The 56,330-nt window shown below is 70.5% G+C and carries 47 protein-coding genes (2 of these 47 cut by a window edge); 20 read left to right on the top strand and 27 right to left on the bottom strand.

Features of this window, described 5'->3' with window-relative positions:
- A protein-coding gene (locus ALIDE2_RS22015; RefSeq protein WP_013723191.1) for a hybrid sensor histidine kinase/response regulator crosses the window boundary here: on the bottom strand, window positions 1–2,382 show its 5' portion. Its footprint begins 279 nt before the window's first position; 2,382 of the gene's 2,661 nt are visible here — the first part of the coding sequence; its start codon is at window positions 2,380–2,382; its stop codon lies off the left edge, out of view.
- A gap of 199 nt (window positions 2,383–2,581) precedes the next feature.
- On the opposite strand from ALIDE2_RS22015, the gene ALIDE2_RS22010 reads away from it, so the two are divergent.
- Together ALIDE2_RS22010 and ALIDE2_RS22005 are read left to right on the top strand one after the other, a co-directional pair.
- Window positions 2,582–3,919 (top strand): dicarboxylate/amino acid:cation symporter, encoded by a 1,338-nt coding sequence (locus ALIDE2_RS22010; RefSeq protein WP_013723190.1) that lies wholly within the window; start codon window positions 2,582–2,584, stop codon window positions 3,917–3,919.
- Window positions 3,920–4,012: 93 nt separating this feature from the next.
- Window positions 4,013–4,468 carry a DUF2214 family protein gene (locus ALIDE2_RS22005; RefSeq protein ID WP_013520834.1) on the top strand — a complete coding sequence of 152 codons (456 nt, stop codon included), beginning with the start codon at window positions 4,013–4,015 and terminating at the stop codon, window positions 4,466–4,468.
- A 57-nt stretch (window positions 4,469–4,525) separates the two neighbouring features.
- Here the strand turns inward: ALIDE2_RS22005 and ALIDE2_RS22000 are convergent, their stop codons facing one another.
- Window positions 4,526–4,852, bottom strand: a complete 327-nt coding sequence (locus tag ALIDE2_RS22000; protein WP_013520833.1) for a PsiF family protein — start codon at window positions 4,850–4,852, stop codon at window positions 4,526–4,528.
- Between the two features lie 124 nt (window positions 4,853–4,976).
- On the opposite strand from ALIDE2_RS22000, the gene argS reads away from it, so the two are divergent.
- From argS to ALIDE2_RS21965, 7 genes are all read left to right on the top strand, one after another.
- Entirely contained in the window at window positions 4,977–6,680 is a 1,704-nt protein-coding gene (argS, locus tag ALIDE2_RS21995; RefSeq protein ID WP_013520832.1) for an arginine--tRNA ligase, read from the top strand.
- Window positions 6,681–6,692: 12 nt separating this feature from the next.
- A complete protein-coding gene (locus tag ALIDE2_RS21990) occupies window positions 6,693–7,328 on the top strand; it encodes an SPOR domain-containing protein (protein ID WP_013520831.1) in 636 nt (211 codons plus the stop codon).
- 79 nt (window positions 7,329–7,407) lie between these two features.
- Window positions 7,408–8,064 (top strand): thiol:disulfide interchange protein DsbA/DsbL, encoded by a 657-nt coding sequence (locus tag ALIDE2_RS21985; protein WP_013520830.1) that lies wholly within the window; start codon window positions 7,408–7,410, stop codon window positions 8,062–8,064.
- 119 nt (window positions 8,065–8,183) lie between these two features.
- Complete coding sequence (lptA, locus tag ALIDE2_RS21980) at window positions 8,184–8,828, top strand: lipopolysaccharide transport periplasmic protein LptA (RefSeq protein WP_013520829.1); 645 nt, start codon at window positions 8,184–8,186, stop codon at window positions 8,826–8,828.
- 8 nt (window positions 8,829–8,836) lie between these two features.
- Window positions 8,837–9,625, top strand: a complete 789-nt coding sequence (lptB, locus tag ALIDE2_RS21975; RefSeq protein WP_168728198.1) for an LPS export ABC transporter ATP-binding protein — start codon at window positions 8,837–8,839, stop codon at window positions 9,623–9,625.
- A gap of 49 nt (window positions 9,626–9,674) precedes the next feature.
- The gene (locus tag ALIDE2_RS21970; RefSeq protein WP_013723188.1) at window positions 9,675–11,228 is read left to right on the top strand and encodes an RNA polymerase factor sigma-54; all 1,554 of its coding nucleotides are present in this window, start codon (window positions 9,675–9,677) and stop codon (window positions 11,226–11,228) included.
- A gap of 13 nt (window positions 11,229–11,241) precedes the next feature.
- Window positions 11,242–11,685, top strand: a complete 444-nt coding sequence (locus ALIDE2_RS21965) for an acyl-CoA thioesterase (RefSeq protein ID WP_013723187.1) — start codon at window positions 11,242–11,244, stop codon at window positions 11,683–11,685.
- A gap of 1 nt (window position 11,686) precedes the next feature.
- Here ALIDE2_RS21965 and ALIDE2_RS21960 read toward each other — a convergent pair whose 3' ends face one another.
- The gene (locus ALIDE2_RS21960; RefSeq protein WP_013520825.1) at window positions 11,687–13,510 is read right to left on the bottom strand and encodes a methyl-accepting chemotaxis protein; all 1,824 of its coding nucleotides are present in this window, start codon (window positions 13,508–13,510) and stop codon (window positions 11,687–11,689) included.
- A gap of 112 nt (window positions 13,511–13,622) precedes the next feature.
- On the opposite strand from ALIDE2_RS21960, the gene ALIDE2_RS21955 reads away from it, so the two are divergent.
- The 7 genes from ALIDE2_RS21955 to ALIDE2_RS21925 all read left to right on the top strand — a co-directional run bounded on the left by ALIDE2_RS21955 (window position 13,623) and on the right by ALIDE2_RS21925 (window position 23,104).
- Window positions 13,623–14,891: a THUMP domain-containing class I SAM-dependent RNA methyltransferase gene (locus ALIDE2_RS21955; protein ID WP_013520824.1), complete on the top strand. Its 1,269-nt coding sequence runs from the start codon at window positions 13,623–13,625 to the stop codon at window positions 14,889–14,891.
- Entirely contained in the window at window positions 14,881–15,366 is a 486-nt protein-coding gene (locus ALIDE2_RS21950) for a putative toxin-antitoxin system toxin component, PIN family (protein ID WP_013520823.1), read from the top strand. Before ALIDE2_RS21955 ends, ALIDE2_RS21950 begins: the two co-directional genes overlap by 11 nt.
- A gap of 432 nt (window positions 15,367–15,798) precedes the next feature.
- A complete protein-coding gene (locus ALIDE2_RS21945; RefSeq protein ID WP_013723186.1) occupies window positions 15,799–16,614 on the top strand; it encodes a YecA/YgfB family protein in 816 nt (271 codons plus the stop codon).
- 302 nt (window positions 16,615–16,916) lie between these two features.
- On the top strand, window positions 16,917–18,353 hold the full coding sequence (locus tag ALIDE2_RS21940; protein WP_013723185.1) for a sensor histidine kinase: 1,437 nt from the start codon (window positions 16,917–16,919) through the stop codon (window positions 18,351–18,353).
- Window positions 18,350–18,955: an ANTAR domain-containing response regulator gene (locus ALIDE2_RS21935; RefSeq protein WP_013723184.1), complete on the top strand. Its 606-nt coding sequence runs from the start codon at window positions 18,350–18,352 to the stop codon at window positions 18,953–18,955. Before ALIDE2_RS21940 ends, ALIDE2_RS21935 begins: the two co-directional genes overlap by 4 nt.
- Before the next feature lie 277 nt (window positions 18,956–19,232).
- The gene (locus tag ALIDE2_RS21930; protein WP_013723183.1) at window positions 19,233–21,473 is read left to right on the top strand and encodes a putative bifunctional diguanylate cyclase/phosphodiesterase; all 2,241 of its coding nucleotides are present in this window, start codon (window positions 19,233–19,235) and stop codon (window positions 21,471–21,473) included.
- Window positions 21,474–21,475: 2 nt separating this feature from the next.
- The gene (locus tag ALIDE2_RS21925) at window positions 21,476–23,104 is read left to right on the top strand and encodes a methyl-accepting chemotaxis protein (protein WP_013723182.1); all 1,629 of its coding nucleotides are present in this window, start codon (window positions 21,476–21,478) and stop codon (window positions 23,102–23,104) included.
- 12 nt (window positions 23,105–23,116) lie between these two features.
- On the opposite strand, the gene ALIDE2_RS21920 is transcribed toward ALIDE2_RS21925, so the two are convergent.
- From ALIDE2_RS21920 to ALIDE2_RS21875, 10 genes are all read right to left on the bottom strand, one after another.
- Window positions 23,117–23,635 carry a CinA family protein gene (locus tag ALIDE2_RS21920; protein WP_013723181.1) on the bottom strand — a complete coding sequence of 173 codons (519 nt, stop codon included), beginning with the start codon at window positions 23,633–23,635 and terminating at the stop codon, window positions 23,117–23,119.
- 6 nt (window positions 23,636–23,641) lie between these two features.
- On the bottom strand, window positions 23,642–24,169 hold the full coding sequence (locus tag ALIDE2_RS21915) for a phosphatidylglycerophosphatase A family protein (protein ID WP_013723180.1): 528 nt from the start codon (window positions 24,167–24,169) through the stop codon (window positions 23,642–23,644).
- A gap of 77 nt (window positions 24,170–24,246) precedes the next feature.
- The gene (locus ALIDE2_RS21910) at window positions 24,247–25,437 is read right to left on the bottom strand and encodes an acetate/propionate family kinase (RefSeq protein ID WP_013723179.1); all 1,191 of its coding nucleotides are present in this window, start codon (window positions 25,435–25,437) and stop codon (window positions 24,247–24,249) included.
- Complete coding sequence (locus ALIDE2_RS21905; RefSeq protein ID WP_013723178.1) at window positions 25,434–26,873, bottom strand: bifunctional enoyl-CoA hydratase/phosphate acetyltransferase; 1,440 nt, start codon at window positions 26,871–26,873, stop codon at window positions 25,434–25,436. Before ALIDE2_RS21905 ends, ALIDE2_RS21910 begins: the two co-directional genes overlap by 4 nt.
- A 77-nt stretch (window positions 26,874–26,950) precedes the next feature.
- Complete coding sequence (locus tag ALIDE2_RS21900; protein WP_013723177.1) at window positions 26,951–28,087, bottom strand: ABC transporter permease; 1,137 nt, start codon at window positions 28,085–28,087, stop codon at window positions 26,951–26,953.
- A gap of 4 nt (window positions 28,088–28,091) precedes the next feature.
- Entirely contained in the window at window positions 28,092–30,830 is a 2,739-nt protein-coding gene (gene rbbA, locus ALIDE2_RS21895; RefSeq protein ID WP_013723176.1) for a ribosome-associated ATPase/putative transporter RbbA, read from the bottom strand.
- A complete protein-coding gene (locus tag ALIDE2_RS21890) occupies window positions 30,827–31,897 on the bottom strand; it encodes an HlyD family secretion protein (RefSeq protein ID WP_013723175.1) in 1,071 nt (356 codons plus the stop codon). Before ALIDE2_RS21890 ends, rbbA begins: the two co-directional genes overlap by 4 nt.
- On the bottom strand, window positions 31,894–33,348 hold the full coding sequence (locus ALIDE2_RS21885) for an efflux transporter outer membrane subunit (RefSeq protein WP_013723174.1): 1,455 nt from the start codon (window positions 33,346–33,348) through the stop codon (window positions 31,894–31,896). The genes ALIDE2_RS21890 and ALIDE2_RS21885 overlap by 4 nt, the downstream gene beginning before the upstream one ends.
- A gap of 4 nt (window positions 33,349–33,352) precedes the next feature.
- Window positions 33,353–34,120 carry an enoyl-ACP reductase FabI gene (gene fabI, locus ALIDE2_RS21880; protein ID WP_041701171.1) on the bottom strand — a complete coding sequence of 256 codons (768 nt, stop codon included), beginning with the start codon at window positions 34,118–34,120 and terminating at the stop codon, window positions 33,353–33,355.
- A 2-nt stretch (window positions 34,121–34,122) separates the two neighbouring features.
- On the bottom strand, window positions 34,123–35,865 hold the full coding sequence (locus ALIDE2_RS21875; RefSeq protein ID WP_013723172.1) for a PHA/PHB synthase family protein: 1,743 nt from the start codon (window positions 35,863–35,865) through the stop codon (window positions 34,123–34,125).
- A gap of 158 nt (window positions 35,866–36,023) precedes the next feature.
- On the opposite strand from ALIDE2_RS21875, the gene ALIDE2_RS21870 reads away from it, so the two are divergent.
- A complete protein-coding gene (locus ALIDE2_RS21870; protein WP_013723171.1) occupies window positions 36,024–36,713 on the top strand; it encodes a TetR/AcrR family transcriptional regulator in 690 nt (229 codons plus the stop codon).
- A gap of 45 nt (window positions 36,714–36,758) precedes the next feature.
- Here ALIDE2_RS21870 and ALIDE2_RS21865 read toward each other — a convergent pair whose 3' ends face one another.
- From ALIDE2_RS21865 to ALIDE2_RS25675, 6 genes are all read right to left on the bottom strand, one after another.
- Window positions 36,759–40,319, bottom strand: coding sequence for a pilus assembly protein (locus tag ALIDE2_RS21865; RefSeq protein ID WP_013723170.1), 3,561 nt, complete (start codon window positions 40,317–40,319; stop codon window positions 36,759–36,761).
- Window positions 40,320–40,396: 77 nt separating this feature from the next.
- Window positions 40,397–41,077, bottom strand: a complete 681-nt coding sequence (locus tag ALIDE2_RS21860; RefSeq protein WP_013723169.1) for a pilus assembly PilX family protein — start codon at window positions 41,075–41,077, stop codon at window positions 40,397–40,399.
- Complete coding sequence (locus ALIDE2_RS21855) at window positions 41,062–42,147, bottom strand: PilW family protein (protein WP_013723168.1); 1,086 nt, start codon at window positions 42,145–42,147, stop codon at window positions 41,062–41,064. The genes ALIDE2_RS21860 and ALIDE2_RS21855 overlap by 16 nt, the downstream gene beginning before the upstream one ends.
- The gene (locus ALIDE2_RS21850; protein WP_013723167.1) at window positions 42,144–42,599 is read right to left on the bottom strand and encodes a type IV pilus modification PilV family protein; all 456 of its coding nucleotides are present in this window, start codon (window positions 42,597–42,599) and stop codon (window positions 42,144–42,146) included. The genes ALIDE2_RS21855 and ALIDE2_RS21850 overlap by 4 nt, the downstream gene beginning before the upstream one ends.
- 20 nt (window positions 42,600–42,619) lie before the next feature.
- Window positions 42,620–43,234 (bottom strand): GspH/FimT family pseudopilin, encoded by a 615-nt coding sequence (locus ALIDE2_RS21845; RefSeq protein WP_013723166.1) that lies wholly within the window; start codon window positions 43,232–43,234, stop codon window positions 42,620–42,622.
- Window positions 43,235–43,248: 14 nt separating this feature from the next.
- On the bottom strand, window positions 43,249–43,725 hold the full coding sequence (locus tag ALIDE2_RS25675) for a type IV pilin protein (RefSeq protein WP_013723165.1): 477 nt from the start codon (window positions 43,723–43,725) through the stop codon (window positions 43,249–43,251).
- A gap of 103 nt (window positions 43,726–43,828) precedes the next feature.
- On the opposite strand from ALIDE2_RS25675, the gene ALIDE2_RS25545 reads away from it, so the two are divergent.
- Entirely contained in the window at window positions 43,829–44,281 is a 453-nt protein-coding gene (locus tag ALIDE2_RS25545) for a hypothetical protein (protein WP_013723164.1), read from the top strand.
- Here ALIDE2_RS25545 and thiL read toward each other — a convergent pair.
- The 5 genes from thiL to apaG all read right to left on the bottom strand — a co-directional run bounded on the left by thiL (window position 44,266) and on the right by apaG (window position 50,196).
- Entirely contained in the window at window positions 44,266–45,252 is a 987-nt protein-coding gene (gene thiL, locus ALIDE2_RS21830) for a thiamine-phosphate kinase (protein ID WP_013723163.1), read from the bottom strand. The two genes, ALIDE2_RS25545 and thiL, sit on opposite strands and share 16 nt — an antisense overlap.
- 2 nt (window positions 45,253–45,254) lie before the next feature.
- Window positions 45,255–46,379, bottom strand: coding sequence for a YbdK family carboxylate-amine ligase (locus tag ALIDE2_RS21825; protein ID WP_013723162.1), 1,125 nt, complete (start codon window positions 46,377–46,379; stop codon window positions 45,255–45,257).
- Window positions 46,369–47,634, bottom strand: a complete 1,266-nt coding sequence (locus ALIDE2_RS21820; protein ID WP_013723161.1) for a cation:proton antiporter — start codon at window positions 47,632–47,634, stop codon at window positions 46,369–46,371. Before ALIDE2_RS21820 ends, ALIDE2_RS21825 begins: the two co-directional genes overlap by 11 nt.
- Before the next feature lie 169 nt (window positions 47,635–47,803).
- Window positions 47,804–49,792: a site-specific recombinase gene (locus ALIDE2_RS21815; RefSeq protein WP_013723160.1), complete on the bottom strand. Its 1,989-nt coding sequence runs from the start codon at window positions 49,790–49,792 to the stop codon at window positions 47,804–47,806.
- Window positions 49,789–50,196: a Co2+/Mg2+ efflux protein ApaG gene (gene apaG / locus ALIDE2_RS21810; RefSeq protein ID WP_013723159.1), complete on the bottom strand. Its 408-nt coding sequence runs from the start codon at window positions 50,194–50,196 to the stop codon at window positions 49,789–49,791. Before apaG ends, ALIDE2_RS21815 begins: the two co-directional genes overlap by 4 nt.
- A 48-nt stretch (window positions 50,197–50,244) precedes the next feature.
- Between apaG and rpe the strand changes: the two genes are divergently transcribed.
- Entirely contained in the window at window positions 50,245–50,925 is a 681-nt protein-coding gene (gene rpe / locus ALIDE2_RS21805; RefSeq protein WP_013520802.1) for a ribulose-phosphate 3-epimerase, read from the top strand.
- Between the two features lie 16 nt (window positions 50,926–50,941).
- Here rpe and ALIDE2_RS21800 read toward each other — a convergent pair whose 3' ends face one another.
- Window positions 50,942–51,316 carry a hypothetical protein gene (locus ALIDE2_RS21800; RefSeq protein ID WP_013723158.1) on the bottom strand — a complete coding sequence of 125 codons (375 nt, stop codon included), beginning with the start codon at window positions 51,314–51,316 and terminating at the stop codon, window positions 50,942–50,944.
- Window positions 51,317–51,504: 188 nt separating this feature from the next.
- On the opposite strand from ALIDE2_RS21800, the gene gph reads away from it, so the two are divergent.
- On the top strand, window positions 51,505–52,257 hold the full coding sequence (gph, locus tag ALIDE2_RS21795; RefSeq protein WP_013723157.1) for a phosphoglycolate phosphatase: 753 nt from the start codon (window positions 51,505–51,507) through the stop codon (window positions 52,255–52,257).
- Here gph and ALIDE2_RS21790 read toward each other — a convergent pair.
- Window positions 52,196–54,961 (bottom strand): EAL domain-containing protein, encoded by a 2,766-nt coding sequence (locus ALIDE2_RS21790; protein WP_013723156.1) that lies wholly within the window; start codon window positions 54,959–54,961, stop codon window positions 52,196–52,198. The genes gph and ALIDE2_RS21790 overlap by 62 nt on opposite strands.
- A gap of 162 nt (window positions 54,962–55,123) precedes the next feature.
- Window positions 55,124–56,330: the 3' portion of a methyl-accepting chemotaxis protein gene (locus tag ALIDE2_RS21785; RefSeq protein ID WP_013723155.1), read on the bottom strand. Its footprint extends 554 nt past the window's final position; the window shows 1,207 of its 1,761 coding nt (coding positions 555–1,761); the start codon falls outside the window, past its right edge — the gene reads right to left on this strand; its stop codon occupies window positions 55,124–55,126.

Below are 56,330 nucleotides of genomic sequence, written 5' to 3'. Positions count from 1 at the left end.
CTCGGGCGCGCCGCCGGCCAGCGGCACCTGGCAGCCCCAGCGCTGCAGCAGGGCCCGGGTGGCGGCGCAGGTGGGGCCGTCGTCCTCGATCACCCAGGCGCTGGCGCCGCGCAGCGGGGCGTCGTCCGCCTGCTCGGAGGCGGCGGCCGGCGGGCCGGCGGGCTGCACGGCGGCCGGGTCGCCCAGCGGCACGCGCACCGAGAACACGCTGCCCCGGCCCAGTTGCGAGCGCAGGCCGATCGGGTGCCCCAGCAGCCGGCCCAGGCGCTCGACGATGGCCAGGCCCAGGCCCGCGCCCCGGTCGCCGTCCTGGCCCTCGTCCAGGCGGCGGAACTCCTCGAAGATCTCGCGCTGCAGCGCCTCGGGGATGCCCGGGCCCTGGTCGTGCACCTCGATGCGCACGTGGCCGCCCCCGTCGCGCCGGCAGCCCACGACGATGCGCCCCCGCCGGCTGTAGCGGATGGCGTTGGAGACGAAGTTCTGCAGGATGCGGCGCAGCAGGTTCTCGTCGGTGCGCACCACGCAGCGCGTGGGCACGCAGCGCAGCGCGAGCCCCCGGCTCTCGGCCAGCACGCCGAAGTTGTGGCCCAGCACCTGCAGCAGCGGGCCCAGGGCCACGTCGCGGATGCGCACCTCCATCTGGCCGGACTCCATGCGCGCGATGTCCAGCAGGCTGCCCAGGATGGCGTCCTGCGCGGCCAGCGCGCCGTCGATGCTGTCCACGGCGTGCCGCTCGGCATCGCCCCGCAGATGGCCGCGCAGCAGCGAGGTGAACATGCGCGCGGCGTTCAGCGGCTGCAGCAGGTCGTGCACGGCGGCGGCGACGAAGCGGGTCTTGTAGCGGTTGGCCTGCTCGGCCTCGCGGCGGGCGGCGTCCAGGTCGCGCGTGCGGTCGGCCACGCGCCGCTCCAGCGCATCGGCCAGCGAGCGCAGCTCGCGCGCGGCGTTCTTGTAGCTGGTGATGTCGGCATAGCTCGTGACGAAGCCGCCCTCGGGCAGCGGGTTGCCGCGGATCTCCAGCACCGTGCCGTCGTCCTTGGCGCTCTCGTGCAGGTGGGGCGTTCCGCTGCGCAGGTGCGCCAGGCGCCGCTCGATGGCTTCGTCCACCGGGCCGGGGCCCAGCAGGCCGCGGCGGGCGTTGTGGCGCAGCAGCGCCTCGATGGGGCGGCCCACGCGCATGAGGTCGGCCGGGTAGCGGAACAGCTGCACGTAGCGCGAGTTCCAGGCCACGAGGTTCAGGTCGGCATCGATGATGACCACGCCCTGCGGCAGGTGCTCCAGGCTGCGCGAGAGGCCGGTGTCCGCCTGCTTGGCGGCCTGCACGATGCCGTCCTGCGCGGTGCGCAGCTCCTGCGCGTGCTGGCGCAGCACGGCCTCCAGCTCCTGGCGGCTGCGCTGGCGCAGGGCGGACAGGCGCTGGCGCTGGCGCACGAACAGCGCCAGCAGGAAGAGCGCCAGCCAGCCGCCGGCGCCGGCGGCCGCGGCCCAGCGGCTGTCGGCCACGCTGCCCTGCGTTGCGTGCACCAGGTGCAGCTGCCAGGGCGTGCCGGGCAGCGGCTGGCTCTGCCACAGCATGCGGCCGGGCAGGGCGGGGGCCAGCACGCTGACGAGCCGGCCGCCGTTGTCCATGCGGTCCGCCACGCGGTATTCCAGCGGGCGCAGCGGCTGGTCGGCGTACTGCCGCGTGGCGGCGAGCTCGCGGCGCCCCTCGTCGTCCAGCGGCTCCAGCAGGCGGTAGCGCCACGCGTCCTGGCTGGCCAGGAAGACCACGCCGTGCGCGTCGGACGCGAGCACGATGTCCGGCGTCTGCAGCCACTCGCGCTCCAGCTCCTGCAGCGCGATCTTGATGGCCACCAGGCCCAGGATGCGGCCGCCCTCGCCGCGGATGGCCTGCGAGAGGAAGTAGCCCGGCTCCCCCGTGGTCACGCCGATGCCGTAGAAGCTGCCGCGCCCCTGGGCCAGCGCCTGCTGCACGTAGGGGCGGAAGCTGTAGTCCACGCCCACGTTGCTGGTGGCCGTGCGCCAGTTGCTCGCGGCCACGGCCAAGCCGTCGCGGTTAAGCAGGGTGAGCGTGGAGGACTGGCTCGCGCCGTTGGCCTGCTCCAGCTTGCGGTTGAGCCGTTCCACCTCCGCCGGGCTCAGCGGGTGGCTCAGGGCATCCTGCAGCTGCGCGTCCAGCGCCAGCACCTCGGGCAGGGTGCGGTAGCGGTCGATGCGCTGGGAAAGCGTCTGCCCGTACAGGGCCAGCTGGCGCTGCACGCTGTCGCTCTCCTCGCGCAGCGAGTGCCGCCACGCCCACTGGCCGGCCGCGAACATGCTGCCCGCCATGCCGCCCAGGAGGATCAGCAGGGTCAGGAACTTGCGGCGAAGGAATGTGGTCATGGGGGATGGCGGTGTTCGTCGGTGGCCGGGGTGGTGCGGGGCGTTCCTAGGGATTTACCCTGATTCGTGGCGGGCGGCTCCCTGTGGCGGCACCTTCGGCTAATACCAATAGGTTATCGGCTCGAAAAGCGTGCGGCGGTACAAACGGCACCCTCGACGCACCCCGGTGGTGCCGTTCCCGTCCATTCCGGAGCTTTCCATGCACGCCATTCCCGCCTCCGCAGCCCAGCCCGTGCGGCTGCCCTTCTACCGGCAACTGTATTTCCAGGTGGTGCTCGCCATCGCGCTGGGGGTGCTGCTGGGCCATTTCGAGCCGGCCTACGGCGAGGCGCTCAAGCCGCTGGGCGACGCCTTCATCAAGCTCGTGAAGATGATCATCGCACCGGTGATCTTCCTGACCATCGTCACCGGCATCGCCGGCATGTCGCAGCTGAGCACCGTGGGCCGCGTGTTCGGCAAGGCCATGGCGTACTTCCTGTTCTTCTCCGGGCTGGCCCTGGTCGTGGGCATGGTGGTGGCCAACGTGGTGCAGCCCGGCGCGGGCATGAACATCAACCCCGCCGACCTGGACCAGACGGCCGTCAAGACCTATGTGGCCAAGTCGCACGAGATGACGCTGTCCGGCTTCGTGCTGGACATCATTCCCAAGACGCTCGTCAGCCCCTTCGTGGGCGACAACATCCTGCAGGTGCTGCTGGTCGCGGTGCTGTTCGGCGTCGCGCTGGCCCTGGTGGGCGCGCCGGGCCGGCCGGTGCTGAACTTCCTGGACGCCCTCACGGAGCCCGTGTTCAAGGTGGTGGGCATCGTGATGAAGGCCGCGCCCGTCGGCGCCTTCGGCGCCATGGCCTTCACCATCGGCAAGTTCGGCCTGGGCTCGCTGGTCAACCTGGCCTGGCTGGTGGGGTCGTTCTACGTCACCTCGCTGCTGTTCGTGGTGGTCGTCCTGGGCATCGTGGCGCGCCTGTGCGGTTTCTCCGTGCTCAAGCTGGGCCGCTACCTGAGGGCTGAGCTGATGCTGGTGCTGGGCACGTCCTCGTCCGAGTCGGCCCTGCCCTCGCTGATGGAGAAGATGGAGAAGGCCGGCTGCGACAAGTCGGTGGTCGGCCTGGTGGTGCCCACGGGCTACTCCTTCAACCTGGACGGCACCAACATCTACATGACGCTGGCCGCCCTGTTCATCGCCCAGGCCACCAACACCCACCTGACGCTGGGCCACCAGGTGGCGCTGCTGCTGGTGGCCATGCTCAGCTCCAAGGGCGCGGCCGGCGTGACCGGCGCGGGCTTCATCACCCTGGCCGCCACCCTGGCCGTGGTGCCCGAGGTGCCCGTGGCCGGCATGGCCCTGATCCTGGGCGTGGACCGCTTCATGAGCGAGTGCCGCTCGCTCACCAACTTCATGGGCAACGCCGTGGCTACCGTGGTGGTGTCGCGCTGGGAGAACGCGTTGGACCATGGCCGGCTCGACGCGGCGCTGAACGGCCGTCCGCTGCCGGCCCCGGTCCCGGCCGCCGAAACGCCGGTGGGCGCCGTGGCCTGATTGCCCCCGGAGGGGCCATGGGTTGAAGAGGGGCCGGCACCCCGGCTAGGATCGCGCACACTGCCGACTGCCACGAAAGACGAAAGCCCCTCCATGACCACCGAAGCCCTGCTGGCCTATGCACACATCATGGCCTTCCTCATGGCCGCCACCTTCCTGGCGAGCGAGACCGCGCTGTGCCGCATGGAATGGATGAACGCGGCGGTGGTCGAGCGGCTGGCGCGCGTGGACCTGCTCTACGGCATCTCCGCGGCCCTGATGCTGGTAACGGGCCTGGCGCGCACCTGGTGGGGCATGAAGGGCACGGCTTGGTACTGGTCGCAGCCGCTGCTGCATGCCAAGGTGACGCTGTTCGTGGTCATAGCGCTTATGTCCATCGCCCCCACGCTGCGCTTCCTGCGCTGGCGCCGCGACCTGCGCGCGCACGGCGCCCTGCCGTCGCAGGAGGCCGTGCGCGGCACGCGCCGCCTGGTGATGATCGAGGCCCACATCATGGCGCTGATACCGCTGCTGGCCGTGTTCCTCGCCCGCGGCGTGGGAACGCGCTGAAAAAGACGAGCCCCGCGGACCGGGCGGCGCGCGGGGCCGTGTGGCGCAGGCTGCCGGTCAGGCCGGCTTGTTGCTCAGGCACTCCTTCATGAAGGCCTTGCGCTCGTCGCCCTGGAGCTTCTTGGTCTTGGCGTCGGCGTTGCAGCTCTTCATTTTGTCCTGCTGCGTGGCCGGCTTGCTGGCGCTCAGGCACTGTTTCATGAAGGCCTTGCGCTCGTCGCCCTTCCTGTCGCCGGCCTCGGCGTTGCAGGTCTTCATCTTGCTTTGCTGGGCCGTGGGGGCCTTGGACGGCGCAGAGGCGCCGGCTGCGGGGGCGTCGGCCGCGCGTGCGGCGAACGAAAAGGCAAGGCCGGCGGCAGCCAGCAGGGGAAGCAGTTTCTTCATGTAATGCTCCTGCGAAAAGGGGAATGGTGAAGGGCCCGCCGGCACCACGGCGCCTCGCGGGCCACCCAGCATAACGCGGGGGCGGCTCTGCCGGATGACGGGGTGACCCGTAGAATCCGACCCCATGCTCTCCGTCAAACAGGAATTGCTCGCGGCACTGGCCGGCGAGCTGGAACGACTGTCGCCAGGCGCCAGCAGCCGCGCGGCCTTCGAATCGCCCAAGGTGGCGGCCCATGGCGACCTCGCCTGCACGGCCGCCATGCAGTTGGCCAAGCCCTTGAAGCAGAACCCGCGCGCATTGGGCGAACAGCTCAAGGCCGCGCTCGAGGCCACGCCCGCCTTCGCGCAATGGGTGGATGTCATCGAGATCGCCGGCCCGGGCTTTCTCAACATCCGGCTCAAGAATGCCGCCAAGCAGCAGGTTGTGCGCGAGGTGCTGGCGCAGGGCACGCGCTTCGGCATGCAGCCGGCGCGCGGCGAGAAGGTGCTCGTGGAATTCGTCTCGGCCAACCCCACCGGCCCCCTGCACGTGGGCCACGGCCGCCAAGCCGCGATCGGCGACGCCATCAGCAACCTGTACGCCACCCAGGGCTGGCAGGTGCACCGCGAGTTCTATTACAACGACGCGGGCGTGCAGATCGACACGCTCACCAAGAGCACGCAGCTGCGCGCCAAAGGCTTCAAGCCCGGCGACGATTGCTGGCCCACTGACGCCGACAACCCGCTGGCCAAGAACTTCTACAACGGCGACTACATCCAGGACATCGCCAACGCCTTCCTGGCCAAGGCCACCGTCAAGGCCGACGACCGTGCGTTCACGGCCAATGGCGACGTGGAGGATTACGACAACATCCGCCAGTTCGCCGTGGCCTATTTGCGCAACGAGCAGGACAAGGACCTGCAGGCCTTCAATCTGCGGTTCGATGAGTACTACCTGGAGTCCAGCCTCTACGCCAACGGCCATGTCGATGCCACTGTGGCTCGCCTGATCGCCAACGGCAAGACCTACGAGCAGGATGGCGCGCTGTGGCTCAGGAGCACCGACTACGGCGACGACAAGGACCGCGTCATGCGCAAGCAGGACGGCAGCTACACCTACTTCGTGCCCGACGTGGCCTACCACATCCAGAAGTGGCAGCGGGGCTTCCGCAAGGTGGTGAACATCCAGGGCACGGACCACCACGGCACCATCGCCCGCGTGCGCGCCGGCCTGCAGGCGGCCGACGTGGGCATCCCCCAAGGCTACCCCGACTACGTGCTGCACACCATGGTGCGCGTGGTGCGCGGCGGCGAGGAGGTCAAGATCAGCAAGCGCGCGGGCAGCTACGTCACGCTGCGCGACCTGATCGAGTGGACCAGCAAGGACGCCGTGCGCTTCTTCTTGCTCTCTCGCAAGCCCGATACCGAGTACACCTTCGACGTGGACCTGGCCGTGGCGCAGAACAACGACAACCCCGTGTACTACGTGCAGTACGCCCATGCGCGCATCTGCTCGGTGCTGCGCGGCTGGCGCGAAGACTGCGACGTGGGCGCGCTCACGGACGTGGACCTGTCCCCGCTGGAGGGGCCGCAGGCCCAGGCGCTGATGCTGCTGCTGGCCAAATACCCCGAGATGCTCGCGGCCGCGGCCGCCGGCAACGCGCCGCATGACGTCACCTTCTACCTGCGCGACCTGGCCGCCGCCTACCACAGCTACTACGACGCCGAGCGCATCCTGGTGGACGACGAGCCCGTCAGGCTGGCGCGCCTAGCCCTCGTCGCCGCCACTGCGCAGGTGTTGCACAATGGCCTGGCAGTGCTGGGTGTGTCGGCGCCAGCCAGAATGTGAGTGACCACTGATATGAAAAAGCAGCAACGCGGCGGCACCATCGTGGGCTTCATCCTCGGGGTGATCGTCGGGCTGGGAGCGGCGCTGGCCGTTGCCGTCTACGTGACCAAGGTGCCCATCCCCTTCCTGAACAAGAACGCCACGCGGGCGTCCGACCAGGACGAGGCGCAGCGCAACAAGAACTGGGACCCGAACGCCCCGCTGTACGGCAAGAACCCGGCGCGCCCCGCCGCACCGGCCAGCGCGCCCGAGGGGGCCGCGGTGGCCACCCCGGCCGAGCCGGCATCCGCTGCGGCGCCCGTGCCGCGCACGGCCGACAACCGCACGGCCGCGTCCCAGCCGTCGGCCGATCCCCTCGGCGATCTGGCGCGCGCCAAGGCCAACGCCGCGCCCGCGCCCGCCGGTGCCGACCCGTTCCAGTACTTCGTGCAGGCCGGCGCCTTCCGCACCCAGCAGGATGCCGACGCGCAGCGCGCCAAGCTGGCCATGCTGGGCTGGGAGGCGCGCGTGAGCGAGCGCGAGACCAATGGCCGCACGGTGTTCCGCGTGCGCGTGGGCCCGTTCGCCAAGCGCGACGATGCCGAGGCGCTGAAGGAAAAACTCGACGGTGCTGGCGTGGACTCGGCGCTAGTGCGAGTGCAGCGCTGAACTTTTTGCGCCGGCCGATGCTCACAACCTTCCTTGGAGCGTGAACACGCCCTAACCAACCCAGGAGTGATCCCTACCCATGAAACGCCGTGAGTTTTCCCTGTCCGTCGCCTCTGCGGCCACCGCCGCCGCACTGGGCCTGCCCGTCGCCACGCCCGCCCTGGCGCAGGCGCGCCAGTTCAAAGAGGGCAAGGACTATGTCAAGCTGGGCAAGCCCGTGGCCACCGAGGCGCCGGCCGGCAAGGTCGAGGTGATCGAGTTCTTCTGGTACAGCTGCCCGCACTGCAACACGTTCGAGCCCAGCTTCGAGGCCTGGCTCAAGGCCGCGCCCAAGGACCTGCAGGTGCGCCGCGTGCCCGTGGCCTTCAACGCCAGCTTCGTGCCGCAGCAAAAGCTCTACTACACGCTCGAAGGCATGGGCAAGCTGCCCGAGCTGCACGCCAGGGTGTTCCGTGCCGTGCACGTGGAGCGGCAGGCGCTGAACAAGGACGAGCTGATCTTTGACTGGATCGCCAAGCAGGGCGTGGACATGGCGAAGTTCAAGGAAGTCTACGGCTCCTTCACCGTCGCCAACCAGGTGCGCAAGGCCTCGCAGCTGCAGGAGGCCTACCAGGTCGAGGGCGTGCCCTCCATGGGCGTGGCGGGCCGCTACTACACCGACGGCACCATGGCCGGCAACATGCAAAACGTGCTGCAGGTCGTCGAATATCTGGCCGGCGTGGTGCGCAAGGGGTGACGCCGCGCGTTTCCCCTGCACGAGGCGCGCCCCCGGGCGCGCTTTTTGCTTTTTGTTTGCGCGGCGCCGGGCCTGCGGCGGCGAATGCGTTATTACAATGACCGCAAGAATCGTGCCCTATGAGAATCCGACTGCCCTCCCTCCTTCTGCTCGGCGCCCTGGCACTGGCCTGGCTGCCGGGCGCGCATGCCGAGAAGGCTGACCGCAACAAGCCCATGAACATCGAGGCCGATGCGCTGCGCCACGACGAGCTCAAGCAGACCAGCGTGTTCACCGGCCATGTGGTCATGACCAAGGGCACCATCGTGCTGCGCGGCGAGCAGCTGGACGTGCGCCAGGATCCCGATGGCTTCCAGCACGGCGTGGTGACGGCCGAGCCGGGCAAGCGCGCCTTCTTCCGGCAAAAGCGCGACACGCCGCCGGGCCAGCCCGACGAGTTCGTCGAGGGCGAGGGCGAGGTCATCGAATACGACGGCCGCGCCGACACCGTGAAGTTCACCCGCCGCGCCGAGCTGCGCCGCTACCGCGAGGCCCAGCTCACCGACGAGGTCAAGGGCGCGGTCATCGTCTACAACAACCTCACGGATGTGTTCACCGTGGACGGGCAGAAGACCGCGCCGGCCGGCACCAGCGCCGGCACGCCCGGCGGCCGCGTGCGCGCCGTGCTGTCGCCCAAGGAGCCGGCCTCGGGCACGGCGGCGCCGCCCGCGCGCACCGAGCCGCCCGTGCTGCGCCCCACTCCCAGCCTGGGTGGCATGCAGTGAGCGCGGTCGTGGACGAGACGCGCGCGCAGGGCGCGCCCGGGGCGCCGCAGGACGGCGCCAGCCGGCTGGAGGCGCTGCACCTGCAGAAGTCCTACGGCAGCCGCAAGGTGGTCAAGGACGTGTCGCTGGTCGTGCAGAAGGGCGAGGTGGTGGGGCTGCTCGGCCCCAACGGCGCGGGCAAGACCACATCGTTCTACATGATCGTGGGCCTGGTGCGCAGTGACGGTGGTGACATCCGCATCGACGGCCATTCGGTGGCCAACATGCCCATACACCGGCGCTCGCGCCTGGGCCTGTCCTACCTGCCGCAGGAGGCCTCGATCTTCCGCAAGCTCAACGTGGAGGACAACGTGCGCGCGGTGCTGGAGCTGCAGACGGACGCGGACGGCCGGGCGCTGCCGCGCGACGAGATCGAGCGCCGGCTCACCGAGCTGCTGCAGGAGCTGCGCGTGGACCACCTGCGCCAGTCGCCCGCGCTGGCGCTGTCGGGCGGCGAGCGCCGCCGCGTGGAGATTGCCCGGGCGCTGGCCACGCAGCCGCGCTTCATCCTGCTGGACGAGCCCTTCGCGGGCATCGACCCGATCGCCGTGATCGAGATCCAGCGCATCATCGGCTTCCTGAAGGCGCGCGGCATCGGCGTGCTCATCACCGACCACAACGTGCGCGAGACGCTGGGCATCTGCGACCACGCCTTCATCATCAGCGACGGCCACGTGCTCGCACAGGGCACGCCGTCGGAAATCGTCGACAACGCGGAAGTGCGCCGGGTCTACCTGGGCGAGCACTTCCGCATGTGAGAGACATGGGCCGCGGCACGACGCGAGGCCGGACGGCGGGGGCCGGGCCATGAAGCCCAGCCTGTCGCTGCGCGTCTCGCAGCACCTGGCGCTCACGCCGCAGCTGCAGCAGTCCATCCGCCTGCTGCAGCTGTCCACGCTGGAGCTGGCGCAGGAGGTCGAGCAGATGCTCGACGAGAACCCCTTCCTGGAGCGCACGGTGGACGACGCGCCGCTGGATGAGCCGGTCGCACCCCCGTCGGACGAGGGCGGCCGCCGGGCCGAGGATGCTACGCCTTCAGGAGCTGCTGACGCAGATTGGACGGGCGATGAGGGCCAAAACGATGCTCAAATGCCCGATATCGCCGCTCCCACCGACTGGGACGGCGACACCGACATACCGGGCGACGACCGCGAGTGGGGCAGCGATGCGCCCGCAAGCGTCGGCAGCGGCTCTGGCGATGGCGACGAGGCCGACGCCGCGGACCTGGCGCACGGCCACGAATCGCTCGCAGACCACCTTGAGCGCCAGGCCCTGGCGCTGCGCCTGTCCGAGCTGGACATGGCGGCGCTGCGCTTTCTCATCGGCTCGCTCAACGACGACGGCTATCTGGACGAGCCGCTCGAATCCCTGGCCGCGAGCCTGGCGGACACGGGCGACCCCGAGCAGCTCGATGAGCTGGTGCACCGCCTGACCGTGGCTCTGCGCCTGCTGCAGAGCCTGGACCCCGCGGGCGTGGGCGCGCGCGGCCTGGCCGAATGCCTGGCGTTGCAGCTGCAGGCGCTGGACCGGGAGGAGGAGGGCGACCCCGAGGTGATCCAGGCCGCGCTGTGCATCTGCCGCCAGCCGCTCGACCTGCTGGCGCGGCGCGACGTGCGCCGCCTGGCCCAGGCCTGCGCCGCGAGCGACGACCTCACGCGCGCCGCCATGGCGCTGATCGCGCGGCTGGAGCCGCGCCCCGGGCGGCGCTTCGCCGACGTGGAGCGCAACGTCATCGTGCCCGACGTGATCGTCAGGAAGATCGGGCGCGGCGCGCAGCAGAGCTTCAGCGTCCGCCTCAACCCCGACGTGATGCCGCGCCTGCGCGTGCACGACGTCTACGCCAACGCCCTGCGCGGCGGCAGCAAGGGCGACGGCCACCAGGCGCTGCAGGCCAGGCTGCAGGAGGCGCGCTGGTTCATCAAGAACATACAGCAGCGCTTCGACACCATCCTGCGCGTGTCCAGCGCCATCGTGGAGCGGCAGAAGAACTTCTTCGTGCATGGCGAGCTGGCCATGCGCCCGCTGGTGCTGCGCGAGATCGCCGACGAGCTCGGCCTGCACGAATCCACCATCAGCCGCGTGACCACGGCCAAGTACATGGCCACGCCCCAGGGCACGTTCGAGCTCAAGTACTTCTTCGGCTCGGGCCTGGGCACCGAGACCGGCGGCAGCGCGTCGAGCACGGCGGTGCGCGCGCTCATCCGGCAGTTCGTCGCCGCCGAGGATCCGCACAAGCCGCTGTCGGACGGCCAGATCGCCGACATGCTCAAGGAGCAGGGCATAGAGTGCGCGCGCCGCACCGTGGCCAAGTACCGAGAGGCGCTGAAGATCGCGCCCGCCAACCTGCGCAAGGCGCTATAGAAAGAGATACCCCATGGCACGCATCGTCTTCGACCTGCCGGCGCACTTCGGCTTCAGCACAGAGCTGCAGGTCTACATCAGCCACGTCAACCAGGGCGGCCACCTGGACAACGCCCAGCTGCTCAGCCTGGTGTCGGAGGCGCGCGTGCGCTTCTTCAAGTCCCTGGGCTATACCGAGGCGGACGTGGCGGGCCTGTCCACCGTGGTGGGCGACATGCTGGCGCAGTACAAGTCCGAGGCCTTCCATGGCGAGACGCTGCGTGTGCAGATGACGCCGCAGGATTTCAACCGCTACGGCTTCGACCTGGTGTTCCGCATGACGGAGAAGTCCCAGGGCCGAGAGGTCGCGCGCGGCAAGACCGGTATCGTCTTCATCGACCGGGCCGCGCGCAGGCCCGCGCCCATTCCCGAGCCCGTGCGCCAGCTGCTGCTGGTGGCCGGCTCGGCACCGTCGTAGTTCAAGCCAGCAGCCTTTGCGCGGCCGCTCCCTGCGGCAGTCTGAAGGCCGCGACCAGCTGCGCCAGGTCCTGAGACTGTTGCCGCAGCGACTGCGCGGCCGCCGTGGCCTGCTCGACCAGGGCGGCGTTCTGCTGGGTGCCCTGGTCCATCTGAGAGACGGCCGAGCCGATTTCGGCAATGCCCGTGCTTTGCTCCTGGCTGGCGCTGCTGATCTCGGCCACGATGGCGCTCACGCGGCGGATGCTGTGCTCAACCTTGCGCATGGTCTCGCCCGCGTCCCGCACCAGGCGGCTGCCGGCGTCGACCTGCTGCACCGAGTCGTCGATCAGCGCCTTGATCTCCTTGGCCGCGGTGGCGCTGCGCTGCGCGAGCTGGCGCACCTCGGCGGCCACCACGGCAAAGCCCCGGCCCTGCTCTCCGGCGCGGGCGGCCTCCACGGCGGCGTTGAGCGCCAGGATGTTGGTCTGGAAGGCGATGCCGTCGATGACGCCGATGATGTCCTCGATCTTTTGCGAGGCGCTGTTGATCCCGTCCATGGTCTGCACCACCTGCTCGACCACGGCGCCGCCCTGGCTGGCCACCTGCGACGCGTCCTGCGCCAGCGTATCGGCCTGCCGGGCGTTGGCGGCGTTCTGCTGCACCGTGGCGGTGATCTGCTCCATGGCGGCTGCCGTTTCCTCCAGCGAGCCGGCCTGCTGCTCGGTGCGCGCGGACAGGTCGTTGTTGCCGGTGGCGATCTCGCCGCTCGCGATGCGCACGGATTCGGCGGCCTCGCGCATGCGCAGCAGCACGGCGGCGATCTTGTCGGCGAACTGGTTGAAGGCCTGCGCGATCTGCGAGAGCTCGTCGCGGCCCGAGACGTCCATGCGGCGCGTCAGGTCGCCCTCGCCCGAGGCGATGCCCTGCAGCGCATCGCGCACCAGCGCCAGGCGGCGCAGCATGCGCGCCACCGCCACCGCCATCACCAGGCCGGCGGCCAGCACGAAGAGCACGGTGCTGAGCATGGCCACGTGGCCGAGCCGGTCGAGGGCGGACAGGGCGTCGGCCCGGTCGGCCGCCACGGCCAGCATCCAGGGCGTGCCCTCGACCCTGGCGGCGTAGAGCAGTTGTGGCTTGCCGTCGATGGTGACCTCGCCATGGCCCTGCTGGCCGGCCAGGCGCGTGAACAGGGCGGAATCGAGCCCGGGCGCCAGCTCCTTCACCGGCTTGAGCGCCAGTGCCTGGTTGGCGTGCGCCAGGATGTTGCCCGTGGTGCCGTCGATCAGGAAGGCGAAGCTCTTGCCAGTGGCACGTATGCCGGTGACCTTCTTCACCACCGTGGTCAGGTTGATGTCCGAGCCCACCACGGCCACCGTGCGGCCGCCCTCGATCACGGGCTGGACCAGGCTCACCGTCAACTGGCCCGTGGCCGAGTCCGGGTAGACCGGCGTGATCGCCGGCCCGCCCGCGGCCACGGCCTGCTTGTACCAGCCGCGCGCCGTGCCGTCATAGCCCGCGGGCCGGGGCTTGGTGAAGGCGTGGCGCTTGTCCGCCATGACGAAATAGGCCAGGTCCAGCCCGGCTTTTTCGGCCGCCTGCAGGAACGGCAGGGGCTGCTCCTCGCGCACGGCGATCAGCAGGGAGCCGGTGAGCTGCTGCTTGTCCGCGATCCACTGGCCCAGCTCGGCGGCGTGCTGCCGCGTCAGCCCGCCGATGCGCTCGTCCAGCGCCTGCAGCATGTTGGAACGCACCACCACGTAGGCCACCAGGGACAGCCCGAGCAGCGACAGGGTGGCGACGGCGATGCTGACCCCGATCAGGCGGGCGCGCAGGCTTTGGAACATGGTGTCTCCGTATTTGTTGTGCAATCGTGTTGAATGTTACCGTTTGTGATGAAAGGAAGTTCATGCCAGCGGGAAAGCCCGGGTGCCGCAGCGCTTATGCTTGTGGCGCTTTATGAACACCCTGCAACTCTTCCTGCCCTGCGCCGCCGGCGTCGAGGGCTTCCTGGCCGACGAGGTGCACGGCCTCACGGGCCTGGCCGGCCAGGATCTGCTGGTGGGCCGCGCCGGCGTGCTGGTGCGCGCCGCCTGGCGCGACGCGCTGCTTCTCAACCTGCACAGCCGCCTGGCCCAGCGCGTGCTGGTGCAGCTGGCCGAGCGGCCCTACCGCAGCGAGAACGACATCTACGCGCTGGCCGGCGACGTGGCCTGGGAGGCTTGGTTCACCCCGCGCCAGAGCTTCAAGGTGGAGGTGACGGCGCAGCACAGCCCGCTCAAGAGCCTGAACTTCGCCGCCCTGCGCGTGAAGGATGCCGTGGCCGACCGCTTCCGCGCCAAGGGCGGCAGCCGCCCCGACGTCGAGACGCGCTGGCCCGACGTGCGCATCCACCTGCACCTGACGCGCGAGCACGCGCAGCTGTACATCGACACCTCGGGCGAGCCGCTGTTCAAGCGCGGCTGGCGCGAGGACAAGGGCGACGCGCCGCTCAAGGAAACCCTGGCCGCCGCCATGATCGCTGCCACGGGCTGGGATCCGCATGGCGATCAGCCGCTGCCGCTGTACGACCCCTGCTGCGGCAGCGGCACCGTGGTCATCGAGGCGGCGCAGATCGCCTGCCGCATCGCGCCCGGGCTCAGGCGCCGCTTCGGGTTCGAGAAGCTCCTGCCCTACCAGGCCCATGTCTGGTCTGCTATTAAAGAGGAAGCTGCTGGGGCAGTTGTGACAAGCCCTGTTCCTATTTTCGGCAGTGACGTATCGCACCGCATGGTGGACTTCGCCCAGCGCAACGCCGAGCGCGCCGGCGTGACGGGCGCCGTGCAGCTGCGCGGCGGCGACGCGCTGCAGCGCATGCCGCCCTGCGAGCAGCCGGGCGTGATGCTGCTCAATCCGCCGTATGGTGAGCGCATCGCGGCGGCGGGGTCGGCCGGCCGCAGTGCGCGCGAGCGCATGGCCGTCGTCGCGCGCGCTGGCCGCGAGAGCGCGCAGACCGAGGACGGCGTGGACTTCTTCCAGCAGCTGGCCGCGCACTGGAAGCGGCACTACGCCGGCTGGCAGGCCTGGCTGCTCACGCCCGACCTGAAGCTGCCGGGCAAGATGCGCCTGAAGGAGTCGCGCCGCGTGCCGCTGTGGAACGGCCCCATCGAATGCCGCATGTTCCGCTTCGACCTGGTGGCGGGCCCGGCGCGCCCGCGCACGCCCGCGGGAACCACCGATGCGGCCTGAGCTGAGCCTGCCGCGGCATGCGCCTGCCGGCGGGCCGGCATGCCCCGTGGTGCTGGACACCAACATCGTGCTTGACCTATTCCTCTTCGCCGACCCGGCCGTGGCCGCCGTGCGCGCGCTGCTGCAGGCGCGGCGCCTGGAGTGGATCGCCACGCGGCCCATGCGCGACGAGCTCGAGCGCGTGCTGCAGTACCCTCACCTGCAGCCGCGCATGCAGTACTACGGCGTGGCGGCGCAGGACGTGCTGGCGGCGTTCGACGCCGGCACGCGGGCGGTGGAGGTGGCCGCGCGCGCGCCCTGCGCCTGCAAAGACGCGGACGACCAGAAGTTCATCGACCTGGCGCTCGCGCACCGCGCCATCCTGGTGTCCAAGGACAAGGCCGTACTTTGCATGCGAAAAAGGCTGCTAGCCCTTGGTGTACAAGTGGTGACAGCTATTGTTTTGGTAGAGGGCGCAGTGCCCTGCAGCGCCTGAGCACGGGTCAGCCGAGCAAGGCCCAGGCGCCACAGCGCCAGCAGGGGCTGCGGCCCATGGGGCACGGCAGCCAGCACCTCGTCGGCGAGCGACGGGGCGTTCTGCCCGGGCGGCGAGCACCCGGGGCATGCGCGGCCCCTGGTCCGCCAGCTGGCGCAGACGCCGCACTATCGGTGGCGATGGCCGCCCGCCCGCCGTGGTTGGGCACGGGACGCAGCACCGGCAGGTGCAGGAGGGCGGCCAGCCTGCCCAGCAGGCAGTGGTAGTGCCACATGCCGTTGTCAGGGCCGGCGCGCTTGAGCCAGACCTGCTCGCCACCCAACTGGTAGCGGGCGATGGCGCGGTGCGGCGCTACACTGGCCGGTCCTGGCCGGCAAGCGGGAAATCATAGTCGTGAGCCTTGCCGCCGCCCACATTACCCGCGTGACCGTCATGACCGAATCCAGCGCCTCCGCCAGCCCCGCCCTGGGCCCCGATGAACTCGACGAGCTCGACGCCCTGCTCGACGAGCTGCGCACGCGCGAGGAGGACGTGCCGCAGTGGGAGTTCTGCGACGGTTTCCTGACGGCCCTGGCCTGCACGCGCCGCCCCGTGCCCGCAGCCGAATGGCTGCCCATGCTGCTGGGCGACGGCCTGCCGCTGCAGGCGCCCGAGGGCGAGCCCCTGCCGCTCGTGCCCACCTTCAGGGACCTGGCGCAGCAGCAGCGCTTCCTCGCGCTGTGGGAGCTGCGCAGCGCCGAGGTGGCGGCCCAGCTGGACGCGCAGGCCGAATCGCTTGACGCCGACGATGCCTTCCAGCCCGAGGTCATCGACATGCGTGGCGCCATCGCCAGCCTGCCCGAGGAGGAGCGCGCCGAGATGGAGGGCCAGGAGACCCCCTCGTTCGGCCAGGTCTGGGCGCTGGGCTTCATGTTCGCCGTGGAGAACTGGCCCGACGACTGGGCCGCCCCGCGCGACAAGGAGGCCGCGCAGTGGCTGGACGATGCGCTGGACGCCATCGTCGCCCTGACCGAGGACGACACCGGCAGGCCCGAGATCTGCATGTACGACGAGGACGGCCCGCCCAGCACCAGCCGGGAGCGCCTGGAGGTCTTCGGCGAGGCGATCTGGGCCGTGTACGACCTGCGCCAGCTCTGGCGCAGCCTGGGCCCGCGCGTGGAGACCATCGTCAAGGGCGCCCAGCCCGGCCGCAACGACCCCTGCCCCTGCGGCAGCGGCAGGAAGTACAAGAAATGCTGCGGCGCGTGACGGGCCTGCAAGCCGCACCGGCCTGAAGCAGGCCATCCGCGGGCAGCCGGCTGCCAGACGTCGAGCGGCTTTGTCTTTGACGTGTGTCAATCTGTTAATCTGGCGGGCCATTTGTAATGAAGGGCCTGCTCAGCCCTGCTCCTCTCTCCTCCTATGCACGCGTGTGTCGTCGCTCCCCTGTATGGCCGCCCCCGCGTGAAGGCGCGCTTCCCCGCGCGGGCGCCACGCAGGCCGCAGGGCCCCGGGACGCGGACGGATGGCCGGTGCGATGGCTGCGCCGGCGGGGCGGAGCGGTGGCGGGCATGGTGCTGACGGCCCCTTCGCAGCAGCGCGCGTGGCGCCGGGGCGTGGCCTGGCACCGGGTGGCCGAGGGCGTGCTGGTGTACGCGCTGGCGTTCGCCGCGGGGCAGGTGATTTTCCTGGGCTGGGGCGGCGAGCAGTGGCGGCCGCTGGCCCACGCCTATTGGCAGTTCCTCTTCGTGGCCTGGGCGGGCATGCGCCTGGGGCTGGCGGGCACGGCGGGGCTGCTGTGCCTGGTGGCCGTGCAGGCGGGCTGGGGCACGCTGCAGCGCCAGGGCTTCTTCGCGCAGGACCTGCAGGCGAGCGGGGGACTGGGCTACGGCGCGTACATCGTGATCCTGTCCATTGTCGGCATGGCGCTGGCCTTCTACCTGGACATGCTGCGCCGCCAGAGGGCGGACGTGCGCATCGCCGCGATCGCGTTCGAGTGCCAGGAAGGGCTGCTGATCACCGATGCCCGCGGCGTGATCCTGCGCGCGAACCGGTCGTTCCTGGCGATGTCGGGCTACGCGGCGCACGAGGTGCTGGGGCGGACGCCGCACTTCCTGCGCGCCGCCCGCAGCGCGCAGCAGGAGGCCTCCGACGGGCCGCCGCCCTGGCCGGCGCGGCAGCGTCAGGAGTGGCACCGGCGCAAGTCGGGCGAGCGCTATCCCGTGTGGTTCACGTGTACGCCGGCCATGGATTCCCGGGGCGTGGTGACGCACCATGTGCTGACCCTGACCGACATCAGCGACTGGCGGCGGCAGAAGGCGCAGCGGCGCCAGCGCGAGCAGGCCCACCGCGCCGCGCTGGTGCGCGAGGTGCACCACCGCATCAAGAACAACCTGCAGGGCGTGACGGGCCTGCTGCAGACGCTGGGGCAGCGCCACCCCGTCCTGCGCGATCCGATCACCGAGGTCACGGGGCAGGTGCAGAGCATCGCCGTGCTGCACGGCCTGCAGGGGCGCAGCCGTACGGACCAGGTGCGCCTGTGCGAGCTGGTGCAGGAGGTGGCCGCCGGCGTGGGCGCCCTGTGGGGCGTGGCCATCGCCGTGCAGCTGCCCGAGGATGCCGGCGCGGGCGGGCTGTCCTGCCGCATCCAGCCCGCGGATGCCGTGCCGCTGGCGCTGATCGTGCACGAGTTGCTCCTCAACGCCGTCAAGCATGGCGGGCGGCAGCACCAGGACGTGCAGGTGACGCTGAACGCGCGCGAGGAACCGCAGCAGGCCTGCCTCGTCGTCTCCAATCCCGGGCAGTGGCCCGAAAGCTCCTCCGACGCGCAGGTGGGCCTGGAGCTGGTGGCCACCCTGATGCCGCGCCTGGGCGCCTCCCTGGCGCTGGAGCAGGCCGGCGAGCGCGCCGTGGCGCGCCTGTGCCTGCAGGCGCCCGTGCTCTTGCCGGGCGGGACGGACGCGGCGCCAGAGAGCAGCCGCCTTGCGCACGAGGGGGCCGCGGCATGACGTGCTCCGGCGACGCGCATGGCTCGGCCAGCCTGCTGCTGGTGGACGACGACCGGCTGATCCTGGGCACTCTGGCCGCGGGCCTGCGCCACATGGGCTACCAGGTGGCCGTGGCCGACTGCGTGGAGCAGGCGGAGGCGCTGCTCGGCGGCGGCCTGCACCCCGACCTCGCGATCGTGGACGTGCGCCTGCCGGGGCGCGACGGCCTGTCGCTGGCGCAGCGGCTGGCCGAGGTCGACCACGTGCCGTTCCTGATGCTCAGCGCCTACAGCGACTCCGGCGTCGTGGAGCGCGCCACGCACAGCGGCGCCCTGGGCTACCTGGTCAAGCCGCTGGCCCTGAACCAGATCCAGCCGGCGATCGAAACCGCGCTGCAGCGCGCCGGGGAGCTGGAGGGCCTGCGCCGCACGCACGCGCAGCTGCAGGCCGCGCTCGACGCCGACCGCGAGATCAACGTGGCCACCGGCATCACCATGGTGCAGTACCGCATGGCGCGCCGGCCGGCCTTCGAGCTGCTGCGCAATGCCGCGCGCGCCCAGCGGCGCAAGCTGAGCGCGGTGGCGCAGGAGATCGTCCGGGCCTGCGAATCGCTGCATCGTTGATGTAAATCAACAAATAGATAAGTATTTGCACCGATGTGGCGCAGGGGCCACTGAACAAAAAATACCTATTTATTCGCGCGGCCCTGCCCCGCCGCGCCGCGCTTTCCCCAGGCCCTGAACACGCCTTCTCCGGCGCTCGCCCGCAACGTGGACGAGCCTGCTGCCAGCAAGGTATGTGTTTCATGGTGGGTATTCCCCGGTTCTGCAGATCGATGGCCGTGCGCGCCCGCGCACGGCGGCGCGCGTGCCTGCCCGTGCGAGGCGCGGGGGCCGCCGCATGATGGCGGCCGCCGGCTGGCGCCAGGGACCGAAGGCCATCCGGCGCCTGTGGCGCGCCGCGGGGCTCCAGGGCCTGCTCTCGCGCCTGCGCATAGGCACGCGGCTCGCGGTCATGATGGTCCTGGCGGTCATGGTGGCCGGGCTGCTGGCGGCGGCCGGCATCCGGGGCCTGGCCGCATCCAAGGAAAGCCTGAGGGTGGTGTACGAGGACCGCATGGCCCCCGTGCGCACGCTGTCGCAGATCGCGCAGCTCATGCTGGCCAACCAGCTGTACCTGCAGCTGGCCCTGGCGCCGGCGGCGGCGTCCGCCGCGGCGGCGCTGGACCCGGTCTCGGCGCGGCAGGCGGCGCTGCAGGTCGAGCGCAACGCGCGGGCCATAGACCGGCTGTGGGCGGAGTACCTGTCGGTGCCGCGCGAGGGCGACGAGCTGGCGCTGGCGCAGCGCTTCGGCCGGCACCGCGCGCGCTACCTCGACGAGGCCCTGATGCCTGCGGTGGCGGCGCTGCGCGCGCTGGACTACCGGGACACGCGCCGGCTGGCCGAGAGCGCCCGGGTGCTGTACGAGCAGGCCTACCCCGAGATCGAGGCGCTGATCCGCCTGCAGTTCGACTTTGCCGAGGCGGCCTACCGCGAGGGCGTGCGCCGCTACGAGTACACGCGCTGGCTGGCCCTGGGGGCCTTGCTGGCCTCCATGGCGGTGCTGAGCTGGCTGGGCCTGCTGCTGATCCGCTCCATCGCCGAGCCGCTGCGGGAGGTCATCGCGGTCTGCGACCGCATCGCCGGCGGGCAGCTCGACACGGCCATCGCCGTGCAGGGGAGCGACGAGATCAGCAACGTGTTCCGGGCGCTGCGCTCCATGCAGGCCCGGCTGCGCCGGAGCGAGCAGGCCATCCACAAGCTGGCCTACTACGACGCGCTGACCGAGCTGCCCAACCGCGTGCTGCTGCGCGAGCGCATGCAGCAGGCCCTGGATGGCGACGGCTCGGCGGGCCACGGCGCGCTGCTGCTGGTGGACCTGGACCATTTCAAGGTCATCAACGACACGCTGGGCCACGAGGAGGGCGACAAGCACCTGCGCCAGATCGCGCGGCGCCTGACGGACGCCGTGGCGGGGCGGGGGCTGGTGGCGCGCCTGGGCGGGGACGAGTTCGTCGTCCTCGCGCAGCACCTGCATGCCGGCGAGGCGCGGGCCCAGGCCCAGGCGCGGGAGCTGGCCGAGCAGGTGCTGGCCGCCATCACCTCGCCCATCCACCTGGCGGGGCGCCCCATGCACACCAGCGCCAGCCTGGGCGTCTGCATGTTCCGCCCGGGCGCGAGCTCCACCAGGGATCTGCTCAAGAGCGCCGACACGGCCATGTACCAGGCCAAGAGCGAGGGCCGCAACGGCTATCGCTTCTTCGACCCGGTGCTGCAGTCGCAGCTGGAGGCCCGCGCGGCGCTGGAGACGGCCCTGCACGGCGCCATCGGGGCCGGGCAGCTTGCGCTGCACTACCAGGTGCAGGTGGATGCGCTGCGCCAGCCCGTGGGCGTGGAGGCGCTGCTGCGCTGGCGGCATCCGCTGCACGGCCAGGTGTCGCCGGCGCAGTTCATCCCCATCGCGGAGGCCTCGGACCTGATCCTGACGCTGGGCGAATGGGTGCTGCAGACGGCCTGCGCCCAGCTGCAGGCCTGGGCCGGCCAGCCCCATACGCGCGCCCTGACGGTGTCCGTCAACGTGAGCGCGCGCCAGTTCGCGCAGCCGGGCTTCGTGGAGCAGGTGCATGCGGCGCTCGCGCGCACCGGCGCCAGGGCCGACCTGCTGGTGCTGGAGCTGACCGAGAGCGCGATGCTGCACGACATCGCCGACACGGTGCGCAAGATGCAGGCGCTGCGCTGCCTGGGCGTGCGCTTCGCGCTCGACGACTTCGGCACGGGCTACTCCTGCCTGTCGCAGCTGCAGCGCCTGCCGCTGCACCAGCTCAAGATCGACCGCAGCTTCATCCAGGACATGGGCGCGCGCGCGAGCGACGCGGTCATCGTGCAGACCATCGTGGGCATGGCCCGCACCCTGGGCCTTCACGTCGTGGCCGAGGGCGTGGAGACCGAGGCGCAGCGCACGGTGCTCGCGCAGCTGCAGTGCCCGGCATTCCAGGGCTATCTGTTCGGCGTGCCGCAGCCCGCGGCGGCGCTGGAGGCATGGCTGCTCGGCCAGCACGGGGGCTCTCCCGCGCCGGCCGCTTCCCCGATTTTTCAGAGGTAAACATGAATCGATTCAGGATTTCCACCCGTGTATCCCTGCTGGCCGGCGCGCTGTCGCTGCTGATCCTGGGCATAGGCCTGCTGGGGCAATGGGGTGTCGCCCAGGCCAATGCGGACATGCGGGTCCTGTACGAAGAGCGCCTTGCGGCCACGGCGCGGATGGGGCAGATCCAGTCCCTGCTGCTACGCAACCGCCTGGCGCTCGCCGCCGCCCTGGTGACCCCCGTGCCCGGGCAGATGCGCGCCAGCGCCGACGAGGTGGACGCCAACATCGTCGCCATCACCCGCATCTGGGACGAATACCTGGCCGACCACCGCGAAGGGCTGGCCGGCGAGGAGAAGCGCCTGGCCCAGGACTTCGCGCAGCACCGCCAGCGCTTCGTGCAGCAGGGACTGAAGCCCGCGGTCGAGGCCCTGCGCGCGCAGCAGCCGCAGCGGGCGCAAGAGGTTGTGCTGGAGGCCGTGCGCCCGCTCTACGGGCCCGTGGGCGCCGGCATCGACGCACTGGTGCGCTTTCAGCGCGATCAGGCCCGCATGGCCTACGAGGCTGCCGACGCCCGCTACGCCGCCATCCGCGCGCTGTCGCTGGGGGCCATCGGCGGCGGGCTGCTGTTCGCGCTGCTGTTCGGCGTGGCCCTGGTGCGCGGCATCACCGGCTCGCTGGCGCGCGCGGTCGAGGCCGCGCAGTGCGTGGCGCGCGGGGACCTGGGCCGCCCCATCGAGGTGCGGGGGCGCGACGAGACGGCCCAGGTGCTGCAGGCGCTGGCGGCGATGCGCGCGCAGCTGGCGCAGGTGGTGCGCGGCATCCGCAGCGGCAGCGAGAGCGTGGCCAATGCGGCGGTCCAGATCGCCGCGGGCAACCAGGACCTGGCGGAGCGCACCACCGCGCAGGCCGGCGCGCTGGAGGAGCAGGCCTCCGCCATGGAGCAGCTCACGGCCTCGGTGGAGCACAGCGCCGCCAATGCGAGCGAGGCGCAGAAGATCGTCGCGCGCGCCAGCGACACCGCCACGCAGGGCGGCGAGCTGATGGCGCAGGTGGTGCGCACCATGGACGACATCCACAGCTCGGCGGGCAAGATGGCCGACATCATCGGGCTGATCGACGGCATCGCGTTCCAGACCAACATCCTCGCCCTGAACGCCGCCGTCGAGGCCGCGCGCGCGGGCTCCCAGGGGCGCGGCTTCGCCGTGGTGGCCAGCGAGGTGCGCGCGCTGGCCGGGCGCTCGGCCGAGGCCGCGCGCGAGATCAAGCAGCTCATCGACGAGAGCGTGGGCCGCGCCGCCGATGGCGCGGCCGTGGTCAACCGCGCGGGCGCCACGATCCAGGAGGCGGTGGACGCCATAAGCCGCGCCGCGCCGCTGATGCTGGAGATCAGCAACTCCAGCGCCGAGCAAAGCGTCGGCATGGCGCAGATCGGCATGGCCGTGCAGCACATGGACGAGAGCACCCAGCGCAACGCCGCCCTCGTGGAGGAGATGTCGGCCGCGGCCGAAGGCCTGCGCGCCCAGGCCCAGGAGCAGGTGCAGGCCATCTCGGTGTTCCGGCTGGAGGAGGAGCAGCCCCACGCCCTGGAGCTCGCCCGGCCCGCATGGGAGCCGGCGCCGGCCATGCCCGCCCTCCAGGCGCGGTGAAGGGCCTGGCGGCTACGCGCCCAGCAGCGCCCGCAGCCGCCCCAGCGCATGGCGCACCGTGGCGCGGCGCACGGCGGCGCGGTCGCCGTCGAAGCGCCGCATCTCGCCATGCGTGGCGCCATCGACGTGCCACCCGAACCACACCGTGCCCACGGGCTTGCCAGGCGTGCCGCCCGTGGGCCCGGCGATGCCGGTGACCGCCACGGCCACCTGCGCCGCGCTGTGCCGCACGGCACCCTGGGCCATGGCGCGCGCCACGCTCTCGCTCACCGCGCCGTCCCGGTCGATCAGCGCGGCGGGCACGCCCAGGCATTGCACCTTGGCGGCGTTGGAGTAGGTGACGAAGCCGCGCTCGAACCACTGGCTCGACCCCGCGAGGTCGGTGCAGGCGGCGGCGATCATGCCGCCGGTGCAGCTCTCGGCCGTGGCCAGCATCCAGCCGCGCGCGAGCAGGGTGCCGGAGATATATGCCAAATCGACCTCCAGCGCCCGACCATCAAGCGCTGGTAGCTCATCTTTCGATAGTGCCATGGTGTGCTACCCGATGAAGTGGCGCCACAGCGCGATGACCAGCAGTGTGCAGAACGCGGCCACCAGGTCGTCGAACAGGATGCCGAAGCCCCCGCGCCAGCCAAAGCCCTTGAACAGCTGGTCCGCCCAGGCCACGGGGCCGGGTTTGGCGGCATCGAAGTAGCGAAACAGCGCAAACGCGACGAGCTGCCCCCAGAAGCCCATGGGCATGGCCAGCCACAGCACGATCCAGATGGCGATGATCTCGTCCCAGACGATGGCGCCCGGGTCGGCCACGCCCATGTGGCGCGCCGTGACGGTGCAGGCCCACCAGCCCACGGGCAGCGCCAGCGCGATCAGCAGGCCCAGGCCCAGCGGCGTGAGCCACAGCGGCAGCACCAGAAAGGCCAGCCAGCCCCACAGCGTGCCCACCGTGCCGGGTGCGGTGGGCGACAGCCCGCTGCCAAAGCCCAGGGCCAGGAAATGGGCCGGGTGGGCCAGCAGAAAGCGCACGCCGGGGCGGCGCGGTGGGGCTGTGTCGGTGGCGTTGGACATCGCGCGATTTTAGGAGGGGGCCGTGCGCGCCGTGGATCCCCGCCCGGGCGGGGATGGCGGGAAACGGTGGCCGCGCCTCAATGCACGCCCAGCAGGCGCGTGGTGTGCCAGGCGGCCACCCATTCCTCGTTGGTGCGCTCCACGGCCACGGGGATGCGGCTTGCCGGGCTGGAGATGAGATCGGCGCTCTGCGCGTTGGCCTCGGTGTCCAGCGCCACGCCCAGGTAGGCCAGGCCCGCGCAGACGCGCTCGCGGATGGCGGCATTGTGCTCGCCGATGCCGGCGGTGAAGACCAGCATGTCCAGGCCGCCGAGCACGGCCACGAGCGCGCCGATCTCGCGCACGATGCGGCGCACGTACAGCGCCAGCGCGGCCTGCACGCGCGCATTGCCCTCTTCCTGCGTGAGCAGCACGCGCGGGTCGGACGACACGCCCGACATGCCCAGCAGGCCGCTGCCGTGGTAGAGCAGCTGGCCCACGTCGTGCAGCGACAGCTTTTCGATCTCCATCAGGTACAGCAGCGCGCCGGGGTCGAGCGCGCCGCAGCGCGTGCCCATCATCAGGCCGTCCAGGGCCGAAAAGCCCATGCTGGTGGCCACGCTCTTGAGGTCCTGCATGGCGCACAGGCTGGCGCCGCTGCCCAGGTGGGCGACGATGGTGCGCCCGCGCGCGGTGTCGCCGTAGCGCTCGGCCAGGGCCAGCGACATGAACTCGTAGGACAGGCCGTGAAAGCCGTAGCGGCGCAGGCCGCGCTCCCACGCGTCCCAGGACAGCGGCAGCATCTTCTCGACCTCGGGCAGCGTGTGGTGGAAGGCCGTGTCGAAGCAGGCCACCTGCGGCAGATCCGGCATGTTGTGCAGCAGCGCGCCGATGGCTTCGAGCGCGAACGGCTGGTGCAGCGGCGCGAGCGGTATGTAGCCGCGCAGGTCGCCCAGCACCGCCGCGTCCACGCGCACCGGGTCCTGGTACTTGGCGCCGCCGTGCACCACGCGGTGCGCCACGGCGGCGATGCGGTGGCCGCCCCGGGCCATGCGCTCGCGCACGCGCATGCGGATGTGCTCCAGCGCGGCGCTGTAGGGGTGGGCCGCGTCCAGCGCCACCGGGCCGGGGGCCACGCCGGTCTCGCCGAACGTGGGCGCGGGGCCGGTGATGCCGTCCACCTTGCCGTTCCACAGGGGCCGGCGCGGCAGCGGCCGCGCGCCGGCGTCGAACAGCGCGAACTTGATGCTCGACGAGCCGCAGTTCAGCACGAGGACGAGGTCGGTCATAGCGGCGCTCCCTGGTAGTGGTGCGCCAGCAGCACCGCCATGGCGCACGAGGCCAGGCGCGTCTCGCGCGAGTCGGCGCGGCTCGTGAGCACGATGGGCACGCGCGCGCCGAGCACGATGCCGGCGCTGGCCGCGTCGCCCAGGTATTCGAGCTGCTTGGCCAGCATGTTGCCGCTCTCCAGGTCCGGCACCACGAGGATGTCGGCCCGGCCCGCCACCTCGGAGACGATGCCCTTGGTGCGCGCGGCGGCGATCGAGACGGCGTTGTCGAACGCCAGCGGCCCGTCCAGCAGGCCGCCCGTGATCTGCCCGCGGTCGGCCATCTTGCACAGCGCGGCCGCGTCCAGCGTGGCGGGCATGCCGGCGTTGACGGTCTCCACCGCCGCCAGGATGGCCACGCGCGGCTCGGCCACGCCGATGGCATGCGCCAGGTCGATGGCGTTGCGCACGATGTCGGCCTTCTGCTCCAGCGTGGGTGCGATGTTGATGGCCGCGTCGGTGATGATGAAGGGGCGCGGGTAGGCGGGCGTCTGCATCACGAAGCAGTGGCTCACGCGCCGCTTGGTGCGCAGGCCGCCCTGCGAGGCGACCACGGCGGCCATGAGTTCGTCGGTGTGCAGGCTGCCCTTCATGAGTGCCTGCACCTGGCCCTCCTGCACCATGGCCACGGCGCGCGCGGCGGCTGCGTGGCTGTGCGCCACGTCTTCGATGGCGATGCCGCTCAGGTCCAGGCCCGCCTTTTCGGCCACGGCCATCAGGCGTGCGCGCGGGGCCACGAGCACCGGGTCGATGATGCCGGCGGCATGCGCGTCCAGCGCGCCGCCCAGGCTCAGCGGGTCGCAGGGGTGGACGACGGCGGTGCGCAGCGTGCCCAGCGTGCGCACATGCTCCAGCAGACGCTGCACGCCGTCCTGGCCCACACGCAGGCGCACCTCGGGCAGGGTGGTGCGTGCGCGCTCCACGCGCTCGGTGGGGGCAACCACCTCGGCGTCGCCGCTGATGACGGTGGCGCCGTCCTGGTTGATGCAGGTGCAGGCCAGCGTCAGGCGTTTTTTGGCTTCGTCACGCGCGCGCACGGCGACGGTGATGCGCAGCCGGTCACCCACGCGCACGGGGGCCAGGAACTTCAGCGTCTGCCCCAGGTAGATGGTGCCGGGACCGGGCAGGCGCGTGCCCAGCACGGCCGAGATCAGCGCGCCGCCCAGCATGCCGTGGGCAATCACGCCATGAAAGCGCGTGGAGGCGGCAAAGTCCTCGTCGAGGTGCTGCGGGTTCACGTCGCCCGAGAGCAGGGCGAAGAGCTGGATGTCCTGCTGGGTCAGCGTGCGCTCGATGCTGGCGCTGTCGCCGATGGCGATCTCGTCGAAGGTGCGGTTGCGCACGATGGAGAGCTCGTCTTGCGGGGCGGTGAGGGATGATGGTGCTGTATCCGGCATGGAACTCCTTGGGGGTTTGGCGTGAAGCGGCCGCGCCGGGGCGGCAGGCGGCTGTTTCACGGCGGCGAAATCATCATTCAGGCCATCTGGCTGATGGTCTTGCGAAAGCGCGAGAGCGAGAGCGCGAACAGCGCGCTGCCGATCAGCGCCAGGATCAGGAAGGGCTTGTACACCACGTCGATGCCGGCGCCCCGGTACAGGATGGCCTGCGCGAGTTCGACGAAATGCGTGGTGGGCGCCACCTGCATGACGCGCTGCACGAACAGCGGCATGGATTCAAACGGCGTGCTGCCGCCCGAGAGCATCTGCATGGGCAGGATGGTCAGCATCACCAGCAGGCCGAACTGCGGCATGGTGCGTGCCACCGTGGCCAGGAAGATGCCCATGGACGTGGTGGCAAACAGGTGCAGCGCGACGCCGGCCAGGAACAGCGACGCCGAGCCCTCGATGGGCATGCCCAGCACGCCGCGCAGCATGACGCCCAGCGACAGCCCGGCCGCCACCAGCACCACCAGGCCCATGGCCCAGACCTTGCCGAGCATGATCTCGGTGGGCGTCACGGGCATGACCAGCAGGTGCTCGATGGTGCCGTGCTCGCGCTCGCGGATCAGTGCCGCGCCGGTCAGCAGGATGGACACCAGGGTGATGTAGTTGACGTACTGCATGGCGCCGCCGAACCAGGCCTGGGTCAGCGACGGGTTGAAGCGCATGCGCGCGTTCAGGTCCACGGGCAGCGTGGTGCTCGCGCGGTAGCGGCGCGTGAAGTCCTGCACCTCGCCGAGCACGATCTGCTGGATGTAGCCACTGCCGCTGAAGGCCTGGCTCATGCGCGTGGCGTCCACGTTCAGCTGCACGGCGGGTGCGCGCCCCGCCAGCACGTCGCGCTGGAAGTCGGGCGGGATGTTGAGCACGAAGGTGTAGGCGCCGGTGTCCATGCCGGCGTCCATCTCGTCGCGCGTGATCACGGCCGGCCGGGTGAACAGCGGCGGGTAGAAGTCGCCGATGATGCGCTGCGACAGCGGGGAATGGTCCTCGTCCACCACGGCGATGGCGGCCATGTGCAGCGTCTCGGGAATGGCGCGCGCCGACGAATACACGGCCACCGTGAACAGGTAGACGATGAGCACCAGCATCATCGGGTCGCGCCACAGGCTCCACAGCTCCTTGACGCCCAGGCGCGCGATGTTGGCCAGGTGGCGGGTGAATGCGTTCATGCCGTCAGGCCTCCTGTTTCTTCAGCAGCGCCACGGCCGCGCCCATGATTACCGGCACTGCGATCAACAGCGGCACCAGCACGCTGCCCAGCTCGCGCAGGCCCAGTGCCTTGCTGAACACGCCGCGGCTGATGATCAGCATGTAGGTGGCCGGGAAGATCTCGCCGATCATGCGGCCCGCGCCCTCCAGCGAGGTGACGGGGTGCAGCAGCCCGCTGAACTGCACGGCCGGCACCATGGTCACCACCAGGGCGATGAACATGGCCGCGCTCTGGCTGTTGGTGATGGACGATGCCACCAGGCCGATGCCCGTGGCGACGACGGCATACACCAGCGTCGCCAGCGCCAGCGTCCAGAAGCTGCCGGTGATGGGCACGTCGAACACGGTGATGGACGCGGCGCACATGAGCAGGAAGTTCACCATCGCCAGCCCCACGTAGGGCAGTTGCTTGCCGACCAGGAACTCCAGCCGCGTGACCGGCGTGACGTACAGGTTGATGATGGAGCCCAGCTCCTTCTCGCGCACCACGGCCAGCGCCGTCAGCATGGCCGGCAGCATGAGCAGCAGCAGCGCAATCACGGCGGGCACCATGGCGGGCAGGCTTTTCACGTCGGGGTTGTAGCGGTAGCGTGTCTCCACGCTGGCGGACTGCGGCATGGAGATGCCGCGCTCGCGCAGCTGCTGGAGCAGCCATTGCTGGTGCAGGCCGGCGACGTAGCCGCGAATGGTCTCGGCGCGCTGCGGCATGGCGCCGTCTATCCAGGCGGCGATCTGCACCGGGCGCCCGCGCAGCATGTCGCGCCCGAAGCCGGGCGGGATCTCAATGGCCAGCGACAGCTCGCCGCTGCGCATGCGCCGGTCGAGGTCGGCCTCGTCGATGACCGGCGGACGTTCGATGAAGTAGCGCGAGCCCGACAGGTTCAGCGCGTAGTTCTGGCTCGCCTCCGTGCGGTCGCGGTCGAGCACGGCGTATTGCAGGTTTTCCACGTCCATCGTGATGCCGTAGCCGATCACGAACATCAGCACCAGCGAGCCGAGCAGCGCCATCGCGGCACGCACCGGGTCGCGCTGCAGCTCCAGCGCTTCGCGCCACAGGTAGCTGAACAGGCGCTGCAGGCTGAAGGCCGAACTGTGCGCCGGGCTGGCATGTGCTGCCGCGGGGGCGGCCTGCACGACGGCCGCCGGCTCCTCGTCCGCCGCGGGGGCATCGCCCTCGGCCTCGACCAGGTAGCCGATGAAGGCATCTTCCAGCGTCGCCGCGCCGCGCTTGGCGATGAGTGCGGCCGGCCGGTCGCTGTCGAGCACGCGCCCGGCGTGCATCATCGACATGCGGTCGCAGCGCGCGGCCTCGTTCATGAAGTGGGTGGAGATGAAGATCGTCACCCGGTCGCGCCGCGACAGGTCGGCCAGCAACTGCCAGAAGCGGTCGCGTGCGATCGGGTCCACGCCCGAGGTCGGCTCGTCCAGGATCAGGAGCTCGGGCTCGTGCACCATGGCCACGGCCAGCGACAGGCGCTGGCGCACGCCCAGCGGCAGGCTCTCGGGCAGGGCGTCCAGGTCGTTCTGCAGGTCAAAGCGCTCGACCATGGCCTGCACGCGCGCGGCCTGCTGGTCGGCGGGCACATGGAACAGCTGCGCGTGCAGCACCAGGTTCTGCCGCACCGTCAGCTCGCCATACAGCGAGAACGCCTGCGACATGTAACCCACGCGCCGGCGCGTGGCGATGTCGTGCGGATCGACCGGCTTGCCGAACAGCCAGGCCTTGCCCTCGCTCGCGGGCAGCAGGCCGGTGAGCATCTTCATGGTCGTCGACTTGCCGCAGCCGTTGGAGCCGAGGAAGCCGAAGATCTCGCCCCGGCGGATGCGGAAGTTGACGTGGTCCACCGCAGTGAAGTTGCCGAAGCGCATGGTCAGGCCCTGGGCTTCGATGGCGACGTCTGCGTCGTCCACCTGCAGCGGCGGTATCACCACCGGCTGGTGGCCGCGCTTTTTCTCCTCGGGCATGAGGGCGATGAAGGCGTCCTCCAGCGAGGAGCAGCCGGTGCGCTCCAGCATCTCCTGCGGCGCGCCCGTGGCCAGCACCTGGCCCTCGTCCATGGCCACCAGCCAGTGAAAGCGCTGTGCCTCGTCCATGTAGGCGGTGGCCACCATCACGCTCATGCCGGGGCGCTGGCGGCGGATGCGATCGATCAGGTCCCAGAACTGCGAGCGCGCCAGCGGATCGACGCCGGTGGTCGGCTCGTCGAGGATGAGCAGGTCGGGGTCGTGGATCAGCGCGCAGCACAGGCCGAGCTTTTGCTTCATCCCGCCCGAGAGCTTGCCCGCCGGCCGGTTCAGGAACGGGTGCAGCCCGGTGGAGCGCGTCAGCTCGTCGATGCGCCGGCGCCGCTCCTCGCTTCCGTGGCCGAACAGGCGCGCGAAGAACTGCAGGTTTTCCTCGACCGACAGCGTCGGGTACAGGTTCTTGCCCAGGCCCTGCGGCATGTAGGCGATGCGCGGGCAGACGGCGTCGCGGTGCGCCTTGCTGGCCATGTCGCCGCCCAGCACCTGCACGCTGCCCGACTGCACGGCACGCGCGCCCGCGATCAGCGACAGCAGGCTGGACTTGCCCACGCCGTCCGGGCCGATCAGCCCCACCATGCAGCCGGCCGGCACGTCCAGCGTGACGCCGGCCAGCGCCTGCGTCTTGCCGTATTGCTGGCGCAGGTCCTGCAGGCGAACGACGGGCTCGCTCTGCGTCATGGCTGCACGACGTTGGCCAGGTTGGCGGGCCAGGGCTGGTCGGCATCAAGCCGCACCCATGCCACGCCGGGCAGGCCTGTCTTGACCTGCTCCGGGTACTTGGCAAGCAGCGCCCGGTCGATGCGTGCCTTGACGCGGAACATGAGCTTTTGCCGCTCGCTCGCCGTCTCCACCGTCTTGGGCGTGAACTGCGCCGTGCTGGCGACGAAGCTGACCTGCGCCGGAATCACGAACTGCGGCACCGCGTCCAGCACCAGGCGCACCTCGGCGCCCAGCGCCACGCGGCCGGCCACGGTCTCCGGCAGGAAGAACGTCATGTACACGTCGGACAGATCGACCAGGTTCAGCACCTTGCCGCCGGCGCCCAGCACCTCGCCGGGCTGGGTCACGAGGAACTGCACGCGTCCGTCGCGCGGGGCCACCAGCTGCGCGTCCTGCAGGTCGGCATCGATGCGGGCGACAGTGGCGATGGCCGCATCGGTCGATGCAACCGAGCCGGTGGCCTGCGCCTTGGCCGCCGTCACCGCTGCCTGCGCAGCGGCCACCTGGGCCTTGGCGGCGTCCAGCGAGGCCCGCTGGGTGCGCACGCGGGCGCGGTCGTCGTCCAGCTCCTGGCCGGACGAGGCGCCCTCCTTCTCCAGCGTGATGGAGCGCGCCAGGCGGCGCTCGGCGGCGTCCAGTTCGGCCGCGCGCGCGGCCACCTGGGCCTCGGCGGTGCGCAGGTCGCTCTCGCGCAGCACCACCTGGGCGCGTGCGGTGTCGACGGCGGTCTTGGCCTGCACCTGACGCGCGGCGGCCTCTTCGCGCTGGGCCTGCAGGCTGCCGATGTCCATGCGCGCCAGGACCTGTCCGGCCTTGACGAAGGTGCCCTCGTCCACCAGGATGGCCTGCACGCGGCCCGCCAGCTTGGTGGCCACATCCACCTCGGTCGCCTCGATGCGGCCGTTGCCGCTCACGAAGCCTTCGCCCGGCCCGGCGTCGCGGTGGCCGGTCCAGTAGACATAGCCGCTCACGGCCAGCGCCACCGCGATGGCGGCGGGAATCCATTTTTTGACGGTCGGGTTCATGGTGTAGCGCTCGGATTCATGGATACGGGGGAGGGGTCTGCGCCGCCGCCCAGGGCGGCATACAGCGCAACGCGGCTGGACAGCAGGGCGCGCCGGGTCTGCGTCAGTTGCTGCGCCGTGGCCAGCAGGTCGCGCTCGGCGTCCAGCACTTCGAGGAAGCGCGCGGCGCCGTTGTCATAGCGCAGGCGTGACAGGCGTGCGCGCTCGACCTGGGTGGCGAGCATGTCGTCCAGCACCTGCACCTGCTGCGTCAGGCCCGCCTGCGTGGCCAGCGCGTCGGACACATCGCGGAACGCGCCCTGTATGGCCTGCTCGTACTGCACCACGGCGGCGTCGCGCCGCACCTCGGCCAGGTTCAGGTTGTTCTGGAGCTTGCCCGCCGTGAAAAGGGGCACGCTGATGGCGGGCCGGAACAGCCAGGCCCCGGTGCCGCTGCCAAACAGGTCGCTCAGCTCGCCGCTGGCGCTGCCGGCCATGGCCGTGAGGGAGATCGACGGCAGGAAGGCCGCACGCGCCACGCCGATCTGTGCATGGGCTGCGCGCAGCTGCTGCTCGGCGGCCTGTATGTCGGGGCGGCGTGTGAGCAGGTCCGAGGGCAGGCCCGCGGGCAGGGGGCGCAGGGCGTCGGTGGCGGGCAGGCGCGCTCCTGCGGCCACGGGCGTGGGCGCGCCGACGATCAGGTCGAGCGCATGCTGCTGCGTGGCGCGCTGCTGTTCCAGTTGCGCGACCAGGGACCGGGCCTGCTGGTGCAGCATGCGCACCTGGGTCAGGTCGAGCCGGGAAGTGGCGCCCACTTCCATGCGCCGGCTGAAGATGCGCAGCGACTCGGCCCGGTTGTCCAGTGCCTGCCGTGCCAGGGCCAGGCGCTCGTCGGTTTCGCGCAGGGCCAGCCAGGCGTTGGCCGTCTGCGCCACCAGGCTGACCGCAGCGCCGCGCTGCGTCCATTCGGCGGCAAAGTACTGGTGCAGCGCCGCCTCGCTCAGGTTGCGCACGCGGCCCCAAAGATCCAACTCCCAGCTGCTGATGCCGGCAAAGGCGCTGTAGCTGGTCAGCGTGGCGGGCAGCGAGCTGGCCAGGGAGGTCAGGTTGTCGGGCAGGCCGATGCGCATCAGGCCGGCGCTGGCGCCCACGCTGGGCAGCTCTTCGGCGCGCTGGATGCCGTAGGCGGCGCGGGCCTCGGCCACGCGCAGCGTGGCCCGGCGCAGGTCGCGGTTGTTCGCCAGCGCCTGCTCAATCACCGCCTGCAGGGCCGGGTCGGTGAAGTAGTCGCGCCAGGCCATGTCGGCAGCCTGTGCGTTGCCTGCCTCTGCCACCCCGGCGTAGTGCGCCGGCACGGGCAGGGCCGGGGCTTCGTAGGGAGGGGCGAGCGATGTGCAGCCCGCCAGCAGCAGCGCAGCCGCCGCGCATGCGGCGTGCCGCATGCGGCCGGGTGTGTGTGTGTATGCGTTCATGTGTTCAACCCATGATGTGCACGCCGGCATCCACGTACAGCGTGCTGCCAGTGATCGAACGCGCCGTATTGCCCGCCAGGAAGGCGCACAGCGCTCCCACGTCGTCAATGTCCACCAGGCGGCCCAGCGGTGCGCGCTGCACGGCGTCGGCCATGAGCTGGTCGAACTGCGCAATGCCCGATGCCGCGCGCGTGGCCAGCGGGCCGGGCGATACGGCGTTCACGCGTATGCCCTTGGGGCCGAGCTCCGTGGCCATGTAGCGCACGCCGGACTCCAGCGCTGCCTTGACGGGGCCCATGAGCCCGTAGTTGTCGATGACCTCCGCCGCGCCCAGGTAGCTCATGGTCAGCAGGCTGCCGCCTTGCGGCATCAGCGGCTCGGCCAGCCGGGCCATGCGCAGGAAGGAATGGCAGGAGACGTCCATGGCGCGCGCGAAACCCTCGCGCGAGCAGTCGATCACGCGGCCATGCAGGTCGGCGGCCGGGGCAAAGGCAATGGAGTGCAGCACGAAGTCCAGCCGCCCCCATTGCCGGGTGATGGTGTCGAACACCGCCTCCAGCTGGCCAGGCTGCTCCACGTCCAGCGGCATCTGTATGCCGGCCTCCAGCCGCTCGGCAAGCGGCTGCACATAGGGCCTTGCCTTGTCGTTGAGCCAGGTGATGGCGAGGTCGGCGCCGGCGGCGTGGAAGGCACGCGCGCAGCCCCAGGCGATGCTGCTTTCGTTCGCAATGCCGACCACCAGCCCCTTCTTGCCTTGCAGGTTCCGGGTCATGCTCATTTTTCCAGTACGTAGTGGCCCGGCGCGTCGGCGCCCGCCTTGTAGCCGCGTGCGCCCATGTGCGGCGGTGCAACGGGCTTGCCCGAGCGTGCCTGCAGCCACTCCTGCCAGGCGGGCCACCACGAGCCCTGCGCGGCAGGCGCCGCCGCCAGCCAGTCGTCGGGCGCCATGTAGTTGCCGCCGGCGGGCCGTGTGCGCAGCTGGTAGTGGCGCCGCGGGTTGCCCGGCGGGTTGACGATGCCGGCGTTGTGTCCGCCGCTGGTCAGGGCGAAGGTGATCTCGGTCGTGGTCAGGTGGTGCAGCTTGTGCACCGAGCGCCAGGGCGCGACGTGGTCGGTGAGCGTGCCCACCATGAAGATGGGCAGCGTGATGTCGCTGAGCGAGACCGGCTTGCCGCCCACGGGGTAGCGGCCCCGGCTCAGGTCGTCGTCGAGGAGCAGCCGGCGCAGGTACTGCGCGTGCATCCTGGCCGGCATGCGCGTGGCGTCGGCGTTCCAGGCCATCAGGTCGTTCATCGGGGTGCGCTCGCCCAGCAGGTATTCATTGACCAGGCGCGACCACAGCAGGTCGTAGGAGCGCAGCATCTGGAACGCGCCCGCCATCTGGCTGGCCTTGAGGTAGCCGGTCTGGGTCATCTGCGCCTCCAGCAGGTTGACCTGGCTCTCGTCGATGAACAGGCCCAGCTCGCCCGGCTCGGAAAAATCGGTCTGCGCCGCGAACAGCGACAGCGAGGCCAGGCGCGCGTCGCCGTCGCGCGCCATCGCGGCGGCGGCGATGGCCAGCAGGGTGCCGCCCAGGCAGTAGCCCGTGGCGTGCACCTTGCGCTTGGGGACGATGGCGTTGACGGCGTCGAGCGCGGCGTGAAAGCCCAGCTTGAGGTAGTCGTCCAAGCCCAGGTCGCGGTCCTCGTAGCCGGGGTTCTTCCAGGACAGGCAGAACACCGTATGGCCCTGGTCCACCAGGTAGCGGATGAGCGAGTTGTGCGGCGACAGGTCCAGGATGTAGTACTTCATGATCCAGGCCGGCACGATCAGGACCGGCTCGGGGTGCACGGCCTCGGTCGTGGGCGTGTACTGGATCAGCTCCACCAGGCGGTTTCGCAGCACCACCTTGCCCGGCGTGACGGCCACGTCGCGGCCGACCACGAAGTCCTCCGTGCCCGCGGGGGGCTTGCCCGCGGCCAGGCGCTGCAGGTCGTCGGCCGCATTGAGCGCGCCGCGCAGCAGGTTGGCGCCGCCCTGCTGCAGCGTGCGCTGCAGCACCACCGGGTTGGTGGCCAGCTGGTTGCCGGGCGAGAAGACGTCCAGCAGCTGGCGGGCGGCGAACGCCACCACGTTCTCGTGGTGCTTCTCCACGCCCTTCACGCCGTGCGTGGCGGCGGCCCACCACTGCTGGGTGAGCAGGAACGACTGGTGCATGTAGTTGAACGGCCACTGCTGCCATTCGGGCGCCGCAAAGCGCCTGTCCTGGGCCGGGGGCTGCACGCCATGGCGCAGCTGCGGGTCGGCGCCGGCGGTCATGCGTTCGCGGGCGTAGCCGGCCAGCTCCTCGCTCTGGCGCAGGGCCAGGCGGGCCAGGGCCATGCATTTGCCGGGCGACACGGCCAGGTGCAGCGCCCAGTCGCTGGCGGCCAGCATGCCCGCAGCCGGGGAGAGCGAGAAGAACCGGCGCGCCAGCGCGGCGTGGAACTGCGTATCCAGTTGGTCGGCCAGCGCCGCTGCGGAAAAGGTGTCGGGCATGAAACGGGTCCTTCGGCGGGTGTTCGGGGAGCGCCCTGGCGACTTTAGGCGCGTTGCGCGTGTTTGATTTGACGGTCGTCAAATTAGCGCATTTTAAATACCGACTGGTCGGTAGTCAAAACGGTCAAAATACCGGCCAGACCACGATGAGAGACACCATGCAGCAACCTATCCAGCCTTCCTGCGCTGCCTCGGCCCCGCCGGCGCGGCGGCGCCTGGCGCCACAGGTGCGCGTTGCGCAGATCCTGGATGCGGCCCTGGTGGAGTTTTCCGAACGCGGCTTCGCCGCCACCACGATGGACGACATCGGCCGCCGCTGCGGCCTGTCGAAGGGGGGGCTGTATGCGCATTTCGCCAGCAAGGACGTGATCTTTGAGGCCCTGCTCCACCGTTCCCTGGCGCCCCCCGAGTGGCAGGAGCCGCCCGTGCCGCCCGTCGAGGCCGGCACGCGGGCCTTTGCGCAATGGCTGGTGGACAGGCTGTACGCGGGGCTGCTGGAGCGGCCCGCCGCGGTGGTCACGCTGCGCCTGCTGGCGGCGGAGCGGGGCCGCGTGAAGGACCTGGTGGAACTGTGGGAGCACAACGTGGTGCGGCCCAACATGGCCTTGCTCGCCGACATGCTGCGCACCCATGCCGCGCGGCTCGGCCTGCCGCCCAGCGTCATCGTGCGCGAGCCCTGGCTGGTGATAGCGCCCGTGATGTACGCGCTGCTGACGCAGATGATCCTGGGCCATGAGCCCGCCATGGGGCTGGATTGCCTGCGCAGCAGCCATGTGGAGCTGCTGTGCGAACTGCTCGATCCGCGCGAGCGGATTGCCTCAGAAAATGCACATCAAAATGGCCTATAGCGCTTGCCCATAAAGCGCTTGAAGCTCACTTTTTGATAGCTTCGGCTAATTCAGCTCCCGCCACGAAACCCGCCGCGCGCGCTTGATCGTCGTGCCGCCGCCCAGGCCCGTGCCGTCCTTCACGTCGGTCTTGTTGCCGCTGGTGCGCACGATGATCTTGGGCTTGCCATCGTCGGTGGTCACCACGCTGAAGCCGACGATCAGCGTGTCCGGGCTGTACTGCTCGCCCTTGGTCGCGCCGCCCGCCAGGCCGAACGAATACAGCCACGACGCGCCGCCCGACTTGCACTGATTGCCGTCCGGAAGAGTGGTGGCCGCCAGCAGCCGCGCGCCGTCCCACTCCATGGGCATGGCCACGCGCTCGCCCCCGGTGGGCAGGTCGGCCCACCAGCCGCCGCCCGTGGCCCAGTCCACCGTGACCGCCGCGCCGCTGGCGGTGGTGCCGGTCTTGGCGATCGTGACCTTCTTGAAGGCGCTGCTGGTGCGCACCACGCCCCAGCCCGTGGCCGTCAGCGGATCGCGGATGGCGGCGATGGACTGCACCTGCGTGTCGTCGATGTCGTCGCGCCCCAGGTAGCGGCCCGTGGCCACCGCCACGATGGGCTGCTTGTCGTACTCGCGCAGCTTGGGCTCGGTGGTGATGGGCTGGGCGTTGCCGCTCGCGTCCTGCATCCGCGCCAGCAGCAGCGCGCCCTTTTTCGGGGCCACCAGGTCGTCCACGTCGAAGCGCCACAGGTTGCCCAGCAGGTCGCCGGCGTAGAAGCGCTGCGCCGTGTTGTCGCTCAGGGACTTCACCCACACGTTGATCTTGGCCATCCCGCTCGGCGTGGCGGTGCTGCCTGCCGTGGTGGGAATGTCGCGCAGGACGGCGCCCGTGGCGGCATTCACCACGAACAGGCGGCCCTTGCCGTCGCCGGGCGAGACGTTGTTGTAGCCCGAGCCGAAGGCCACCGTCCAGGTGCCGTCGGCCAGCTTGCTGATGACCGGGTCGCTGTACGTCAGGCCCAGGTTGTCGTCGGTGAACTCCCACAGCGCCTCCGGCGCGTCGGGGTCGGTGACGTCCAGCGCGTAGTAGGCCCGGCCGCCCTTGTTCAGCCCGCCCACCAGGATCGTCTTCCAGGCGCCGTTGATGTACACGTCGCCCTGCACCGTCTTGCCGTCCACGAAATAGGTGTGCGGCTGGCTGGTGTTGCTGCCGTACTTCACGTCCGCCAGCTTGTAGAGGTTGGGCATCACCGCCGTGGGCACGTAGGCCCACAGCTCCTCGCCCGTGGCCGCGTCCAGCGCGTGCAGCATGCCGTCGTTGGCGCCCACGTAGACCACTTTCTTGCGGTTGACCTGGCTGGTCTTGAACGCGGCGTAGCCGGCATCGGTATAGCCGAACGGCGGCTTGCCCACGTGGACGGGCTTGCTGTTGATGATGTCGCCCAGCACCGACTTGCGCTCGCGGAACAGCGGTGCGGTGGCGTTGGTGGCTGTGGCTTCCTTGGTGCGGTCGCCGCGCAGGTAGGCGACCAGCTCCGCGCCGCCGTTCACCGTGGTTTTGTTGCCCGTGCTCAGGGTGGCGCACTGCGTCAGCCTGGCCGGGCTGGCGCACAGGTCCTGGAAATTCGCCTTGAGCGCAGTGGTCAGGTTATCCCAGGTGAATTCGCTCAGCGCCGTGCCGTTCTTGAAGTAGATCTTGCGGCTGGCGGCGCTCTTGGCGTCCAGTTTTGCGCGGGCCGACCATTTCGGGTCGCCCGCCTTCACCGCGGCCGTATGCGAATCCAGCTCGCGCGCCTGCACGTCCCCGAACCACGAGCCCGTGGTGTAGCTGGCCTCGAAGGCGATGTTGCCGTCGCCCTGCACCAGGTCGAGCGTGCTGGTGGCCGTGGCTGAGCCCGCGCCGGTCACGTCCTGGATCGCTGTCACGATGCCCTGGATGGCCGTGGACAATTGCTGGGCGTCTTGCGCAGAGTAATGCTGGCCCCGTCCATTGATCGAGGCGTGCCAAAGGTCGTCCACGGTGGTGATGGTGTTGTTCACCGGCTCGTCCCAGGTGATGTTCTTGATTGCCGCTTCATCGGTGGTGAAAGCTTTGTTGCCGATGACGCCCAAGCCGATGGTGAAGGTCGTCATGTGCTGGTGTGTGGCAGTGTCTTTGCCGGAAGGGGCAACAATGTTGGCGCAGACATCCTGGCCCGGATTACCGTTGACCGGCGCACCCGTGCAAGCGGCCGACCCCGGTGTGCCGTTGCGCAGGTCGGTGGCGTAGTAGTAATACGCAACGTCGGCCAGGGTGTTGGAATGGCTATCCTGGTATGGAGCGCCAGCCCCGCCATCGGCATTGCCGATAGTGGCGGCGCCTAGGCCGCCGTTGCCGTTGAAGGTTTCATTCCAGTAGCCGTCCGTGGTCAGCAGCGAAAAATTGCGCTGGCAGGCATATTGCATCGGGTCGGTTTTCTGGCTGCTGAGGTTCTTTGCGAAATACCGGCCTGCCGTGGATAGGGCGCCGCGCAGAGGCGTGCTGCCGCTTGCTGCAGACGTATAGAGGCTGCTGTAGAAATCCGCCTTGTGTGCGGCATTGAAATCAATGACCGGCCTGAACTCGGCGTCCCCGGTTCCGCTGGCTTTGCTCCGCTTGTTGATCGTCATGAAGCCAATCCGGTAGTCCTCGCCCAATGGGCCCAACGCCTGGCCCATGGCTGTACGCATCAGCAATTGGCGCGTACGGTAATACGAATACCAGTTGGCGTAGTTCGTCTTGATGGCTTCGGGCGATTCCGCAGTGATGACGTTGAACTCGAACACGTTGCCGTTGGCCGTGCCCCATGCGCTGGTGCGGCTCAGGTTGCATTGGTTCCTGAAGGTGTTGTCCTGAACGGTGCCGCTGGTGTCGTACGTATAGCCCAGCTTCGGCTCGGAACCCCTGTAGGTGAAATAGAACTGGCCGGCAAATGTGGCCGTCCAGGCAGTTGCAGTACCGGTGCCGCTGGCCGTCGTGATGTTCTTGAGCTTGAGGGTGCCTTTGTCGGTGCCGGCGTCGTATGTCCACGTATCGACAGTGCCCTCGATCACTCTGCTGCCACCGCCGGTCAGCTTGACTTTGACGCCGGGCGGAAAACTGCCCGCGCCAAGTGCGGCGGTGTTGTTGCTGCGAAAAGTGAACGTGGTGGCGCTTGAACCCACTGCCGTGTCCATCGTGACGGTGAGGGTGCGGGAGTTGCCGGTAAGGTCCACGGACGTGCTGGTGCTGTCGAAACCGTCTGCCAAGGCGGCAGTGAAGACGGCAGGATCGTAAGACGTGCCATCGGACTTGCGTGGCGGCGTGTAAGAGTAGCTGGGGTCGTAAGCAACGCCATTGCATTGCGGGGTGTAGAGGCCAAACCGGGATGTGGCGTAGTTTGCGACGTCAGGCATGTAGTCCGAACCCATGCTCCCCGAGTCATCCAGGATCACCATCAGATTCGGCTTGGGCTTGAATTCCGCCTGCGTGATCAGCGGCTCGTCGGCGATCTGCGTCTGCGCCGCATGGGCGATGGACGCGGCCGCCACGGCCATGGCTGCCAGCAGGCGGACGGCGCGCGCAATGGGGCGGGGCATGGGCTGCAGAGGGTGTGCGGTCATGGCGGGCCTCGACGGTCGATATTCAAAAAAGTGAGCTGCCCGCGCTTATCCATCAAGCGCTGGGGGCGGTTTTTACGCTAGAAGTGCACGATGGTCTCGGTATAGCTCGCGGTGTTGCGCGGCCCCAGGGTGCGCACCAGCACGCGGTAGTACGGCGTGACGCCCGCGCCCGAGGGGCACTTGCCCTCGTTCTCGTAGTTGATGGCGCCCTGGCAGGTGTTGGAGACGGACGCGGCCGTGGTGGCGCAGCGGGTGGTGGACACATCCACCGAGCCCGCCGATTCGCACATGCGAAAGACGATGTAGGCGGCGCTGTTGCCCGCCGTCAGGTCCGCCGTGCTGGCCTTGGGCGTGTGGCTGCAGCTGGCGTGGCTGGCGCTGGGGTAGGTGCCGCAGTAGCCGCTGTCCCATGCGATCAGGGCGCGGGTGGCGTCGCCCGCGCGGGCGTTGCCGGTGGCGTCCAGCCTGGCGGGCTGGCTGGCGTAGTAGCCCTCGGCGGGCAGGTCGTTGTTCAGGCTGTCGGCGTCCACGGTCAGCTTGGCGTAGAGCATGGCGATGGCTTCCTGCGCCACGCGGTCGGCATTGGCGGTGGCGTCCTGGCGGAAGCCCAGGTTGCCCGCGATCCGCGCGCCGGTGTTCACGGAGCGCACCAGCGCCACGGCGCCCAGCGACATGGCGACGAGCACCAGCAGGGCGACGATCATGGCCAGGCCGTGTTGGCGGCGAGTGGCGGCGGGCGGGGTCAGCCGGCGTTCCATAGCAGGTTCCTCAGGGGAATCAGGGACTCGTACATGCGGTAGCGGTAGTGCTTCCAATCGGTGCCGGTGTGGGTGAGGCCGAGGGCGATGCACTGGCTGCCGGCGTCGTCGGGGCAGGCCGCGCCGCCCGCCACGGTGGCGCTGCCCAGGTTCCATCGGGGCGCGCTGGCGGTGGCCTCTTCCTTGCTCCACTGCGGGCTGCGCACCACCAGGGCCAGGCGCAGGCCGATCACCTGGCTCCAGCCGGCCCGGTCCGTGGGCGTGGCGGTGTCGTAGGTGTCGATGGCGCCGTCGGCGTCGGTGTCCTTGGCGTAGAAGGCGCGCAGCAGCACGATTTCGGGGTAGGCGTCGCTGCCGGCCGCGGGACTGGCCGTCGCCAGGTCGGTCATCTGCAGCGCGAAGGCGCTGGCGGCGGAGCCGGAGACGCTCCAGCGCCGCCGGACGGGCGCGGCGCCCATGTTGGACAGCAGGCTGCCCGCGGTGTAGGCGGGCACGCTGCCGCTGGGGGTGATGCCCCAGGGCTCGGCGGTGGCGAGGGCCTGCGCCTGGAATGCGTCGCACTGGGAGCCCGTCGGGGTGGAGACGATGAGCCAGTCCCCCGCCTCGATGCCCAGGGTGGAGGGCACGATGAGTTTCCCGTTGCCGTTGGCGTGGTCTTCCGCCAGCTTGATCTGCATGGCGGCGTCCACCTTGCCGCTGGAGAGGATGTCGATGCTGTCCGACGGCGCGGCGCCGCTGCCCGCCGTGATGGCCACGGGCGCGAGGCGCAGGCTGGCGAGGCCCACGGCCTGCGCTTCGGCCAGGTTGCCCGTGGTGCACGCGCCCACCCAGGGCCCGCCGCTCAGGCCGTAGCCCGCCTGGCGCACGTCGCGCTGGATGGCGTCGAGCGCGAGGATGCCGTTGACCTGCGCGTCGGCCCCGGTGGCGGGGATGCGCCGCTGCCGTTCGGATTCGAGGAACACCTGGGTGATGACCAGCACGGTGAGCATGCTGATGACGATGCCCACCATCAGCTCCAGCAGGGAGATGCCGCGCTGGGTGCGGGCCGCATGGTGGTGAGGGGGTGTCATGGCGTGTGGCTCAGGGCGATGGTGGAGCGGGTCGTGTACTTGCGCGCCTCGCCGCCGGGCATGGTCCAGGTGACGGTGATGTCCACGTCGCTGCCCGTCGAGCCGTCGGCGATGGCGGCGACGGTGACGGCGGCCCCGCCGCCCGGCAGCGCGGCCTTGGCCTTTTCCAGCCAGCGCTGGCAGGCGGTGGCGGTGCAGCTGCCGCCGCTGATGGCGAAGCCCGCGAGGTTGGGAACGTCGGCCCACATCAGGCCCAGCAGTTCCTGCGTGAGGTAGGCCGCCTCGGAGCGGATGCCGGCTTCGGTCTGCGCGCGGGTCATGCCGGCCTGCAGGCCCAGGATGCCCAGCACGCCCACCACGAACAGCAGGATGGCGACCAGGGCTTCGAGCAGCACGAAGCCGCGTGCGCGCGGGGCGGGGCGGCGGCGGGGTGTGCGGTGGAGGAGGGGCATGGGTGGCTTGGGGGCGTGGCTCAGCACGCGCGCGTGTCGCCCGCTGTGGTGATGCGCGGGTCGCACAGGCGGATGGCGCCGGTGCCGTGGACGAGCACGCTCAGGCTGCGGTAGGTGTGGGTGGCGGGGTCCGCCTTGGAGGCATCGGCGGGGTCGCGCACGTCGATCCTGGCAACGGGGCTGCCGCCGCCGGGGAGGCTGGCCAGGCGGCCATAGCCGTCGAAGCGCACCTGGCTGGCGGCGCTGCCGCCCGCATCCGCCGCCCTCACGTCCATGCCGCCCTGGACGGCGTGCGAGGTGACCAGCAGCGGATCGGCCGTGGCCGACGGCGCGGCATCGCACGCGCCCGCGGGCGAGTTCAGGCTGACCACCCAGGTGCCGCTGGTGCTGGAGAGGGCGCAGCCGCCCGTCAGGTCGGACACCAGCCAGAAGCTGGCGGGCCGGTTGCGGCGGATGGCCTCATCGCGCGCCGTCTGCAGGCCGCTCAAAAGGGCTTCGGCCGTGCCCCGGATGCGCTGGTTCTTCATCCACTCGGCCATGCTGGGCGTGGCCAGCAGCGCCAGGATGGCGACGAGGGTGAGCACCACCATCAGTTCCAGCAGCGAGAAGCCGTGTGCGCGCCTGCGTTGCCCCATGGCGGCCTCCGGCGTCAGCACGCGGCCGAGCGCTCGGCCCAGCAGTTCAAGGTGGTCTGGGCGGTGCCGGCGAACTTGGTGGTCTTGCGCGCGTTCGCCTGGTCGATGCCGTAGTCGTAGCCCAGCGTGGAGCCCTTGCCGGTGGCGGTGAGGGTGTAGCTTTGCCAGTCGCCCGTGGAGCCCTTGGCGCAGGCGAAGGTGAAGTATTTGCTGGTGAGGCCGGCGGTCAGGGTGGCGGGACAGGTGTCGGCGGCCGTGTCCTTGTAGCTGCGGTTGTCCTGGTAGTGCTGCTCCATCCTGAGCTGGAAGCCGGACATCTGCGAGAAGCCTTCCTGCAACTGCCCGCGCCGGATGTAGGCCTGGTAGGACGGCAGCGCCACCGAGGCCAGGATCGCCACGATGGCGACGACGACCATCACCTCGATGAGCGTGAAGCCGTCCGTCCGGCTTGGGCTGCCGGGGCGCTGGAGCGTGCCGCGAGAGGTTGTCATGGCCATGCTGGCAGATGTTTTCCGAAGGGTTCGTAAATGATTTTTACCGCAAATGTAATTGAAATTTAAGTTTTGATACAAGCCTGCCCATACCGTTGCCGCCATGGCAAAAGGAGTTCATGCGGAAGAGGCCCAGGCCTTTTCCGTCCGCTTGAAGCAGGCGCTGGAGGCTGCCGGCGTCCGGCCTTCGCCAGCGGTCGTGGCCAGCGAATTCAACCTGCGCTACTGGGGCAAGAGCATCACGGCGCACACCGCGCGGGCCTGGCTGGCCGGACTGTCGATTCCCATGCAGGACAAGATCCGGACTCTCAGCGAGTGGCTGCACGTCAGCCCCGACGAACTGCGCTTTGGCCCGCGTCCGGGCCCGGTGCTGGCCATGGATTCGGGCGCCATGGAGCGCCAGCTCAATCTGCAGGACCGCCAGATGCTGGCGCAGTACCTTGCCCTGCCGCATGCCCATCGCAAGACCGTGCAGGAGGTCGTGGCGGCGATGGCCGTCGCTGCCGCGCATGCGCAGGCCGCCGCCAACAGGCCAGGCGGTCAGCCGGCGAAGTGATCGAAGGAGGCGTAGCGCCCGGCCAGGGCGCGGCCCTGCGCGTCCACGAGGCGCAGGCCCGGTTCGGCGCGGATGCGGCCGATGCGCGCCACGGGCGTGGCCGCCGCGGCGGCAGCGCGTGCCACGGCCTCGCGCCGTGCGGGCGGGGCGGTGAAGGCGAGTTCGTAGTCGTCGCCTCCGGCCAGCGTGCACTGGCGCAAGAGTTCGGTGTCGAAATGGCCTCTATCGCCCGTGGATAAAGCGCTGGCAGCTATCAATTTAGATACTTCATCCACATCGATCTCGGCACCCACGCCGGATGCGCGCAGGATGTGGCCCAGGTCGCCGAGCAGGCCGTCGCTCACGTCCAGCGCGCTGGTGGCGATGCCGCGCAGCTGCAGGCCCAGCGCCACGCGCGGCGTGGGGGTTTCGAGCCGCGCGCGCGCCGCGGCGAGCATGCCGGCGGGGACCTGGACACGGCCCTGCAGCGCCTCCAGCGCCAGGCGCGCATCGCCCAGCGTGCCGCTGACCCAGATGTCGTCGCCCGCGCGCGCGCCGCTGCGCAGCAGGGCCTGGCCCGCGGGCACTTCGCCGAACACCGTGATGCAGATGTTGAGCGGGCCGGCCGTGGTGTCGCCGCCGACCAGCGCGCAGCCATGCTCGTCGGCCAGGCGCAGCAGGCCGCCGGCGAAGGCTTGCAGCCAGAGTTCGTCGACGCGCGGCAGCGCCAGCGCCAGCGTGAAGGCCAGCGGGCGCGCGCCGCAGGCCGCCAGGTCCGACAGGTTCACGGCCAGCGCCTTGTGGCCCAGGTGCGCGGGGTCCACGTCGGCGAAGAAGTGCCGGCCCTCGACCAGCATGTCGCAGGAGACGGCCAGCTGCATGCCCGGCGCGGGCGCGAGCAGCGCGCAGTCGTCGCCCACGCCCAGCGCCACGCCGCCGCCGGGGCGCACGGGGCGCGTGAAGTAGCGCGCGATGAGGTCGAACTCGCCCACGGTCAGAGGGGCTGGCCCCGAAAGCGCAGCGCCGCCTGGCGGCTGACCTCGGCCAGCAGCTGCTCCTCGCGCTGGCGTTCGCGCAGCCAGCGGGCGTCGTTCTGGCCCAGCGCGGTCTCGCCGCGCAGGATGTGCAGCGCGCCCGAGGCGCCATGGCTGCCGGCGTGGCGCGCGATGTGGTCCAGCGTCTGCAGGATGTGCTCGCGCAGCGGCATGTGCGCGCCCGTGGCCGGGTCCACGTAGACCGCGTCCAGCCCGAAGCGGCAGGCCTGGAAGCGGTTGTAGGTGTAGACGAGGTAGTCGTCCTCGCAGGGCGTGAAGGGCTGCTCGGCCAGGAACCACGCGGCCAGCGATTGCACGAAGCCGGCGAGGGCCGCGGCGCGCTCTATGGTGAGCGGGGTGTCGAACACGCGGATCTCGATGGTGCCGTACTCGGGCTTGGGGCGGATGTCCCAGTAGAAGTCCTTCATGCTCTTGACGACGCCGGTGTGCGTCATCTTGTCGAAGTACTGCTCGAATTCGCTCCACGTGAGCACGCAGGGCGCGCGGCCCGACAGCGGGAACGCGAACACCGAGTTGAGCCGCGCCGAGTCGAAGGCCGTGTCCTGCCCCTGCACGTAGGGGCTGGAGGCCGACAGCGCGATGCAGTGCGGGATGTAGCGGCTCATGCGGTGCAGCATCAGCAGGGCCGCGTCGGCGTCGGGGCAGCCGATGTGCACGTGCTGGCCGAAGATGGTGAACTGCTTGGACAGGTAGCCGTACAGCTGCGACAGCTCCTGGAAGCGCGGCTTGTCGTAGATGCGCCGCTCGTGCCACTGCTGGAACGGGTGCGTGCCGCCGCCGACCACGGCGATGTTGAGCTTGTCGGCGCTCTTGACCAGCGCGTCGCGGATCTGCGTGAGCTGGCCCAGCACCTCGCTGCTGCTGTGGCACACGCCGGTGGAGATCTCGATCATGCTGTTCGTCATCTCGGGCACCACGCTGCCGGGCAGCGGCGTCTTGTGCATCAGGCGTAGCATGTCCTCGGCGTAGGGCGCGAGATCGTAGTCGTGCGTGTTGACGAGCTGCAGCTCCAGCTCCACGCCCAGGGTCAGCGGTTCGGAATGGTGGAAGGCTTCAAGACTCACGGCTGCTCTCTCCAGTGTTGCCGCCGCGCTCGGCCTGCGGCGGCCAGGGCTTGGCGCTCTCCCCGGCGCGGTAGATGGCGTAGGTGGCGATCACGGCGCCCAGCATCTCCATCACCAGGATGGCGGGCAGGGCGATGCGCGCGATCAGCTCGCCCGTGGTGCTCGACGCCACCACGAACTGCGAGGCCACGAGCAGCGCGATGGCCGACATGGGCGTCATCGCGCAGCCCACCCAGAACGCCTGGCGCCAGCTCGCGCCGCTGCCCACGTTGCCCACGCCCACGCCCACGGCCTTGGCCAGCAGGCGCACCAGGATCAGCGCCACCACGCTGGTGGCCACGGGGGCGTTCCATTCGCCCTGGGCCGCCACGGTGGAGACGAGCACGAACATCAGCATGGTGAGCAGCGACGAGGCCGTGCCCATCTGCCGCGGCCAGGCCCAGGGGCGCGGGTGCAGCTGCTTGAGCAGCATGCCGCCCAGCAGCGCGGCCAGCGGCGCCGAGCCGCCCATGTGGGCCGCGACGACGGTGCTGGCCGCGATCAGCGCCAGCAGCAGGATGGCGGTGTTCTCGCTCGTCGGGCTCATCACGCGCAGCGCCAGGCGCATCAGCAGCGACAGCAGCGCGCCCACGGCGACGGACACGCCCAGCACCACCAGCACCGGATACACCTGGCCCAGCAGGCTCGTGGCGGGGCGCTGTATGAGCCCGGCCTGGGCGCTGCCCAGCGCCAGCGCGTACAGCGACGACAGCGTGGCCAGCACGATGGCGCGCTCGGTCACGGGGCCGGCGGCGCGCGTGTCGCTCACCACGCGCGTGAGCACGGCCGGCGACGCGGCCAGCGCCACGATCGCCAGGGGGCCGGCGGCGTGCGCGGGCACGTCGAACCACAGCATGACCCAGTACACGGAGAAATAGGTCAGCACCGATTCGGCGATGCTCTGCACCAGCACCATGGGGTTGTGGCGGAACCAGCGCAGCGGAATGCGCCCGCCGGCCTCGAACAGCACCACGGCCACGGCCAGCTCCACCAGGAACAGGCCGATGCCCTGCAGCGGCCAGACGGCGCCCTCGAAGCCCGCCAGGCCGACGATGGTGCCCACCAGCGAGTAGCCCACCACCTTGGGCAGGCCGCTGTGGCGCTGCACCAGATAGCCCGCCACCGTGGCCACCGCCAGCAGCAGCGCCCACTGCACCGTGGGCAGCCCTGCCGATGGGCGCAGCCACTGCGCCCAGAAGCTCATCAGCTCGTTCATTGTTGCGTGTCCTTCTGTTCGTGCGGGCCGGGCCCGCTGCATGTCTGCGCCGTGTCCGGCGCCGCGGCGCCCGGCGGCGCCTTTCCACGGTCTTTTTACCGACTGTATCTGCGGACCCGCGGCGGTCCCTGTAGGACGGTGCGCAAGGCGGGGCGCCGCGGGCACCTTATCAGATGCTGCGCCGCGGGGGCAGGAAAAAGCCCAGCGGCGCGCTGCGCCAGCGCCTGCGCAGCGCGCGGTAGATGCGCTTGCGGTCCACGCGGCCCACGTTGTGCGCGCGCAGGGCCAGGCGGAAGGCCAGGTAGAAGCTGACGATGACGTTGAGCGCGCCGTTGAACGGCACCAGGGCCACGGCCCACCAGAACGCGGGCAGGTGCAGCGCATCCAGGCCCAGCGTGGCGGCGGCCACGCCGATCTGGCCCGTGGTCAGCGTCACGTGGCGCACCTCCAGCCCCAGGCCGAAGAAGGCGGCGAACGCCGGCGCCAGCCCCAGCATGAAGCCCAGCGAGATGTTCGCCGCCAGGCCCGAGATGTTGCCGCGCAGGAAGCGCGCCCAGCGCTCGGCGCGCCGCCGGCCCAGGGCGGCGGTGATGCGCGGGTTGTAGCGTATGGCCGAGTCCAGCCGGTGCAGCACGAACCAGTTCTCCACCCAGCCGGCGAGGATGCTGGAGGCGAACAGCAGCACGCCGGTGAAGGCGGCGAACAGCACCGAGGGGCCGAGCAGGTGCAGCGCGTCGAGCGTATGCACGGCGTGCTGCGCGTCTATGGCCGGCCGGCCCAGCACCTGGGCGATGAGCAGCGCCAGGGCCAGGGCGCCCGGGAACACCAGCAGCACGTTGCCCAGCACGGCGGCCGCCTGCGAGCGCACCAGGTGCGCGACCTCGTCCACGAAGGATTCCACCGACTCGTCCTCGCCGAGGTCCTTGAGCTTGGCCGCCATGGCCGGCGCGGTCATGGCTGGCTGCTTGGTCGCCACCGTGAAGTGCAGCAGCTGGATCAGCACGAAGCTCGCCGCGTAGTTCACGCCCGCCATGAAGCCGCCCCAGAAGGCCGACAGCGCCAGCGCGTACAGGCCGAACTTGATCAGCGTGGTGAACGCCATGACCAGGCCGCCGCCGGCGGCCTGGCGCACCATGGCCAGGTATTCGCCGCCCGTGCGGGTGATGTAGTGCTCGCCCGTCTCGGCGCTGCGCTCGGCCACCTTGGCCGCCAGCAGCGACGAGTTGGTCGCCACCAGCGCGCGCACGCTGCGGCGCACGCGCCCAACGGTGACCAGGTGCGACATGAGCTGCACCGCGGCCGCGGCGGGGCGCGGCGAGAGCAGGCATTCGAGCAGTTCGCGCACGCGCAGGATGCGCTCGCGCAGCTGGCGCAGGCGGAACACCAGACCCACCGAGATGCCGTTGTCCTCGAAATGCGCGTACACGGTATTGACGGCGGCGCGGCAGGCGTCCAGGCGCTCGCGCAGGCCCTGCACGGCCTGCTGCAGCCGGTCCTGCGTGCGCAGCGGGTGCAGCACCTCCACGCGCAGGCTCTCGGCGTCGCGCAGCAGCGCGTGAAAGGGCTGCTCCTCGCGCGCCGCCTCGCTCATGCGCAGGCGCAGCTCGGGCGCGAAGCCGGTCGCGAGGATCTGGCCCGCGCAGTAGGCGATGGCGTCGAGCAGCGCGCGCTGCCAGTGGTTGGCGCTGCCGTCGTCCTCGTCCCGCGCGGGCAGCAGCACGGCCAGCAGGCGCGCGAGCAGGGCCTCGTCGAGCGCGGCCAGCCAGCGCGCGTCGAACTCGTGGGGCAGGGCCAGCATGAACAGCTCGGAAGCGTCCACGGTGTCGGGGTTGGCGGGCAGCAGCTTGTAGCGCATGCGCTCGGCCAGCTCGCTGGCCATGGACGTGCGCTGCGCGAAGCCGAAGTCGGCCAGCAGCGTGGTGATGTCCAGGTGCTGCGTGAGCGCGGCCCACCAGGCCTGCAGCCGCGCCCGCACGTCGGGCGCGCGCTCGGCGGCCTCCACCAGCAGGGCCACGCGGCCCGTGGCCGCTTCCACGGCGCTGCCGTCGCCGCGCACCCAGCCCAGCAGGGCGATGAGCTGCAGGTGGCGCTGCGCCAGGGGCGCCGTGGGGTCTAGGGCGGCCAGCAGGCGCGCCAGGTCAGGGGTCTTGCGGCTCAATGCAGCACCCGGGACGAAAACGGCTCGCCGGGGGTCTGCGGCGACATGGCTTCGAGCACGAACAGGGCGACGGGGCAGGTGAACGGCTCGCCGTCCTCGGCCACGCAGAAGTAGCTGCCGTGCATGCTGCCGCTGGCCGTGCGCAGGCGGCAGCCGCTGGTGTACTCGAAGGACTCGCCGGGTCGGAGCAGCGGCTGCTGGCCGACCACGCCCAGGCCCTTGACCTCCTGCACATGGCCGTTCGCGTCGCAGATGATCCAGTGGCGCGAGATCAGCTGCGCGCTGACGTCGCCGGTGTTCGTGATGGTGATGGTGTAGGCAAAGCCATACACGCCGTCCGCGGGGGAGGACTGCTCGGGCAGGTACCGGGGCTGCACCTCGGCCTGGAACTGGTACTTCGGCATGGCCGCAATGGTAGCGGCCCGGATGGCGCTGCTGCGACAATCGCGGGCATGAGCCGCACCTACCGCATCGCCCCCTCCATCCTGTCCGCCGACTTCGCCCGCCTGGGCGAGGAAGTGCGCAGCGTGATCGCCGCCGGCGCCGACTGGATCCACTTCGACGTGATGGACAACCATTACGTGCCCAACCTGACCTTCGGCCCCATGGTCTGCCAGGCCTTGAAGCCCCATGCCGTCACGCCGGGCGGCCAGAGCGTGCCCATCGACGTGCACCTCATGGTGCAGCCCGTGGACGCGCTGGCCGAGGCCTTCGCCCAGGCCGGCGCCGACCTGATCAGCTTCCACCCCGACGCCTCGGCGCACGTGCACCGCAGCATCCAGGCGATCAAGGCCCGGGGCTGCAAGGCCGGCCTGACCTTCAACCCGGCCATGCCGCTGGACGTGCTGGACTGGGTGATCGAGGACATCGACCTGATCCTGCTCATGAGCGTCAACCCCGGCTTCGGCGGGCAAGGCTTCATCGACAGCACGCTGCGCAAGATCGAGGCGGCCAGGAAGCGCATCGAGGCCTCGGGCAAGGACATCCGCCTGGAGGTCGATGGCGGCATCAAGACCGACAACATCCGCCGCGTGGCCGACGCGGGCGCCGACACCTTCGTGGCCGGCAGCGCCATCTTCGGCAAGCCCGACTACAAGGCCGTCATCGACGCCATGCGCGCGGCGCTGGCGTGACCGCCGGCGCCGCGCGTCATGGCTCGACCGTGTAGGTCCTGACCGATTCGCGCAGCAGGCCGCCACCATCGACCGAGCCCTGCACGGTGGCCTTGCTGCCCATGCGGGCGATGCAGTCGGACTTGTCCTCGGGCGTCTTGAACGCGTCGCAGCGCGCCAGGGCGTTGTTCTCGTAGGTACTGGCGTCGGAACTGCTCAGCCCGCCCTGGCGCGCGGCCTGGGCCGCGGCCCCGGCCTCGCGAATGCAGGCGGCGCGGCTTTCGGCGGGCTCGCTGGCGCAGGCGGCGCGGTCCGCGCGGTACTGGTCATGGACGCTGGTGGCCGCCTGCGCGGCGGCGGCGCACAGCAGCGCGGCCGCAGGCGCCAGCAGGGTGAAACGGTGGATGTGCATGTAACACCTCCTGGGGAGAATGCGCAGGATGGAAAAAGCCCCAGCATAGGCGGCATCGCGCGGAGCGTATGTCCGCAGCCGGCGCCCGGGCTTGTCGGACTGTGCGCACAGGGCGGGGGGCGGCATTACACTGCGCGCGCCGCGTGCCCGCCGGGCGCGCCCTTCGCATGCAGGACAAGGATTTTTCGATGGTGATGGAGCAAGACCGCCTGGCCGCGCTGCTGGCGCGCACCGATGCGGCGATCGTGGACCTGGACGGCACCATGGTGGACACGCTGGGCGACTTTGCCGAGGCGCTGGGCCGCATGCTGCGCGACCTGCAACTGCCGGCCATCGCGCCCGCGCAGATAGCGCGCATGGTGGGCAAGGGCTCCGAGCACCTGCTGCGTTCGGTGCTGAAACAGGTCCTAACGCCCGATGGACAAGCGTCAGCAGCTATTGAAATAGAAGCAAAGGTGGAGGCGCTGTACCCCCGTGCCTGGGAGCGCTACGAACACCACTACCTGGCCATCAACGGCCAGTTCGCCACCCTCTACCCCGGCGTGGCGGAGGGCCTGCAGGCGCTGCGCGGCGCGGGCCTGGCCCTGGCCTGCCTGACCAACAAGCCCACGGCCTTCGCGCGCCCGCTGCTGCGCGCCAAGGGGCTGGAGGGCTTCTTCGACCATGTGTTCGGCGGCGACGCCTTCGCGCGCAAGAAGCCCGACCCGCTGCCGCTGCAGAAGGCCTGCGAGGCGCTGGGCACGGCGCCCGCGCGCACGCTCATGGTGGGCGATTCGAGCAACGACGCCCAGGCCGCGCGCGACGCGGGCTGCCCCGTGGTGCTCGTGACCTATGGCTACAACCATGGCCAGCCGGTGCAGGCGGTGGACGCGGACGGCTTCATCCATGCTCTGCCGGAGCTGGCTGCGGCGCGCGGTGCTGGGCACGCAGCCGCTCGGTGAGCTCCTGCGCGGGCATGGGCCTGCCGTACCAGTACCCCTGGCCGTAGTCGCAGCCGGCCCGCTGCAGGATGTCGTGCTGCTCGCGCGTCTCCACCCCTTCGGCCACCACGCATATGCCCAGCTGGTGCGCCATGGCGATGATGGCCTGGCACAGCGTGGCGTCCTCGTTGCCCTGGCTCAGCAGGCTGACGAAGCTGCGGTCTATCTTGATGTAGTCGATGTCGAAGCGCTTGAGGTAGGACAGCGATGAGTAGCCGGTGCCGAAGTCGTCGAGCGCCAGCTGTATGCCCGCGCCCTGCAGGGTCTGCAGCCGGGCGTCGGTGTCCTTGTCGGCCTCCAGCAGCACGCGTTCGGTGATCTCCGCCACCAGCGCCGAGCCGGGGAGCGACAGGTCCTGCAGGTGCGCCACCCAGGCCTGCACGCAGTGCCCGCTCGAATTGAGCTGCACGGGCGAGACGTTGACGCTGAGCCTGAACGCGGGCGCGATCTCCTCGCGCCACTGCGCCAGCTGGCACGCGGCCTCGCGCATCACCCAGTCGCCCAGGGGCACGATCAGGCCCGACTCCTCGGCCAGCGCGATGAAGTCGGCCGGGCTGACCATGCCGCGCACGGGCTGGTTCCAGCGCAGCAGCGCCTCGGCCTTGACGGTGCGCCCGCTGCGCATTTCCACGATCGGCTGGTAGTGCAGCGCGAACTCGCCCTCGTCCAGGCCCTGCTGCAGGTCGCGCAGCAGCAGGCGGCGGTTCTGCGCCTCCTGCTCCATGGTGGGCGCGAACTCGCAGAACTGGTTGCGCCCCTGCTCCTTGGCGGCGTACATGGCCAGGTCGGCGTGCTTGAGCAGCGTGACGCCGTCGTCGCCGTCGCGCGGGTAGAACGTCACCCCGGCGCTGACGGAGACATGCACCGTGCTGCCGGACAGCTCGTAGGGCTGGGCCACGGCGTGCAGCACCTTGCGGCAGATGGCGGGGGCGTCCTCCAGGCGCTTGAGGTCGCGCAGTATCAGCGTGAACTCGTCGCCGCCCAGGCGCGCCACCTGGTCGCTGCTGCGCACGCAGGACTGCAGGCGGCGCGCCACCTGGCGCAGCAGCTCGTCGCCCATGTCGTGGCCGAAGGTGTCGTTGACCTCCTTGAAGTAGTCCAGGTCCAGGAACACCAGCGCAAGGGGCAGGTCGCTGGCGCGCGCGCTGTCCATGCTGCGCTGCAGGTCCTGCTGGAACATCTGCCGGTTGGGCAGCTGGGTCAGGTGGTCGTAGTGCGCCTGGCGCCAGATCGAGGCCTCGCGCCGGCGCGCCTCGGTCACGTCGGCGAACAGGCCGATGTGGCTGTGGACGCTGCCGTCCTCGTTGTACGAGGTGCTGATGGTCAGGCGCTCGACGAACTCCTCGCCGTTCTTGCGGCGGTTCCTCATGTCGCCGCTCCAGCTGCCCGTCTCCCTCAGGCTGGTCCACAGGGCCTCGTAGAAGGCGCGGTCCTGGCGGCCCGAGCTGAGCACGTTCATGCGCCGGCCGAGGATGTCCGCGGCCTCGTAGCCGGTGATGGCGGTGAATGCCGGGTTGATGTCCTGCACCACGCCCTGGGCGTCGGTCACCACCATGGCCTCGGAGGTGTGCTGGTAGACCAGGGCGGCGCGGCGGGCGGACATCTCGGCGCGCTTGCGCTCGGTGATGTCCATCACCAGGCCGATGACGGCGGGCCTGCCCTGGAACGTCATGGCCGAGCCGAAGATCTCGATCTCTATCTTCGAGCCGTCGGCGCGCAGCGCGCTTCTTTCATGGCGCGCGCTGTGCTGGTGCGCCGCGGCGCGGGCCGGCGGCGGAAAAAGCCGCTCCATGGGGAAGCGGTCGGACAGCTGCGCGCGCCCGTAGCCCAGTATCTGCGCCAGCTGCTCGTTGGCGTAGATGATGCGGCCGGACTCATCGAGCATGTAGATGCCCGCCACGGTGTTCTCCGCCAGGCCGTTGAACATGGCCTGCATCTGCGCCAGGGCGGAGCGCTCCTGCGCCACGTCCTGCAGCAGCTGGGCGATGTGCGCGGCCGAATGGTCCAGCACCCGCGCCAGTTCGCCCAGCTCGTCGCTGGTGGACAGGCGCGTGCGCGTGCCGTAGCGGCCCAGCGCCATCTCGCGGCATTGCCGGGTCAGGACGTGGATGGGCCGCAGCACGCGGCGCGACAGCAGCGCATAGCCCAGCAGGAGCAGCAGCACGTCCAGGGCGAACAGGGCCAGGCTGCTCATGAGCGCGCGCTGGTGCGCGTCGTCGGCGAATTGCACCAGGCGGTCCATCAGGGCCTCCGTGCGCGCCAGCAGGTGCTCGCTGGCCGCCATGACCGACATCACTTGCGCGCTGGCCATGGGCGGCGCCAGGAGCAGGGCGTCGATGGCCAGGCGGTAGCGGAGCCAGCCCTCGTGCAGGGCTTGCAGCGCGGGCTGCAGGCGGGCGTCCAGCGGCTGCACCTCCAGCCCGTAGGCGCTGCCGCCGTCGCGCAGGGCGGCGTAGGTGGACTCGAAGGTGGCGTAGCGCTCCCGGGGCGTGGGCCAGGAGTCATCGGGGTGCCGCTGCTCGGCCAGGGCTTCGAGCGCTATGCGCTGGCCGAGCATGCGCATCTTCCCGGCCAGGTTCATGGTGGCGGCGAGGTTGTCGGACTGGCGCAGCAGCAGCTGCATGGTCAGCACGTTGCCCAGCGCCAGCAGGGAGACCAACAGCACTGCCCACCGCGCCTTGCTTTGGAGCGTTCGGGGCCAGGGGAGTCTCAGGGATTGGATGTTCACGGCAGAAAAGGGCCCTGCATGGTCGTGCAGGGCCCCGTGGGTGCATTGCGCGGCGGCGTCGCCGCCGCCGTCAAGAGGGAAGGGGTTCGTCGGCCTGGATCAGAAGCTTTCCCAGTCATCGTCGCCGCCCTGCGTTGCCAGGGCGGGGGCGGGCGCCTTGGATGTCTTGGGTGCCTGGGGCGCCTGGGGTGGCTGGGCGGTGGTGCGCGCCAGCGGCCGCGCCGGCGCGCCGGGCTTGGCTGTGCTGCGCGGGACGGGAGGCGCCGCCACGGGGGCGGGCGGCGGCGCCTTGACGGCGTGGGTGATGGCGGTGCCCGCATGGCCCGCGAGCTTGAACACGGCCACGGCCTGCACGAGCTGCGCGGCCTGGGCCTTGAGGCTGCTGGCCGCCGCGGCGCTTTCCTCCACCAGCGCGGCGTTCTGCTGCGTGGCCTGGTCCATCTGCGTGATGGCCTCGCCCACCTGGGACACGCCGCTGCTCTGCTCGCTGCTGGCCGCGCTGATCTCGCCCACGATGTCGGTGACGCGCCGGATGGCGCCGACCACTTCGGTCATGGTCGCGCCGGCCTTGTCCACGAGCTGCGTGCCCTGCTCCACGCGCTCGACGCTCGCGGTGATGAGCTGCTTGATTTCCTTGGCCGCCTCGGCGCTGCGCTGCGCGAGGTTGCGTACCTCGCCGGCCACCACGGCGAAGCCCCGGCCCTGTTCGCCCGCGCGCGCGGCCTCCACCGCTGCGTTGAGCGCCAGGATGTTGGTCTGGAACGCGATGCCGTCGATCACGCCGATGATGTCGGCGATCTTGCGGCTCGCGTCGTTGATGCCGCGCATGGTGTCCACCACTTCGGAGACGACCTCGCCGCCCTGCGCGGCGACGGTGCTCGCGCTCATGGCCAGCTGGTTGGCCTGGGCGGCGTTGTCGGCGTTCTGGCGCACGGTGGCGCCCAGCTGTTCCATGGAGGCGGCCGTTTCCTGCAGCGCGCTGGCCTGGCTCTCGGTGCGCGCGGACAGGTCGCCGTTGCCCTGCGCGATCTGGGCGCTGGCCGTGGCCACGCTCTCGGCGTTGGCGCGCACGTCGGACACCACGCGCGCCAGGTTGTCCTGCATGTGGCGCAGCGCGTTCAGCAGGGCCGCGGCCTCGTCGCGGCCCTGGGCCTCGATGGGCTGGGTCAGGTCGCCCTCGGCGATCTGGCCGGCGCGGCGCACCGCCTGCTGCAGCGGCATGGTGACGGAGCGGCTCAGCACGAAGGCCGCGCCCGCGCCCACCAGCAGCGCCAGCGCCGTGGCGGCGAGGAGGATCGCGCGGCCC

The sequence above is a fragment of the Alicycliphilus denitrificans K601 genome, assembly GCF_000204645.1.
Lineage (GTDB): Bacteria > Pseudomonadota > Gammaproteobacteria > Burkholderiales > Burkholderiaceae_C > Alicycliphilus > Alicycliphilus denitrificans.
The sequence above is the reverse complement of the archived record's forward strand: the minus strand, read 5'-3'. Positions and strand labels throughout refer to the sequence as shown.

Bases quoted from the DNA above. Each gene is read 5' to 3' on its own strand.
- ALIDE2_RS22010 (WP_013723190.1), top strand. From the start codon at position 2,582: ATGCACGCCATTCCCGCCTCCGCAGCCCAGCCCGTGCGGCTGCCCTTC.
- ALIDE2_RS22005 (WP_013520834.1), top strand. From the start codon at position 4,013: ATGACCACCGAAGCCCTGCTGGCCTATGCACACATCATGGCCTTCCTC.
- ALIDE2_RS22000 (WP_013520833.1), bottom strand. From the start codon at position 4,852: ATGAAGAAACTGCTTCCCCTGCTGGCTGCCGCCGGCCTTGCCTTTTCG.
- argS (WP_013520832.1), top strand. From the start codon at position 4,977: ATGCTCTCCGTCAAACAGGAATTGCTCGCGGCACTGGCCGGCGAGCTG.
- ALIDE2_RS21990 (WP_013520831.1), top strand. From the start codon at position 6,693: ATGAAAAAGCAGCAACGCGGCGGCACCATCGTGGGCTTCATCCTCGGG.
- ALIDE2_RS21985 (WP_013520830.1), top strand. From the start codon at position 7,408: ATGAAACGCCGTGAGTTTTCCCTGTCCGTCGCCTCTGCGGCCACCGCC.
- lptA (WP_013520829.1), top strand. From the start codon at position 8,184: ATGAGAATCCGACTGCCCTCCCTCCTTCTGCTCGGCGCCCTGGCACTG.
- ALIDE2_RS21970 (WP_013723188.1), top strand. From the start codon at position 9,675: ATGAAGCCCAGCCTGTCGCTGCGCGTCTCGCAGCACCTGGCGCTCACG.
- ALIDE2_RS21965 (WP_013723187.1), top strand. From the start codon at position 11,242: ATGGCACGCATCGTCTTCGACCTGCCGGCGCACTTCGGCTTCAGCACA.
- ALIDE2_RS21960 (WP_013520825.1), bottom strand. From the start codon at position 13,510: ATGTTCCAAAGCCTGCGCGCCCGCCTGATCGGGGTCAGCATCGCCGTC.
- ALIDE2_RS21955 (WP_013520824.1), top strand. From the start codon at position 13,623: ATGAACACCCTGCAACTCTTCCTGCCCTGCGCCGCCGGCGTCGAGGGC.
- ALIDE2_RS21950 (WP_013520823.1), top strand. From the start codon at position 14,881: ATGCGGCCTGAGCTGAGCCTGCCGCGGCATGCGCCTGCCGGCGGGCCG.
- ALIDE2_RS21945 (WP_013723186.1), top strand. From the start codon at position 15,799: ATGACCGAATCCAGCGCCTCCGCCAGCCCCGCCCTGGGCCCCGATGAA.
- ALIDE2_RS21940 (WP_013723185.1), top strand. From the start codon at position 16,917: ATGGTGCTGACGGCCCCTTCGCAGCAGCGCGCGTGGCGCCGGGGCGTG.
- ALIDE2_RS21935 (WP_013723184.1), top strand. From the start codon at position 18,350: ATGACGTGCTCCGGCGACGCGCATGGCTCGGCCAGCCTGCTGCTGGTG.
- ALIDE2_RS21930 (WP_013723183.1), top strand. From the start codon at position 19,233: ATGATGGCGGCCGCCGGCTGGCGCCAGGGACCGAAGGCCATCCGGCGC.
- ALIDE2_RS21925 (WP_013723182.1), top strand. From the start codon at position 21,476: ATGAATCGATTCAGGATTTCCACCCGTGTATCCCTGCTGGCCGGCGCG.
- ALIDE2_RS21920 (WP_013723181.1), bottom strand. From the start codon at position 23,635: ATGGCACTATCGAAAGATGAGCTACCAGCGCTTGATGGTCGGGCGCTG.
- ALIDE2_RS21915 (WP_013723180.1), bottom strand. From the start codon at position 24,169: ATGTCCAACGCCACCGACACAGCCCCACCGCGCCGCCCCGGCGTGCGC.
- ALIDE2_RS21910 (WP_013723179.1), bottom strand. From the start codon at position 25,437: ATGACCGACCTCGTCCTCGTGCTGAACTGCGGCTCGTCGAGCATCAAG.
- ALIDE2_RS21905 (WP_013723178.1), bottom strand. From the start codon at position 26,873: ATGCCGGATACAGCACCATCATCCCTCACCGCCCCGCAAGACGAGCTC.
- ALIDE2_RS21900 (WP_013723177.1), bottom strand. From the start codon at position 28,087: ATGAACGCATTCACCCGCCACCTGGCCAACATCGCGCGCCTGGGCGTC.
- rbbA (WP_013723176.1), bottom strand. From the start codon at position 30,830: ATGACGCAGAGCGAGCCCGTCGTTCGCCTGCAGGACCTGCGCCAGCAA.
- ALIDE2_RS21890 (WP_013723175.1), bottom strand. From the start codon at position 31,897: ATGAACCCGACCGTCAAAAAATGGATTCCCGCCGCCATCGCGGTGGCG.
- ALIDE2_RS21885 (WP_013723174.1), bottom strand. From the start codon at position 33,348: ATGAACGCATACACACACACACCCGGCCGCATGCGGCACGCCGCATGC.
- fabI (WP_041701171.1), bottom strand. From the start codon at position 34,120: ATGACCCGGAACCTGCAAGGCAAGAAGGGGCTGGTGGTCGGCATTGCG.
- ALIDE2_RS21875 (WP_013723172.1), bottom strand. From the start codon at position 35,865: ATGCCCGACACCTTTTCCGCAGCGGCGCTGGCCGACCAACTGGATACG.
- ALIDE2_RS21870 (WP_013723171.1), top strand. From the start codon at position 36,024: ATGCAGCAACCTATCCAGCCTTCCTGCGCTGCCTCGGCCCCGCCGGCG.
- ALIDE2_RS21865 (WP_013723170.1), bottom strand. From the start codon at position 40,319: ATGACCGCACACCCTCTGCAGCCCATGCCCCGCCCCATTGCGCGCGCC.
- ALIDE2_RS21860 (WP_013723169.1), bottom strand. From the start codon at position 41,077: ATGGAACGCCGGCTGACCCCGCCCGCCGCCACTCGCCGCCAACACGGC.
- ALIDE2_RS21855 (WP_013723168.1), bottom strand. From the start codon at position 42,147: ATGACACCCCCTCACCACCATGCGGCCCGCACCCAGCGCGGCATCTCC.
- ALIDE2_RS21850 (WP_013723167.1), bottom strand. From the start codon at position 42,599: ATGCCCCTCCTCCACCGCACACCCCGCCGCCGCCCCGCCCCGCGCGCA.
- ALIDE2_RS21845 (WP_013723166.1), bottom strand. From the start codon at position 43,234: ATGGGGCAACGCAGGCGCGCACACGGCTTCTCGCTGCTGGAACTGATG.
- ALIDE2_RS25675 (WP_013723165.1), bottom strand. From the start codon at position 43,725: ATGACAACCTCTCGCGGCACGCTCCAGCGCCCCGGCAGCCCAAGCCGG.
- ALIDE2_RS25545 (WP_013723164.1), top strand. From the start codon at position 43,829: ATGGCAAAAGGAGTTCATGCGGAAGAGGCCCAGGCCTTTTCCGTCCGC.
- ALIDE2_RS21820 (WP_013723161.1), bottom strand. From the start codon at position 47,634: ATGAACGAGCTGATGAGCTTCTGGGCGCAGTGGCTGCGCCCATCGGCA.
- apaG (WP_013723159.1), bottom strand. From the start codon at position 50,196: ATGCCGAAGTACCAGTTCCAGGCCGAGGTGCAGCCCCGGTACCTGCCC.
- rpe (WP_013520802.1), top strand. From the start codon at position 50,245: ATGAGCCGCACCTACCGCATCGCCCCCTCCATCCTGTCCGCCGACTTC.
- ALIDE2_RS21800 (WP_013723158.1), bottom strand. From the start codon at position 51,316: ATGCACATCCACCGTTTCACCCTGCTGGCGCCTGCGGCCGCGCTGCTG.
- gph (WP_013723157.1), top strand. From the start codon at position 51,505: ATGGTGATGGAGCAAGACCGCCTGGCCGCGCTGCTGGCGCGCACCGAT.